Annotated in this window: 43 protein-coding genes and 2 pseudogenes (2 of these 45 only partly in view); 35 read left to right on the top strand and 10 right to left on the bottom strand. The window is 67.2% G+C overall.

Going from position 1 to position 57,671, the window contains the following annotated elements; genetic code table 11:
• From G6N24_RS14005 to G6N24_RS13990, 4 genes are all read right to left on the bottom strand, one after another.
• Nucleotides 1–4,498, bottom strand: the 5' portion of a protein-coding gene (locus G6N24_RS14005) for a type I polyketide synthase (RefSeq protein WP_163745515.1). It extends 119 nt beyond the left edge of the window; only the first 4,498 of its 4,617 coding nucleotides appear in the window; the start codon lies at nucleotides 4,496–4,498; its stop codon lies off the left edge, out of view.
• A complete protein-coding gene (locus G6N24_RS14000) occupies nucleotides 4,495–10,113 on the bottom strand; it encodes a type I polyketide synthase (RefSeq protein ID WP_163745514.1) in 5,619 nt (1,872 codons plus the stop codon). The genes G6N24_RS14005 and G6N24_RS14000 overlap by 4 nt, the downstream gene beginning before the upstream one ends.
• Nucleotides 10,110–11,873, bottom strand: coding sequence for a long-chain-fatty-acid--AMP ligase FAAL26/FadD26 (gene fadD26, locus G6N24_RS13995; protein WP_085161664.1), 1,764 nt, complete (start codon nucleotides 11,871–11,873; stop codon nucleotides 10,110–10,112). The genes G6N24_RS14000 and fadD26 overlap by 4 nt, the downstream gene beginning before the upstream one ends.
• Nucleotides 11,874–12,595: 722 nt before the next feature.
• Nucleotides 12,596–13,324 (bottom strand): thioesterase II family protein, encoded by a 729-nt coding sequence (locus G6N24_RS13990; protein ID WP_085161663.1) that lies wholly within the window; start codon nucleotides 13,322–13,324, stop codon nucleotides 12,596–12,598.
• Nucleotides 13,325–13,606: 282 nt separating this feature from the next.
• Here G6N24_RS13990 and sepIVA point away from each other — a divergent pair, with 282 nt between their 5' ends.
• From sepIVA to G6N24_RS13940, 11 genes and pseudogenes are all read left to right on the top strand, one after another.
• A complete protein-coding gene (sepIVA, locus tag G6N24_RS13985) occupies nucleotides 13,607–14,344 on the top strand; it encodes a cell division protein SepIVA (RefSeq protein WP_085161669.1) in 738 nt (245 codons plus the stop codon).
• Nucleotides 14,345–14,397: 53 nt separating this feature from the next.
• Complete coding sequence (locus tag G6N24_RS13980) at nucleotides 14,398–14,994, top strand: YceD family protein (RefSeq protein WP_085161662.1); 597 nt, start codon at nucleotides 14,398–14,400, stop codon at nucleotides 14,992–14,994.
• On the top strand, nucleotides 14,991–15,713 hold the full coding sequence (gene rnc, locus G6N24_RS13975) for a ribonuclease III (RefSeq protein ID WP_085161661.1): 723 nt from the start codon (nucleotides 14,991–14,993) through the stop codon (nucleotides 15,711–15,713). Before G6N24_RS13980 ends, rnc begins: the two co-directional genes overlap by 4 nt.
• A 4-nt stretch (nucleotides 15,714–15,717) precedes the next feature.
• Nucleotides 15,718–16,617 carry a DNA-formamidopyrimidine glycosylase gene (gene mutM / locus G6N24_RS13970; protein ID WP_085161660.1) on the top strand — a complete coding sequence of 300 codons (900 nt, stop codon included), beginning with the start codon at nucleotides 15,718–15,720 and terminating at the stop codon, nucleotides 16,615–16,617.
• Nucleotides 16,614–17,021, top strand: a pseudogene (locus G6N24_RS24695) (OsmC family protein); the annotation flags it as partial. The gene mutM and the pseudogene G6N24_RS24695, both read left to right, overlap by 4 nt.
• A 15-nt stretch (nucleotides 17,022–17,036) precedes the next feature.
• Nucleotides 17,037–17,303, top strand: coding sequence for an acylphosphatase (locus tag G6N24_RS24690; protein WP_232070806.1), 267 nt, complete (start codon nucleotides 17,037–17,039; stop codon nucleotides 17,301–17,303).
• 11 nt (nucleotides 17,304–17,314) lie between these two features.
• Nucleotides 17,315–20,920 carry a chromosome segregation protein SMC gene (smc, locus tag G6N24_RS13960; RefSeq protein WP_085161658.1) on the top strand — a complete coding sequence of 1,202 codons (3,606 nt, stop codon included), beginning with the start codon at nucleotides 17,315–17,317 and terminating at the stop codon, nucleotides 20,918–20,920.
• Between the two features lie 41 nt (nucleotides 20,921–20,961).
• On the top strand, nucleotides 20,962–22,263 hold the full coding sequence (ftsY, locus tag G6N24_RS13955; protein ID WP_085161657.1) for a signal recognition particle-docking protein FtsY: 1,302 nt from the start codon (nucleotides 20,962–20,964) through the stop codon (nucleotides 22,261–22,263).
• 144 nt (nucleotides 22,264–22,407) lie between these two features.
• Nucleotides 22,408–23,841, top strand: a complete 1,434-nt coding sequence (locus tag G6N24_RS13950) for an ammonium transporter (protein ID WP_139822472.1) — start codon at nucleotides 22,408–22,410, stop codon at nucleotides 23,839–23,841.
• The gene (gene glnB, locus G6N24_RS13945) at nucleotides 23,838–24,176 is read left to right on the top strand and encodes a nitrogen regulatory protein P-II (RefSeq protein ID WP_085161656.1); all 339 of its coding nucleotides are present in this window, start codon (nucleotides 23,838–23,840) and stop codon (nucleotides 24,174–24,176) included. The genes G6N24_RS13950 and glnB overlap by 4 nt, the downstream gene beginning before the upstream one ends.
• Nucleotides 24,177–24,221: 45 nt before the next feature.
• Nucleotides 24,222–26,729, top strand: a complete 2,508-nt coding sequence (locus G6N24_RS13940; protein WP_085161655.1) for a [protein-PII] uridylyltransferase — start codon at nucleotides 24,222–24,224, stop codon at nucleotides 26,727–26,729.
• A 10-nt stretch (nucleotides 26,730–26,739) separates the two neighbouring features.
• On the opposite strand, the gene G6N24_RS13935 is transcribed toward G6N24_RS13940, so the two are convergent.
• The 3 genes from G6N24_RS13935 to G6N24_RS13925 all read right to left on the bottom strand — a co-directional run bounded on the left by G6N24_RS13935 (nucleotide 26,740) and on the right by G6N24_RS13925 (nucleotide 32,405).
• The gene (locus G6N24_RS13935; protein WP_085161667.1) at nucleotides 26,740–28,431 is read right to left on the bottom strand and encodes a DEAD/DEAH box helicase; all 1,692 of its coding nucleotides are present in this window, start codon (nucleotides 28,429–28,431) and stop codon (nucleotides 26,740–26,742) included.
• Between the two features lie 150 nt (nucleotides 28,432–28,581).
• On the bottom strand, nucleotides 28,582–30,516 hold the full coding sequence (gene htpG / locus G6N24_RS13930; protein ID WP_085161654.1) for a molecular chaperone HtpG: 1,935 nt from the start codon (nucleotides 30,514–30,516) through the stop codon (nucleotides 28,582–28,584).
• Between the two features lie 365 nt (nucleotides 30,517–30,881).
• The gene (locus tag G6N24_RS13925) at nucleotides 30,882–32,405 is read right to left on the bottom strand and encodes an HNH endonuclease signature motif containing protein (RefSeq protein ID WP_163745513.1); all 1,524 of its coding nucleotides are present in this window, start codon (nucleotides 32,403–32,405) and stop codon (nucleotides 30,882–30,884) included.
• 146 nt (nucleotides 32,406–32,551) lie between these two features.
• Here G6N24_RS13925 and G6N24_RS13920 point away from each other — a divergent pair, with 146 nt between their 5' ends.
• The 10 genes and pseudogenes from G6N24_RS13920 to G6N24_RS25380 all read left to right on the top strand — a co-directional run bounded on the left by G6N24_RS13920 (nucleotide 32,552) and on the right by G6N24_RS25380 (nucleotide 42,458).
• Nucleotides 32,552–32,842, top strand: coding sequence for a hypothetical protein (locus G6N24_RS13920; RefSeq protein ID WP_232070564.1), 291 nt, complete (start codon nucleotides 32,552–32,554; stop codon nucleotides 32,840–32,842).
• 23 nt (nucleotides 32,843–32,865) lie between these two features.
• Nucleotides 32,866–33,576 (top strand): annotated as a pseudogene (locus G6N24_RS13915) (integrase catalytic domain-containing protein); the annotation flags it as partial.
• Nucleotides 33,577–34,049: 473 nt separating this feature from the next.
• Nucleotides 34,050–35,624 (top strand): signal recognition particle protein, encoded by a 1,575-nt coding sequence (gene ffh, locus G6N24_RS13910; protein ID WP_085160803.1) that lies wholly within the window; start codon nucleotides 34,050–34,052, stop codon nucleotides 35,622–35,624.
• A 7-nt stretch (nucleotides 35,625–35,631) separates the two neighbouring features.
• Complete coding sequence (locus tag G6N24_RS13905; RefSeq protein WP_085160806.1) at nucleotides 35,632–36,711, top strand: metal-dependent hydrolase family protein; 1,080 nt, start codon at nucleotides 35,632–35,634, stop codon at nucleotides 36,709–36,711.
• Nucleotides 36,712–36,748: 37 nt separating this feature from the next.
• Nucleotides 36,749–38,485: a serine/threonine protein kinase gene (locus tag G6N24_RS13900; protein WP_085160808.1), complete on the top strand. Its 1,737-nt coding sequence runs from the start codon at nucleotides 36,749–36,751 to the stop codon at nucleotides 38,483–38,485.
• A gap of 67 nt (nucleotides 38,486–38,552) precedes the next feature.
• Nucleotides 38,553–40,436, top strand: a complete 1,884-nt coding sequence (locus tag G6N24_RS13895; protein ID WP_139822415.1) for an N-acyl-D-amino-acid deacylase family protein — start codon at nucleotides 38,553–38,555, stop codon at nucleotides 40,434–40,436.
• A complete protein-coding gene (locus tag G6N24_RS13890; RefSeq protein WP_085160813.1) occupies nucleotides 40,437–41,096 on the top strand; it encodes a TetR/AcrR family transcriptional regulator in 660 nt (219 codons plus the stop codon). It begins immediately after the preceding gene.
• A 158-nt stretch (nucleotides 41,097–41,254) separates the two neighbouring features.
• Nucleotides 41,255–41,533 (top strand): hypothetical protein, encoded by a 279-nt coding sequence (locus G6N24_RS13885; protein WP_139822414.1) that lies wholly within the window; start codon nucleotides 41,255–41,257, stop codon nucleotides 41,531–41,533.
• Between the two features lie 2 nt (nucleotides 41,534–41,535).
• Entirely contained in the window at nucleotides 41,536–42,006 is a 471-nt protein-coding gene (locus tag G6N24_RS25385; RefSeq protein ID WP_269151256.1) for a LysR family transcriptional regulator, read from the top strand.
• Nucleotides 42,003–42,458, top strand: a complete 456-nt coding sequence (locus G6N24_RS25380) for a LysR substrate-binding domain-containing protein (RefSeq protein ID WP_269151255.1) — start codon at nucleotides 42,003–42,005, stop codon at nucleotides 42,456–42,458. The genes G6N24_RS25385 and G6N24_RS25380 overlap by 4 nt, the downstream gene beginning before the upstream one ends.
• 39 nt (nucleotides 42,459–42,497) lie before the next feature.
• Here G6N24_RS25380 and G6N24_RS13875 read toward each other — a convergent pair whose 3' ends face one another.
• Nucleotides 42,498–43,382 carry a D-alanyl-D-alanine carboxypeptidase family protein gene (locus G6N24_RS13875; RefSeq protein ID WP_085161372.1) on the bottom strand — a complete coding sequence of 295 codons (885 nt, stop codon included), beginning with the start codon at nucleotides 43,380–43,382 and terminating at the stop codon, nucleotides 42,498–42,500.
• A gap of 57 nt (nucleotides 43,383–43,439) precedes the next feature.
• Between G6N24_RS13875 and G6N24_RS13870 the strand changes: the two genes are divergently transcribed.
• From G6N24_RS13870 to trmD, 5 genes are all read left to right on the top strand, one after another.
• Nucleotides 43,440–43,871, top strand: a complete 432-nt coding sequence (locus G6N24_RS13870) for a nuclear transport factor 2 family protein (RefSeq protein ID WP_085161370.1) — start codon at nucleotides 43,440–43,442, stop codon at nucleotides 43,869–43,871.
• Between the two features lie 182 nt (nucleotides 43,872–44,053).
• Nucleotides 44,054–44,611, top strand: coding sequence for a 30S ribosomal protein S16 (gene rpsP / locus G6N24_RS13865; protein ID WP_085161368.1), 558 nt, complete (start codon nucleotides 44,054–44,056; stop codon nucleotides 44,609–44,611).
• Nucleotides 44,612–44,619: 8 nt separating this feature from the next.
• Nucleotides 44,620–44,862, top strand: coding sequence for an RNA-binding protein (locus tag G6N24_RS13860; RefSeq protein WP_036354608.1), 243 nt, complete (start codon nucleotides 44,620–44,622; stop codon nucleotides 44,860–44,862).
• A 53-nt stretch (nucleotides 44,863–44,915) separates the two neighbouring features.
• Nucleotides 44,916–45,449, top strand: coding sequence for a ribosome maturation factor RimM (gene rimM / locus G6N24_RS13855; protein WP_085161374.1), 534 nt, complete (start codon nucleotides 44,916–44,918; stop codon nucleotides 45,447–45,449).
• A 13-nt stretch (nucleotides 45,450–45,462) separates the two neighbouring features.
• Nucleotides 45,463–46,149, top strand: a complete 687-nt coding sequence (trmD, locus tag G6N24_RS13850; RefSeq protein ID WP_085161366.1) for a tRNA (guanosine(37)-N1)-methyltransferase TrmD — start codon at nucleotides 45,463–45,465, stop codon at nucleotides 46,147–46,149.
• Nucleotides 46,150–46,229: 80 nt separating this feature from the next.
• Here trmD and G6N24_RS13845 read toward each other — a convergent pair whose 3' ends face one another.
• Both G6N24_RS13845 and G6N24_RS13840 read right to left on the bottom strand, forming a co-directional pair.
• Nucleotides 46,230–48,014, bottom strand: coding sequence for an IS1634 family transposase (locus G6N24_RS13845; RefSeq protein ID WP_232070563.1), 1,785 nt, complete (start codon nucleotides 48,012–48,014; stop codon nucleotides 46,230–46,232).
• 224 nt (nucleotides 48,015–48,238) lie between these two features.
• Nucleotides 48,239–49,195, bottom strand: a complete 957-nt coding sequence (locus tag G6N24_RS13840; protein WP_085162847.1) for a serine hydrolase — start codon at nucleotides 49,193–49,195, stop codon at nucleotides 48,239–48,241.
• A 395-nt stretch (nucleotides 49,196–49,590) separates the two neighbouring features.
• Between G6N24_RS13840 and rplS the strand changes: the two genes are divergently transcribed.
• From rplS to dprA, 9 genes are all read left to right on the top strand, one after another.
• Complete coding sequence (gene rplS / locus G6N24_RS13835) at nucleotides 49,591–49,932, top strand: 50S ribosomal protein L19 (protein ID WP_023372313.1); 342 nt, start codon at nucleotides 49,591–49,593, stop codon at nucleotides 49,930–49,932.
• Nucleotides 49,933–50,005: 73 nt separating this feature from the next.
• Nucleotides 50,006–50,872 (top strand): signal peptidase I, encoded by an 867-nt coding sequence (lepB, locus tag G6N24_RS13830; RefSeq protein ID WP_085162848.1) that lies wholly within the window; start codon nucleotides 50,006–50,008, stop codon nucleotides 50,870–50,872.
• Nucleotides 50,873–50,874: 2 nt separating this feature from the next.
• Nucleotides 50,875–51,678 carry a ribonuclease HII gene (locus G6N24_RS13825; RefSeq protein ID WP_085162849.1) on the top strand — a complete coding sequence of 268 codons (804 nt, stop codon included), beginning with the start codon at nucleotides 50,875–50,877 and terminating at the stop codon, nucleotides 51,676–51,678.
• A 55-nt stretch (nucleotides 51,679–51,733) separates the two neighbouring features.
• Nucleotides 51,734–52,039 carry a DUF2469 domain-containing protein gene (locus G6N24_RS13820; RefSeq protein WP_012393608.1) on the top strand — a complete coding sequence of 102 codons (306 nt, stop codon included), beginning with the start codon at nucleotides 51,734–51,736 and terminating at the stop codon, nucleotides 52,037–52,039.
• 49 nt (nucleotides 52,040–52,088) lie between these two features.
• The gene (locus tag G6N24_RS13815) at nucleotides 52,089–54,428 is read left to right on the top strand and encodes an FdhF/YdeP family oxidoreductase (protein ID WP_085162850.1); all 2,340 of its coding nucleotides are present in this window, start codon (nucleotides 52,089–52,091) and stop codon (nucleotides 54,426–54,428) included.
• Entirely contained in the window at nucleotides 54,428–55,261 is an 834-nt protein-coding gene (gene fdhD, locus G6N24_RS13810) for a formate dehydrogenase accessory sulfurtransferase FdhD (protein WP_085162851.1), read from the top strand. The genes G6N24_RS13815 and fdhD overlap by 1 nt, the downstream gene beginning before the upstream one ends.
• Nucleotides 55,262–55,383: 122 nt before the next feature.
• Nucleotides 55,384–55,752: a YraN family protein gene (locus G6N24_RS13805; RefSeq protein ID WP_085162900.1), complete on the top strand. Its 369-nt coding sequence runs from the start codon at nucleotides 55,384–55,386 to the stop codon at nucleotides 55,750–55,752.
• Complete coding sequence (locus G6N24_RS13800) at nucleotides 55,752–57,263, top strand: YifB family Mg chelatase-like AAA ATPase (RefSeq protein WP_085162852.1); 1,512 nt, start codon at nucleotides 55,752–55,754, stop codon at nucleotides 57,261–57,263. Before G6N24_RS13805 ends, G6N24_RS13800 begins: the two co-directional genes overlap by 1 nt.
• Nucleotides 57,260–57,671 carry the 5' end (the start) of a DNA-processing protein DprA gene (gene dprA, locus G6N24_RS13795; protein WP_085162853.1) on the top strand. Its footprint extends 761 nt past the window's final position, so the window shows 412 of its 1,173 coding nt (coding positions 1–412); the start codon lies at nucleotides 57,260–57,262; the stop codon falls past the right edge of the window. The genes G6N24_RS13800 and dprA overlap by 4 nt, the downstream gene beginning before the upstream one ends.

Genomic DNA, 57,671 nt, shown 5'->3' with positions numbered 1-57,671 from the left:
GCAGGACGGTGGCCAAATAGTCGGTAAGACTGTAGACGGTCGGGTAGTCGAAGACGACGGATGCGGGGAGAAACTCGCCGAGGCTCTCGGACAACGCGCGCTGCAGGGTGACGCTCATCAGCGAGTCCATGCCGAGTTGGAAGAAACCGGTCGATGGATCGAGCGTCTCGGTGGCCGGCATTCCCATCACCGTGGCGGCCAGGGCACCGACGTGGTCCAACAACATGTCATGGCGTCGTTCCGGCGGGCATTTGCGCAGCGCTTTGCGGAACTCGCTTTCGGGCATCGGTGCGTCGCCGGGCACGGGCAACAGGTCGTCGACGACGCGCAGCGCCCCGCGCGTCCGGTAGGCGGCGGCCAGCAGCGGCCAATCCGCTGCGACCACAACGGAGTGCACGGCGGCATCCGGACTCATTGCTGATCGCAGTGCGCGGATCGCTACGTCGTCAGCCATGGGCTGTAGTCCGGATTCGGTGCTCACTTGGCTCGCGTCTTGTTGCGCGTCGGCCAAGGATTTCCACAATCCCCACGCGACGACAGTGGCCGGCAGCCCCATCAGGCGACGGGCATGGCCAAGGGTGTCCAGGAAGGCGCTGGTCGCCGTGTAGTGGGCCAGCCACCGCGAACCGATGAGACCCGAGATCGAGGAGAACGAAACGAACTGCCGCACCGGGTGTTTCAGTGACAACCGGTGGATTAGCCGGGCGACGTCCAGTTTGGGCCGGAACATCGCGGCCACGTCGTCGTCGGTCATGTCCCCGAGCGTCACTGGCTGGCCGGCGAAGGCCGCCAGGTAGATTCCCTCCAGCGGTGGCAGGTCCGCCCCAAACCGGTCGAACAGCGCGGTCATCGCGACCGGGTCGGATGCATCCGCGGCGACCTGGATGAGGTTTGTCCCGGTTGATTCCAGGCTTTCGGCTAGGTCCGCCAGCCGGCTGCCAGGAGTGCGGGACACCGCGACGACGGTCTTTGCGCCCATATCCGCGAGTTGGTGGATCAGCTGCGGCCCGATATTTCCGGTCGCCCCGATGACGAGGTGGCTGGTGTCGTCACCCAGCGTGACCGGCGACGTCGTCGCAGGCGCGGTCCGTCTCTGCAGCCGGGGCGCACGGCGCAAACCTGTGCGGTAGACGACCTGGTCCTCCCCGTCGCTGCTGGCGGCTTCGTTCAGTACGTACCGCGCGATCAGCTCGGCGGGCGTCGTCTCGTCGAGATCGATTAACCCGCCCCAGATTTCGGGATGTTCCAGTGCCAGCGAGCGGCCCAGGCCCCACAGCACCGCGTGGACGGGGTTGGCCCGATCGCCGTCGGCAACCGGCTGCGCATTGCGGGTCACGATGAACAGCTTCGGTGGCGAGCCGCTCGCGACCATCGCGGCGGCAAGCCTTCGTGTTGCGTGGAATAGCTGGTAGGCCGCCGCAACATCGAGGAATTCCCCGGAGGGGGGTGGCGCGTAGAGCACGTTGTCCACACCGCGGAGCGCGTCGAGCAGCGTGGACGGATCGCCATCGTGGGCTAGCGCCGTCGGTGCGAGGAGGTCCACCCGGGACGCGCCCACGGCATGGGCCAGTTCGGCGGCGAGCCCGGTGTCTGCCAGCACGAGCCAGCTTTCGGTGCTGGGTGTGGCGATGCCGGGGGCCGGGCGGATAGGCCAGGCCAGCTGGTAGCACCAGTCTTCGAGCGCGTCGCCGCCGGGTCCGGAGTTCCATTGCCCTCCTACCGCAGCCCCGTTACGGTCCGGGCGTTGCAGCGCTGCCGCGCTGGCGGCGGGTGTGGTGATCCAGTGGCGGGTGTGTTGCCAGGGGGTGGTGGGGATGGGTGGGTGTGGTTCGGGGGTGCGGGTGTGCGGTGGGTGGGTGGTGTGGACGGTGTTGAGGTTGGTGCGGAAGGTGATGGTGTCGTCGGTGTCGCGGTGCAGGGTGCCGATGGTGGTGTATCGGGTTCCGTGCTGGGCGGTGTGCAGGGTGTCGGTGATGGCCTGGGTCAGCAGCGGGTGGGCGCTGATTTCGATGAAGGTGTGGTAGGGGCGGTCCCCGCCCCGAACGGTGCGGGCGATGGCCTGCTGGAAGTGCACCGGGTTGCGCATGTTGGTGGCCCAGTGCTCGGCGTCGAAGACCGGGTTGGTGTCCAGATCCTGGTAGGTGGTGGAGATGATCGGGATCGTCGGGTTTCGCGGGGTCAAATCCGCTAATTCCGCACGCATCTGGGGCGCCAGCGCATCCATCGCCGGATTGTGCGGGGCCACCTCGATGTTGACCCGGCTGGCGAACCGATTCTGCGCGCGCACCCGGGTGATCAACTCATCGATCTGGTCGGTGGGTCCGGCGATCACGGTCTGCCGCGGCGAGTTGTAGATCCCCAACGTCACCTGCGGGTGGTCGGTGATCAACGCCTCGGTCGCCGCCGCGTCGAGTTCCAGCAGTGCCATGCCGCCCTGCCCGGACAGCGGGGCCATCAGCCGCGACCGGGTCGCGGTCACCCGCAATCCCTCGGCCGGGGTGAGCGCTCCAGCCACCACGGCGGCGGCCACCTCACCCATGGAGTGGCCGATCACCAGGTCGGGTGTCACGCCGTGGGAGCGCCACAGCGCGGTCAGCGCCAGCTGCATGCCGATCAGGCCCAGCTGGATCTGCTCGATGCCGGCCAGTTCCTTGCCTTCGGCGATCACGTCGCGCAGCGAGAACCCGGCCTGCTCGACAAACACGGGTTCCAGCTCGGCCAAGGCGGCGGCGAAAGCCGGTTCGTCGGCCAGCAATTGGCGGCCCATCCCGGCCCATTGGGATCCGCGCCCGGAATAGACGAACACCGTGCCCGGCCCGTGAGAGCCGTCGGATGGGCCGGGGTGCGGGCCCACCACGCCCGGGGCGAGCTGGCCGGCGGCCAGCGCGCGCAATCCCGCCACCGCCTGGGCGCGGTCGCGGGCAACCACGGTGCCGAACTTGGCGTGCCGGGCCCGGTGGTGGTTGACGGTGTGGGCCACGTCGGCCAACGCCACCTCGGCGCCCGGCCCCTCCATCCAGTCGGCCAGCACACCGGCCGTGGCGGCCACCCGCTGCGGGGTCTTGCCCGCCACTATCAACGTCGACACTTCGTGGTCAGCAGCTCGCGCGGGCGCCGGGGCCACCTCCTGACCCTGCTCGATCACCACGTGCGCGTTCGTCCCACCCAATCCGAACGACGACACCGCCGCACGCCGGGGCCCCTCCGCGGTCGGCCAGGCCACGTTTTCGGTGGGAACGAAGAACCTGGTCGAGGCGGCATCGATGGCTGGATTCCATTGCGAGAAGTGCAGATTCGGCGGGATCGTGGACCGTTGTACCGCCAGCGCCGCCTTGATGAAGCCCGCGATCCCGGCCGCCGCCTCGGTGTGGCCGATATTGGTCTTCACGGCCCCCAGTGCACACGGGCTGTCGCCTCGGCCATAGGTGGCGGCCAGCGCCTCGAACTCGATCGGATCGCCCAGCACGGTGCCGGTTCCGTGCGCTTCGACGTAGTTCACGGTTTCGGGCGCAACATCGCTGGATCGCAGCGCATCGGCGATCACGTCGCACTGCGCGGCCGTATTCGGCGCGGTGACACCATTGGAACGACCATCCTGGTTGACCGCCGACCCGCGCACCACCGCTAGCACCCGGTCGCCGTCGCGCACCGCGTCGGTCAACCGCTTGAGCACCACCACACCGGCGCCCTCGCCCCGCACAAACCCGTCCGCCGCCGCGTCGAACGTGGCGCACCGGCCCTGCGGGGAGAGCAATCCCCATGCGGAAATCGCGATTTGGGTCTCTGGGCGGAGGGTGACGCTTACTCCGCCGGCCAGAGCCAGGTCCGTTTCCCGCAGGCGCAAACTTTGGCAGGCGAGATGCACCGCTACCAGCGATGACGAACACGCGGTGTCCACCGCCACCGACGGACCGCGCAGCCCCAACAGGTAGGAGATCCGGCCGACCGTGATGCTGTGGGCGTTTCCCGTGCCACTGTAGGCGTCCACATTCTCCAGGCTTGCCGCCAACATCGATTGGTATTCGTTGAAGTAGACGCCCATCATGACGCCGGTCCGGGTGCCGCCGAGGGAATCCGGTGGAATGCCGGCATGTTCGAGGGCTTCCCAGGCAACCTCCAGCAGCATCCGCTGCTGGGGGTCCATCGCCGCGGCCTCGCGCGGGGCGATGCCGAAGAACTCGGCGTCGAATCCTGCGATGTCGGGTACGAAACCGCCCCATTTCGTCGTCATCCTCCCCGGCGTCAGAGGGTCGGGGTGGTAGAAGTCCTCCGCGTCCCATCGATCGGACGGTATCCGCGAGATCGCATCGCGGCCTTCGACCAGCAAGTCCCAGAAGCTTTCCGGCCCGCTGACTTCGCCCGGAAAGCGGCAACCGATCCCCACCACCGCAATCGGCTCCGCCACCGCGATGCGCGAGATCTTGTCGAACTCGTCGGCCAGGGCGGCGCGTTGCTGCGCGGTCATGGCGGAGATTCGGCTGAATGCGGTGCGCATCACGAGGACCTGTCGGCGTCGGTCGGCGTCGATTCGATGCGGTCGAACAGGCTGTCCAACACACTACCCGCCGATGCGGACAACGCGGCCATCTTGTCGTCGCCTGAATTATTCTGCGGCGCAACGATTTTAGCGAGATATCCGGCCAGCGACGCAACGGTGGGATGATTGAACAGCATGGTGGCCGACAACTCTATCCCCACGAACTGCTCAGCTTCACGCCGAATCGCCATCGCCATAAGGGAGTTGAGTCCCAGCTCGGCGAACGGCCGGTTGGTCTCCAGGTCTGCCTCCGGCAGCCGGAGCTCGGCGGCGATGATGGTCCTTAGCCCATTTTCGAGTGCATCGCGAACATCGGTGGGCGACATCTGTGACCAATTGCGGGCCGGGACCAGACAGGTAGCCGCGGCGCCGGACCCGCGGGACCCGTCGGCGCCGGTCGCCGTCGGCACCGGCACCACAACCGCCTGCGCGACGTCGAAGCCGTGGGCGTACTCCCAAGCGGTGAAGGCCTCCGCGGGCGTGATCTCCCGTGAACCCATCCGCCGCAGCTCTTGGCTGACGATCCGGGCGTCCGCGCCGAATCCGAGTCCACGCCAGGCCACCCAGTCGAGGCTCATGCTGTGGCAGCCCTGTTGCCGGCGAAACCGGGCCAACGCGTCGAGGTAGGAATTGGCGGCGGCGTAGGAACCCTGTCCCGGGATGCCGAATATCCCCGCGGCCGATGCGGTCAAAAAGAAGAAGTCCACGCTGCCGGGTGGAAATGCCTCGTGCAGCGCCTGGCAGCCGCCGATCTTGGGCCACACAACCTGCCGCGCGGCATCGTCGGTCATGTTCGTCACGAGTTGATCGTTGATGACGCCTGCCGCATGGATGATCCCGCGGATGGGTGCCGCTCCTTCACGATCTCGCTTGGCCAGCAGGGCGTGCACGTCCTCGCGGCATCCCATGTCGGCGGCGACGGCTTCGACGGTCACGCCGCGCGTCTCCAGTGCGCGGATGGCATCGATCTTCTGCCGCAGGTCGGCGCCGATGGTGTCGAGGTCCCAATCCCGCCTGCGCGGCAACGGAGTGCGGCCCGTCAGCACCACGCGGCGAGCGCCGCGGTCCGCGAGCCAACCGGCCATCAGCAGGCCCAGTGCGCCCATTCCACCGGTGATGAGGTAGGCGGCATCGGGCCTGCATTGCAAGGGCTTACGAATTGCCTCGCCGCGCAGCGGCGCCAAGGACGGGGCGAGAACCATCCCGTCGCGCAGCACCAAGATCGATTTGCTCGGTGTTGCAAACAGATTGGCAAGCGCCGCGGCGACGTCGCCGAGATCAGCGTCGGCGACGAGATCGACCAGTCCGCCCCACAGGTCGGGATGCTCAGCGGCGATGACACCGGCAAGCCCCCACAAGAAGCTCTGACGCAGCGCGGACGGTTGCGCCGCTTCGTGGACTCCGCGCGTGACGATCCACAGCGCCGCCGGGTTGTCGGCGTCGCGCGCCGCCAAGGTCCGCACCAGGTCGGCCACCTCGGCCGCGGTCCGCACGGCAAAGTCGACGTCGGTCTCCTGGGCGCCCGATAACTGCGAATTCGCGACGTAAAGCACGTAACGCGCTTCGGAAACCGCGGCCGGCGCGTAGCCGGCATGTTCGAGGCGCGCTCCCAACAGGGTGCCACCAGCGTCATGACCGATCACTGCGATGGGACCGGTAACCGTGAGCGCCTGACCATCCTCCAGCGCGGGCCGCGGTTGCCAGTCGATCGTGTGCACGAACTTCGTTGCGTCGGCGTGCGATTCGACCAGGCCGCCCGATCCGTCGGCTTGTCCGTCGCCGAGGTCCAGTGCCCGGTACCGAAGGGAGCGCATCGAGAGGCCGGTCGCACCGCCCCGGCCGGCGATGGTCACATCGACGGTGACCTCGTCGCCGCCACGGGCGGTGGGGCTCACCGATATCGAGGCTCTCGGTTCGGTGACGGTGCCGGTGAGCGACAGTTGCTCGATGCTTGCCGGCACATAAAGACGCGAATCGCTGATATCCGCCAGGGCGGCGACGTGCACCGCGGCGTCCAGTAGCGGCGCCGCCGAGCCCTCCGGGAGTGACTCCGGGAGGGCGATCACGGCGTCGAGGCCGCTCGACGTTGCTGTCCATGAATCCACCGACCATGTGAAGGGCAGGCCGTCCACCCCACGCACGGCGAGCAGGCCGGCAATGTCTGGAACCGGGTCTGAAACCGGCCCCGAAATCGGGTCGCACTGACCATTCGTGTGATTGTGCCCGCTGGCTTTATGCCGGTCGTTCGAAAGTTGGGCGGTCACATGTCGTGTCCAGGGGTCCGCGGTCGCGTCCGCAGCCGGAGCCGAGGCCAGGCTGATCGATTCGCCGTTGGCCACCACCTGGATATGGCGTGGCTGGTCGACAAAGATCGGCTGCGCGAGGCGGATTCCGGATAACCCGGAGAAGCCCAATTCGGCTGCCGCGGAAAGGATTGTGTGCAGCACGACCGATGCCGGGACCACCTCGACCCCATGAAATCGGTGCCGGCCGGGATATGGCTTGGCCTCCGGCGTCAGCCTCGCTTGCCACAGGTGGGTGGGCGGAGTCTCGGCAGTTGGGGCCACCGTTGTGTGGTGGCCGAGCAGTGTGCCCGCACGGGGTGCCGATCCGACAGCGATGGCCGCACGTTTGGGAGCGATCCAGTGGCGGGTGTGTTGCCAGGGGGTGGTGGGGATGGGTGGGTGTGGTTCGGGGGGGTGCGGGGTGTGCGGTGGGTGGGTGGTGTGGACGGTGTTGAGGTTGGTGCGGAAGGTGATGGTGTCGTCGGTGTCGCGGTGCAGGGTGCCGATGGTGGTGTATCGGGTTCCGTGCTGGGCGGTGTGCAGGGTGTCGGTGATGGCCTGGGTCAGCAGCGGGTGGGCGCTGATTTCGATGAAGGTGTGGTAGGGGCGGTCCCCGCCCCGAACGGTGCGGGCGATGGCCTGCTGGAAGTGCACCGGGTTGCGCATGTTGGTGGCCCAGTGCTCGGCGTCGAAGACCGGGTTGGTGTCCAGATCCTGGTAGGTGGTGGAGATGATCGGGATCGTCGGGTTTCGCGGGGTCAAATCCGCTAATTCCGCACGCATCTGGGGCGCCAGCGCATCCATCGCCGGATTGTGCGGGGCCACCTCGATGTTGACCCGGCTGGCGAACCGATTCTGCGCGCGCACCCGGGTGATCAACTCATCGATCTGGTCGGTGGGTCCGGCGATCACGGTCTGGCGCGGCGAGTTGTAGATCCCCAACGTCACCTGCGGGTGGTCGGTGATCAACGCCTCGGTCGCCGCCGCGTCGAGTTCCAGCAGTGCCATGCCGCCCTGCCCGGACAGCGGGGCCATCAGCCGCGACCGGGTCGCGGTCACCCGCAATCCCTCGGCCGGGGTGAGCGCTCCAGCCACCACGGCGGCGGCCACCTCACCCATGGAGTGGCCGATCACCAGGTCGGGTGTCACGCCGTGGGAGCGCCACAGCGCGGTCAGCGCCAGCTGCATGCCGATCAGGCCCAGCTGGATCTGCTCGATGCCGGCCAGTTCCTTGCCTTCGGCGATCACGTCGCGCAGCGAGAACCCGGCCTGCTCGACAAACACGGGTTCCAGCTCGGCCAAGGCGGCGGCGAAAGCCGGTTCGTCGGCCAGCAATTGGCGGCCCATCCCGGCCCATTGGGATCCGCGCCCGGAATAGACGAACACCGTGCCCGGCCCGTGAGAGCCGTCGGATGGGCCGGGGTGCGGGCCCACCACGCCGGGGGCGAGCTGGCCGGCGGCCAGCGCGCGCAATCCCGCCACCGCCTGGGCGCGGTCGCGGGCAACCACGGTGCCGAACTTGGCGTGCCGGGCCCGGTGGTGGTTGACGGTGTGGGCCACGTCGGCCAACGCCACCTCGGCGCCCGGCCCCTCCATCCAGTCGGCCAGCACACCGGCCGTGGCGGCCACCCGCTGCGGGGTCTTGCCCGCCACTATCAACGTCGACACTTCGTGGTCAGCAGCTCGCGTGGGCGCCGGGGCCACCTCTTGACCCTGCTCGATCACCACGTGCGCGTTCGTCCCACCGAATCCGAACGACGACACCCCAGCGCGGCGGGGATGCCCGGTCGCCGGCCAATCCGTTTGTTCGTCAACGACTTTCATCCGGAGGTCGGCGAAAGGAATGTGCGGGTTCGGGCTCTCGAATCGTTGGTTCGGCGGAATCTCGCCACGCTGCACCGCCAGCACTGTCTTGATGAAGCCCGCGATCCCGGCCGCCGCCTCGGTATGACCGAGGTTGGTCTTGATGGCGCCGATGAGCAGGGGAGAATCCTCGGGACGTCCGCGACCGAGCACCGTGCCGAGGGCGCGCGCTTCGATGGGGTCGCCCAGCAGTGTTCCGGTCCCATGAGTTTCGACATAGTCGACCTCGTTCGGCTGCATCCCCGCATTGGCGTAGGCCGCGCGCAGCACCGCCATTTGGGCCGCCGGATTGGGCGCCATCAGCCCGTTGGAGCGACCGTCTTGGTTGACCGCCGAGCCGCAGATCACCGCCAGCACCCGGTCCCCGTCGCGTTGCGCGTCGGTCAACCGCTTGAGCACCACCACGCCGGCGCCCTCACCGCGCACAAACCCGTCGGCCGCCGCGTCGAACGCGCGGCATCGCCCCGTGGGCGACAACGCGCCGACTTGGTCGAAACCGCGAAAAACGCCAGGGGACAACAGCAAGTTCACTCCAGCCGCGATGGCCAGCTGGGAGTCCTGGGTTCGAAGGCTCTGGCAGGCCAGGTGTATCGCAACCAACGACGACGAACATGCGGTGTCCACCGCCACGGAGGGACCACGCAGGTCCAGGAAGTAGGAGAGGCGATTCGCGATGATACTTTGCGCGCCACCGGTGTTGGTCCATCCGTCGATCTCGCCGATATCGGTGGAAGCAATGGCCCCGTATTCGCTTGCGCACGACCCGGCGAACACCCCGGTCTGTGACCTGCGCAGCGAGGTGGGGGGAATCCCCGCATGTTCCAACGCCTCCCAGGCGACTTCCAGCAGCAGGCGTTGCTGCGGGTCCATCTTGGCCGCTTCGCTGGGCGAGATCTCGAAGAATTCGGCGTCGAAGGCGGCGACATCGGGTAGGAAGGAACCCCATTTCGTCGTGCGCGCCAGCGAGGCCGCCGTCTCGGGTGAGCCGTCGTCGAACGGCTGCCACCGTTCCGGGGGAACCTCCGCGATCGAAGAACGGCGCTCACAGAGGAACTGCCACAACGCTTCTGGCCCAGTTATCCCCCCTGGGAAGCGGCATCCCATTCCGATGACGGCGATCGGCTCTTCGAGGGAGGTGCGCGCCGGGCGCCGCCGCGACGGGTCCGATTCAAGGTCAGGCTCGGGCGCGGTGAGGTATGCGGCCAGACTGTTGATCGTCGGGTGTTCCCAGAAGTCGATCGGGGATACGGCCTTGCCCAACAATTCCGTCAATTCCCCGGACAACACAACCGCGTCGCGGGACGACACACCGAGGTCGGCCAGTGAGAGATCGGGGTCGACCTCGTCGGGTGTGCAGCCGATAGTGGTTACCAGGTAGTCGACAAGCCAATGGCGAAGGTCGGCTTCACCACTGATACTCGCCGTCATACGGCCACGTCCAACCGCTTGAATCCGTCGCTCCGATACCGCTCGACGCAGGCTGACCGCCGGATTTTGCCGCTCGTGGTGATGGGAATCGAACCGGGTGACACCAGAACAAGATCGGCGACACGCAGACTGTGCGACCTCGATATCGCCGAGGTGACTTCACGCTTCACCGAACGGAGCTTGAGCATGGCGTCTTCGGCGGAAGTCCCGCGTCTCTTTAGTTCGATGATCGCCACCAACTGCTCGGTGATGTCATCCGGCACGGCTATTGCCGCGACACGGCCCCCGGTGATTTCCTGGATCGTCGCCTCGATGTCGTCGGGATAGTGGTTGCGCCCATCGACGATGAGAAGGTCTTTGATGCGGCCCATGATGAACAGTTCGCCGCCTGCCAACACGCCCAAGTCGCCGGTCCGCAGCCACGGTCCCTCCGGGGTTCCGGGCGCGGGATTGACGATCTTCGCGTTGAACGTGCGGGTGGTTTGCTCGGGCTTACGCCAATATCCCATGGCCACGTGGTCGCCATGTACCCAGATCTCGCCGACCGTTCCCGGTGGATTCTCGATCAGGGTCTCCGGGTCGACGATCCGCACCGACGTGGGGTCGGGCGAACCGTAGCTGATGAGTTCGGTGCCGACCGTCCCTTCGGTTCCGCCGGGCGTAGCCCGACCGGCCGTCAGGTGCTCGTAGTCGAAACGGACTGTCTTGGGTTCGGTGCCGGCTTCGGGAGCCGCCACGAAAAGGGTCGCTTCCGCGAGGCCATACGAGGGCCGTATTGCCGTTGGGCTCAGGTTGAAACGAGCGAAGCGCTCGGTGAACCGCTTCACCGTTGCGACGTGGATTCGTTCGCTGCCGCTGACGATTCCCACCACGTTGCCCAGGTCCAGCCCGGCCATGTCGTCGTCGGATGTCCTGCGCACGGCCAAGTCGAAGGCAAAATTCGGTGCCGCGGAAAAGCAGCGGCCACTGGTGGCAAGCAGTCGCATCCAGCTGGCCGGGCGCCGTAAAAATGACATCGGGCTCATCAACACCGCGCTGCGTCCGGCCACCATTGGTGCGCATATGCCGAGAATCAGCCCCATGTCGTGGTACAAGGGCAGCCACGAGACCACAGTCCCGGTTGGAAGCTTTGCCGGATCCCCAAAATAGCCATACAGGCTTTGCGTCACGTTGGCGATTACGTTCTTGTGCGACACGACGACACCGGCCGGCGTGCGCGTGGATCCGGACGTGTACTGAAGATAGGCCGCGCCGGAAGAGAATTGGTGTTTCGGATGGTGTTTCCGAGGCAGCTGCCGCGGCGAATCTAGATCGAGCAGATCCACCTCGATCACGAAGGGGGCCGGCTGGCCGTCGTGCGCGCACGCATACTTCGTCACGTCGCCCACCACAGCGGACGTCGTGAGAATGGCGACCGGCCCGGAATCCCGCAGCACCGCGGAAACGCGGTCGTCGTGAATGCCGTATTGCGGAGTTGACAACGGCACCGCGATGAAACCAGCTTCGAGCGCCCCGAGGAAGGCCATGACGTATTCCAGCCCCTGCGGCGCCAGTATCGCCACCCGATCGCCGGGCGAGCCGCACAATTTGAGCTCTTCAGCAATGACGCATGCACCGGCATAAACCTGTGACCAGGTGAGACTCTCAGCAAACCCTTTTGGGTCCTGTCCATAGTCTATATAGGTAAACGCAGCGGCATCCGGCTGTTGGTCAGCCCGCTCCTCTAGCAAAGCGGGGATGGAAGAGTCGGTCACCGGCATTGCGTTACCTTCCCGTTTTCGACTGTCGGCGTTCATTATGGGCACGCACCCTGTGAGCTGCCTGTTGAGCGGCTTTGGGGCCCCCTCAGAGCCCCCTTAACCTGCCGGTATCAGGCTAGCGAGGCCCTTTCGCGGTGCGTGGCGCACGCCGCCTGCTGGCGGGGGCGTCGTGCGCGCTAGAGCCAGGTGACACGGAGGTCGATCGTTACCCTCCCCAACCAGCCCCTTGGAGAACGGTAAGCCTGTTTTACCCGCAAGAGACGGGATTTACGAAATCCACAGACTCGCGCGGCGGTGGGGAGGCCCCAACGTGTCGAATTTCACAGTTTGGCGCCGGGTTTGGAGTACAAGCAGGTGATATGCCCTGTGGGCCGGTGTTGTTCGTGAGATCTGTGATGCAGAGGTGACGGAAGGCCAGTAGAGTGAGGCGGGACTGGCGCTCGTCCAACTCGTTGACGTTCACTTCAGTTTTGGGACAGGCGCACCGTTTTGTCACGGGGATCGTAAACCGTGCAGTCGGCGCGGGCGGGTGTGGAGCAGCCCTTCGCGTCTTCCGGTTGACGTTGTGGCGGGTCTGCCGGTCGCCCGGGCGGGAGGATTCTGGGGCCGTATTTCACAGCGGCATCAACAGCGAATTTAGGCGCCTCCGCAGCGAACTTACGTCAGCACCGCCCAAAATGGCGATCGTCGATCTGTTTAGCGCTCCGAGGTCGCTGGCGCGGCTAACCACTACCGCAGCGGTAGAGGATCCTGTCCTCGATATCTTTCACTAGTTCCGGCAAATTGTTGTTGAGGTAGAAGTGGTCGCCGGGGAACACTCGGTCCGCGAATTCGTTGGTCGTGCGTTCGCGCCATGGTGCCATGTCTGCGGGGGTCACAATCCAGTCCTTGTCCCCGAGGAACGTGTAGATCGGGCATGACACCGTCGTGCCTGGCGGGGAAGTATAGCCGGCAATAGCACGGGCGGCTCGCAACGTGGGCAGCATCCCGACAACAAATTCTTCGTCGGCGAGGACATCGGGATTCATTCCCGGCATTTGCGCGACCAAGTCCAACATCTCACGATCCGAATACCCCTGGAATTGCTTCCATCTGGCATGTCCTGGTGCTGCACAGGACGACAAGAAGAGGGCGATGATCGGGTGCCCCGCCGATTGGAATCTCAACGCTACTTCGAAGGCCAACATCCCGCCCATGCTGTGACCAAAGAAGGCGGCCGGTGCGTTGGGCCGAGTCGACGGCTTCATCATCGCAAAGATCTCGTCGGCCAGGGCGGGAATGCTCGTGAGCGGCGGCAGGCCAGACCCCTCGCGCTGCCCGGGATACCGGACGGCGATTCGTTTTATGTCGGCGGAGAATTCTTTTGAAAACGGAACATAAAAGTTCGCGGAGCCGCCTGCATGCGGGAAAATGTATAGCGTTGGCGCGGCCAGCGTCGCGGTCCTTTCCATGGCGAGCTCCTGTGATCGGTGCGCCCGTTCACCCGGCCACCCTACCGGTTGCGTTCCGGCGCCCGGTACGCGTGCGCCGCCCGGGCCGTCGCCAGCGCGTGGTCGCCGCGGCAGGTCGAGGTCGCGCTTGGCAAACCCGAGACGCCGGGGCCGCCGCGACCTGGGCTTGCGCGCTCGCCGCGCCAATGTCCGACACACCCACCTCACCACCACTGTCACAGAGGTAACACCAGGCACACTGGTAACAACAGGAATTTTTCCGGATGTCGAGAGGGTATGGCCGTGTACCGAGTGTTTGAAGCGCTGGACGAATTGGGCGCCATTGTCGAAGAAGCCCGGGGCGTGCCGATGACCGCGGGCTGTGTGGTGCCCCGCGGGGACGTGCTGGAGTTGCTTGACGACATCAAAGATGCGATCCCCGGTGAGCTGGATGACGCCCAGGATGTGCTCGACGCGCGCGATTCGATGCTCCATGATGCGAAGGCCCATGCCGACGCAATGGTGTCGTCTGCGACAACAGAGTCGGAGTCGATGCTCAACCATGCCCGCGCCGAGGCCGACCGGATCCTGTCAGACGCCAAAGCGCAGGCCGACCGGATGGTGAGCGAGGCCCGCCAGCACAGCGAGCGGATGGTCGGCGAGGCTCGCGAGGAGGCGATGCGCATCGCGGCCTCGGCAAAACGTGAATTCGAGGCCAGCGTTAGCCGCGCGCAAGCCGAATGTGACCGGCTGATCGAAAACGGCAACATCTCCTACGAGAAAGCTGTGCAAGAGGGCATTAAGGAGCAGCAGCGGCTGGTGTCGCAGAACGAGGTGGTTCAGGCAGCCAACGCGGAGTCCACCCGCCTCATAGACACCGCGCACGCCGAAGCCGACCGGCTGCGCGGCGAATGCGACATCTATGTCGACAACAAGCTCGCCGAGTTCGAGGAATTCCTCAACGGCACGCTGCGTTCCGTCGGACGCGGCCGCCACCAGCTGCGCACGGCGGCCGGAACTCACGACTACGCGACGCGATAGTCGCGTTCGCCGGTCAGCGACCCTGGACGCGCTGGCGCCGTAGGATTTGTCCTATGGCCGGGCAGCATAGCCAGACGACGCGGGCGCATCAGGGACAAACGGCCGCGCCGATGGCGGTCGACATCGCCCGGCTGGGGCGTCGCCCAGGCGCCATGTTTGTGGTGCGTGACACCGTGGACAGTCCCTCGCGCATCGGTTTGGACTTGATCGCGATCGAGCGGGGCGCCCCGCTGGACTTGGATCTGCGGGTGGAGTCGGTGTCTGAGGGGGTTCTGGTGACCGGAACCGTGGCCGCGCCTACCACCGGTGAGTGTTCTCGCTGCCTGAGCGTGATCCACGGTCGCGTCCAGGTTGCCCTGACCGAATTGTTCGCGTACCCCGACAGCGCCACCGAGGCGACCACCGAAGAGGACGAGGTCGGACACGTCATCGGCGAGACGATCGACCTCGAGCAGGCAATCATCGATGCCGTGGGACTGGAACTGCCGCTGTCGCCTGTGTGCCGGCCGGATTGCCCGGGGCTTTGCCCACAATGTGGCATACCGTTGGCCTCCGAGCCCGGTCATCACCACGAACAGATCGATCCACGGTGGGCCAAGCTGGCCGGCATGCTCGCGCCGGACAACGATGCTTCGCGGGGTGAGCGGTGACCGCGTCACGGCAAACCCTGCTCGATGCGCTCGGTGTCGAGCTGCCCGATGAGCTGCTGGCCCTCGCGCTTACGCACCGGAGCTACGCCTACGAGCACGGCGGGCTACCGACTAACGAGCGCTTGGAGTTTCTCGGCGACGCCGTCCTCGGATTGACCATCACCGACGAGCTATTCCATCGCCATCCCGACCGTTCGGAAGGGGACCTGGCCAAACTGCGGGCCAGCGTGGTCAACACCCAGGCGCTGGCCGACGTCGCGCGGAACTTGTCGCCCGAGGGGCTCGGCATTCACATGTTGCTGGGGCGCGGCGAGGCGAATACCGGTGGAGCCGACAAGTCGAGCATCCTGGCCGACGGTATGGAATCGCTGTTGGGCGCGATCTACCTGCAACACGGCATCGATGTGGCCCGGGAGGTGATCCTGCGGTTATTCGGTCCGCTGCTGGACGCCGCGCCCACGTTGGGCGCGGGACTGGACTGGAAGACCAGCTTGCAGGAGTTAACCGCGGCGCGCGGCATGGGTGCGCCGTCGTACCTGGTCACTTCCACCGGCCCAGATCACGACAAAGAGTTCACCGCGGTGGTCGTCGTGATGGACACCGAGTACGGGACCGGCGTGGGCCGCTCCAAGAAGGAAGCCGAGCAAAAGGCTGCGGCAGCCGCGTGGAAGCAACTGGACGTGCTGGACGGCGCCGTGTCCGGGAAGACCCCCGTTTAGGTCGATGCCCGAACTGCCCGAAGTCGAGGTGGTGCGGCGCGGCTTGCAGGCCCATGTGGTGGGCAAGACGATCACCGCGGTGCGGGTGCACCATCCACGCGCCGTGCGCCGCCACGAAGCCGGGCCCGCCGACCTGACGGCTCGGTTGCTGGGCGCGCGGGTCACCGGCACCGGTCGGCGCGGCAAGTACCTGTGGCTCACGCTGGATGGGACAGACACCGCGCTGGTGGTGCATCTGGGCATGAGCGGGCAGATGCTGCTCGGGACGGTGCCGCGCGCGGACCACGTCCGGATCTCCGCGCTGTTCGACGACGGGACCGTGCTCAGCTTCGCCGACCAGCGGACCTTCGGGGGGTGGCTGCTTGCCGACCTGGTGACCGTGGACGGCACGGTGGTGCCGGCGCCCGTGGCGCACCTCGCGCGCGACCCGCTGGATCCCCGGTTCGATGCCGGTGCCATTGTGAAAGTGTTGCGGCGCAAGCATTCCGAGCTCAAGCGCCAGCTCCTTGATCAGCGAGTGGTGTCGGGAATCGGCAACATCTACGCCGATGAAGCACTGTGGCGGGCCCACCTGCATGGCGCGCGGGTGGCCGCCACCCTGACGCGTCGGCAGCTGGCCGCGGTCCTCGACGCCGCGGCCGATGTGATGCGTGAGGCGCTGGCGAAGGGTGGGACTTCGTTCGACTCGCTGTATGTCAACGTCAACGGCGAGTCGGGGTACTTCGACCGGTCGCTGGACGCGTATGGCCGCGAGGGTGAAAACTGCCGCCGCTGCGGCGCGGTGATGCGTCGGGAGAAATTCATGAACCGCTCGTCGTTCTACTGCCCGCGGTGCCAGCCACGGCCCCGGGCCAGCACGTGTTGTGCCGACAGCGTGGCGGCGCCGGTAAGAAAGAAGCCATGACCGAACTGTGGGTCGAACGCACCGGATCGCGCCGCTACACCGGCCACAGCTCGCGCGGTGCGCAGGTTCTCATAGGCTCCGAGGACGTCGAGGGGGCATTCACCCCCGGCGAGTTGCTCAAGATCGCGCTCGCAGCGTGCAGCGGTATGGCCAGTGACCAGCCGCTCGCCCGCCGACTCGGCGACGACTACCAAGCGGTGGTCAGGGTGTCGGGAGCGGCCGACCGCGACCGGGAGATCTATCCGCTGCTTGCGGAGACGCTCGAACTCGACCTATCGGGATTGTCCGCGGCGGAGAAGGAGCGCCTGCTGGTGATTGTCGACCGAGCGGTCGATGGGGTCTGCACCGTGGGGCGCACCCTCAAGTCCGGCACCGCCGTCACCTTCGAGGTCGCCGATGTTGGGCCCTCCCCGGCGCCCGTGCGGCTGACCGCCTGGGTGCACGGACGGGTCCAGGGTGTCGGTTTTCGGTGGTGGACCCGCTCGCGGGCGTTGGAGCTTGGGCTCACCGGTTACGCGGCCAACCACGCCGACGGCCGCGTGCTGGTGGTCGCCCAGGGGCCGCGCGAGTCCGGCGAGCAATTGCTGCGCCTGCTGCAGGGGGGTGCCACGCCGGGCCGGGTAACCAAGGTCGTCGCCGACTGGTCGGAGCCGACGGAGCCGATCGTCGGCTTCAGCGAGAGGTAATCTGGCAGGCCGTGTACCTCAAGAGTCTGACGCTGAAGGGCTTCAAGTCCTTCGCGTCGCCGACGACTCTGCGTTTCGAGCCCGGCATCACCGCCGTCGTCGGGCCCAATGGATCCGGCAAGTCCAACGTGGTGGACGCCATCGCGTGGGTGATGGGGGAGCAGGGCGCGAAGACCCTGCGCGGCGGCAAGATGGAAGACGTCATCTTTGCCGGCACCTCGTCGCGCGCCCCGCTGGGCCGCGCCGAAGTCACCGTCACCATCGACAACTCCGACAACGCACTGCCGATCGAGTATTCCGAGGTGTCGATCACGCGGCGGATGTTCCGCGACGGCGCCAGCGAATACGAAATCAACGGCAGCAGTTGCCGTTTGATGGATGTCCAGGAGCTACTGAGCGACTCCGGCATCGGCCGCGAGATGCATGTGATCGTCGGGCAGGGCAAGCTGGAGGAGATCCTGCAGTCGCGGCCCGAGGACCGGCGAGCGTTCATCGAGGAAGCCGCGGGCGTGCTCAAGCATCGCAAGCGCAAAGAAAAGGCGCTCCGCAAGCTCGACGCGATGTCGGCGAACCTGGCCCGGCTCAGCGATCTGACCACCGAGCTGCGGCGCCAGCTCAAGCCGTTGGGCCGGCAAGCCGAGGTGGCCCGACGCGCGGCGACCATCCAGGCCGATCTGCGCGACGCCCGGCTGCGGCTAGCCGCCGACGACCTGGTCAGCCGGCGAACGGAGCGGGAGGCGATCTTCGAGGCCGAGTTCACGATGCGCCGCGAGCATGACGAGGCCGCCGCCCGCCTCGCGGTGGCCTCCGAGGAGCTGACGGCCCATGAGGCGGCCCTGGCCGAGCTGTCCACCCGGGCCGAGTCGGTCCAGCACACCTGGTTCGGGCTGTCCGCTCTGGCCGAACGGGTGGGTGCGACGGTGCGCATCGCCACCGAACGCGCCCACCATCTCGATGTCGAGCCGGTAGCGGTCAGCGACCGCGACCCCACAAAACCCGAGGAGCTGGAGGCCGAGGCCGAGCGGGTCGCGGTCACCGAGCAGCGGCTGCTGGAGGAGCTCGCCGCCGCCCGCAGCCGGCTCGATGCCGCCCGGGCCGAGCTGGCCGACCGCGAGCGTCAGGCCGCCGAGGCCGACCGCGCCCATCTGGCGGCGGTGCGCGCGGAGGCGGACCGTCGTGAGGGCCTGGCGCGGCTGGCCGGTCAGGTGGAGACCATGCGCGCGCGCGTCGAGTCGATCGATGACAGCATCGCGCGGTTGTCCGAGCGCATCGAGGTGGCCGCCGCCCGGGCGCAGCAGAGCCGAGCGGAGTTCGAAACCGCGCAGGGCCGCGTCGTTGAACTGGATCAGGGCGAGGTCGGCCTGGACGAGCAGCACGAGCGCACGGTGGCCGCGCTGCGGCTGGCCGACCAACGCGTCGCCGAACTGCAGTCCGCCGAACGCGACGCCGAGCGCCACGTGGCGTCGCTGCGAGCCCGCATCGATGCGCTCTCGGTAGGGCTCGAGCGTAAGGACGGCGCTGCGTGGCTCGCCCGGAATCACAGTGGCGCAGGGCTTTTCGGACCGATCGCGAAGTTGGTGAAAGTGTGCCCGGGCTATGAGGCCGCGCTGGCGGCGGTGCTCGGGTCGGCGGCCGACGCGCTGGCCGCCGACGACCTGAGCGCCGCCCATCGCGCGGTCACCGCGCTCAAGGAGGCCGACGGGGGCCGCGCGGCCATCGTCTTGGGCGACTGGCCGGCACGAGAAGACCCGGCGCCCGCGCTCCCCGGCGCCGCCTTGTGGGCGCTCGACTTGGTCGAAGCGCCGCCGCGACTGCGCGGCGCGATGATCGCGATGCTCTCGGGGGTCGCGGTGGTCAACGACCTGACCGAAGCGCTACGTCTGATCGCGATTCGCCCGCAGTTGCGTGCGGTCACGGTCGACGGTGATCTGGTGGGCGCCGGCTGGATGAGCGGCGGTTCCGACCGCAAGCTGTCCACGCTGGAAATCACCTCCGAAATCGACAAGGCCGGCAGCGAGCTGGCGGCGGCCGAGGCGCAGGTGGCGCGACTGAGCGCGGCGTTGTCCGGGGCATTGACCGAGCAGTCGGCCCGTCAGGACGCGGCCGAGCAGGCGTTGGCCGCGCTCAACGAATCGGACACGGCGATCTCGGCGATGTACGAGCAGCTGGGCCGGCTCGGGCAGGAGGCGCGTGCGGCCGAAGAAGACTGGAACAGGCTGCTGCAACAGCGCGAGGAACTGGAAACCGGGCGCGCGCAAACCGTCGAGGAGGTCGTTGAGCTCGAGACCCGGCTGCGCAACGCCCAAGAGACCCAGCAGGTGCAGGCCGTCGAACCCGTCGATCGCCAGGCAATCGCCGCCGCCGCCGAAAGTGCCCGAGGCGTCGAGGTGGAGGCCCGGCTGGCGGTGCGGACCGCGGAGGAACGCGCCAATGCGGTTCGCGGGCGCGCGGATTCGCTGCGCCGCGCGGCCGCGGCCGAACGTGAGGCGCGGCTGCGGGCCGAGCAAGCGCGTGCCGCGCGACTGCACGCGGCCGCGGTGGCCGCGACGGTCGCCGATTGCGGGCGGCTGCTCGCCTGGCGGTTGAACCGGGCGGTTGATGCGGCGTCGCAACATCGCGACGCCCTGGCCGCCGAGCGCGATCGGCGTACGGTGGCGATGGCCACGGTCCGCGACGAGACGAACGCGCTGAGCGCCCGAGTGGCCGTGCTCACCGATTCGCTGCACCGCGACGAGGTGGCCAATGCCCAGGCGGCGCTGCGCATCGAACAGGTTGAGCAAATGGTGCTCGAGCAATTCGGAATGACCCCGGCCGATTTGATCGCCGAGTACGGGCCACATGTCGCGCTGCCGCCGACCGACCTGGAAATCGCGGAATTCGAGCAAGCCCGCGAGCGCGGCGAACAGGTGACCGCGCCCGCGCCGATGCCTTTCGACCGCGCTACCCAGGAGCGTCGGGCCAAACGCGCCGAGCGCGAGCTGGCCGAATTGGGCAGGGTCAATCCGTTGGCGCTCGAGGAGTTTGCTGCGCTGGAGGAGCGCTACAACTTCCTGGCCACCCAACTCGAGGATGTCAAGGCTGCCCGCAAGGATCTGCTCGGCGTCGTCGCCGACGTGGATGCCCGCATTTTGCAGGTGTTCACCGACGCTTTCGCCGACGTGGAGCGCGAATTCCGCGGGGTGTTCGGCTCGCTGTTCCCGGGCGGCGAAGGTCGGCTGCGGCTCACCGACCCCGACGACATGCTCACCACCGGAATCGAGGTCGAGGCGCGCCCGCCCGGCAAGAAAGTCACCCGGCTGTCGTTGCTCTCCGGCGGTGAGAAGGCGCTGACCGCGGTAGCGATGCTGGTGGCGATCTTCCGCGCACGCCCGTCGCCCTTCTACATCATGGACGAGGTGGAGGCCGCGCTGGACGACGTTAACCTGGGCCGTTTGATCGGCCTATTCGAGCAGCTTCGCGACCAGTCGCAGATCGTCATCATCACGCACCAGAAACCGACGATGGAAGTGGCCGACGCGCTCTACGGCGTGACCATGGGCAACGACGGCATCAGCGCGGTGATCTCGCAGCGGATGCGCGGTCAGCAGGTGGATCAGCTGGTTACTAGCACCGCCTAGCTCGGCCGCTGGAACCCTGAAACCTTGGAAGGATTATCGGCGTGTCAGAAGGTCTGTGGATCGCCATAGCGGTCATCGCCGCCCTGGTCGTCGTCGCCGCGCTGACCCTGGGCCTGGTGCTCTACCGCCAGCGGCGCATCAGTCTGTCGGCCCGGCCCGAACCCGAAACCGTTGACCGCTCGGGCGGTTACACCGCGTCGTCCGGGATCGCGTTTAGTCGGACGCCGACGGTCGAGCCCGCCGACCGGATCGACACCAGCGGTCTGCCCGCCGTGGGCGACGACGCGACCGTCCCTCGCGATGCGCCGCGGCGCACGATCGCCGATGTCCACCTTCCCGAACCCGAGACCATCGCCCGCCCGGGCGCGCCGACGGTCGAGTCGGGGCCACAGGTCCCCGAAGCTCCACAAACGGAGGCCATCTCGCCGCCCTCGGGCCGGCTGGAGCGGTTGCGCGGACGCCTCGCCAAGTCGCAGAACGCGTTCGGGCGCAGCATGCTGGGGCTGATCGGCGGCGGCGACCTGGACGAGGACTCCTGGCAAGACGTCGAAGACACCCTGCTGGTCGCCGACCTGGGCCCGGTGGCGACCGCGTCGGTGATGTCGGAGCTGCGCAGCCGGCTGGCCAGCGGCAACGTTCGTAACGAGGCCGACGCCCGGGCTGTGCTGCGTGACGTGCTGATCAAGGAGCTGCACCCCGGCATGGACCGCTCGATCCGCGCCCTGCCGCACGCCGACCACCCGTCGGTGCTGCTGGTCGTGGGTGTCAACGGCACCGGAAAGACCACCACGGTCGGCAAGTTGGCGCGGGTATTGGTGGCCGACGGCCGGCGCGTCGTTCTCGGCGCGGCCGACACCTTCCGGGCCGCGGCGGCCGATCAACTGCAGACCTGGGCGGCGCGGGTGGGCGCGGAGGTGGTGCGCGGCGCCGAAGGCGCCGATCCGGCAGCGGTGGCGTTCGATGCCGTCGACAAGGGTATTGCCGCCGGCGCCGACGTGGTCCTCATCGACACCGCCGGCCGGCTGCACACCAAGGTCGGGCTGATGGACGAACTCGATAAAGTCAAGCGCGTGGTGACCCGGCGCGCCGCCGTCGACGAGGTGCTGTTGGTGCTCGACGCCACGATCGGGCAAAACGGGCTGGCGCAGGCCCGTGTTTTCGCCGACGTCGTCGACATCACCGGCGCGGTGTTGACCAAGCTCGACGGAACGGCCAAGGGCGGCATCGTTTTCCGCGTACAGCAGGAACTCGGGGTCCCGGTGAAACTGGTCGGACTCGGCGAAGGTCCCGACGATCTGGCGCCGTTCGAACCCGCCGCTTTCGTCGACGCCCTGCTCGGCTGAGAGTCCTTACCCGGCGAGTGTGACGTTAATCCTGCCGAAACATTTCGGCCCCATTGCCGCAACAACCATTGCGCAAGGTTCACAGATTAGGTCATCAGGCGCATGTCTGACGGCCAGTTCAGGGGCGACCGGAGGTGATAGCGAGTGGACCAATACCCGATACTGGGCCAGCCCAACGCCGGCGATACCGCCTGGATGTTGGCCAGTTCCGCGCTTGTGCTGCTGATGACGCCGGGTCTGGCGTTCTTCTACGGCGGCATGGTGCGCGTCAGGAGCGTGCTCAACATGCTCATGATGAGCATCAGCGCTATGGGCGTGGTGACGGTGCTGTGGGTGCTCTACGGTTACTCGATCGCATTCGGCGACGACGTCGGCAACGTCATGGGCAGGCCAACCGAATACTGGGGCCTGAAGGGCCTCATCGGTGTCAACGCCGTCGCCGCCGACCCGAGCACGGGGACCGCGGCGACGAACATCCCGCTGGCCGGCACGTTGCCCGCGACCGTGTTTGTGGCATTCCAGCTGATGTTCGCGATCATCACGGTCGCGCTGATCTCGGGGGCCGTGGCCGACCGATTGAAGTTCGGCGCCTGGCTGTTGTTCGCCGGGCTGTGGGCGACGTTCGTGTACTTCCCGGTGGCGCACTGGGTATTCGCGTTTGACAAGTTCGCGTCCGCGCACGGCGGCTGGATCGCCAACAAGCTGCACGCGATCGACTTCGCCGGCGGGACCGCGGTCCACATCAACTCCGGTGTGGCCGGCCTCATGCTGGCGATCGTTCTCGGCAAGCGCCGCGGCTGGCCCACGACGCTGTTTCGCCCGCACAACCTGCCGTTTGTGATGCTCGGCGCGGGATTGCTGTGGTTCGGCTGGTACGGGTTCAACGCCGGATCGGCCACCAGCGCCAACGGTGCCGCCGGGTCGACCTTCATGACCACCACGATCGCGACGGCCACGGCGATGCTCGGCTGGATGCTCACCGAACGTATCCGCGACGGCAAGGCCACGACGCTGGGCGCGGCGTCGGGCATCGTCGCCGGGCTGGTCGCCATCACACCGTCCTGCTCATCGGTGAACGCCCTGGGCGCCTTGGTGGTCGGTTTGGTGGCCGGTGTGGTGTGCGCGCTGGCGTGTGGGCTGAAATTCAAGCTCGGCTTCGACGACTCGCTCGACGTGGTCGGGGTGCACCTGTTCGGTGGTCTGGCGGGCACGCTGCTGGTGGGTCTGCTTGCCGCCCCGGAAAGCCCGGCGATCAGTGGCGTGGCCGGGGTATCAAAGGGGTTGTTCTACGGCGGCGGTTGGGCCCAACTGGAACGGCAAGCCATCGGCGCGTTCAGCGTTCTCTTCTATTCTGGTCTGGTCACCCTGGTCCTGGCTTTGATCCTGAAATACACCATCGGGCTGCGGCTGGGCGCCGAGGAAGAAGTCTCGGGTATCGATGAGGCCGAGCACGCCGAGACCGGCTACGATTTCGCCGTACTCACCGCTTCGGGGGTTCCCCGTCCGGGCAGCCTGGAGGGCATCCGTAACGGCCAGGAGGAGCTAGTGGGCGAGAGAGTGGAGGCAGAGCGGAAATGAAGTTGATTACCGCGATCATCAAGCCGTTCACGCTCGACGACGTCAAGACAAGCCTCGAAGACGCGGGTGTCTTGGGGATGACCGTCAGCGAAGTCCAGGGCTACGGGCGGCAGAAGGGCCACACCGAGGTTTATCGCGGCGCCGAATACTCGGTCGATTTCGTGCCGAAGGTACGGATCGAAGTAGTCGTCGACGATTCCATCGTCGACAAGGTCGTGGACAGCATCGTGCGGGCGGCGCGCACCGGCAAGATCGGCGACGGCAAAGTGTGGGTGAGCCCTGTGGAAACCATTGTGCGGGTACGCACCGGTGAACGCGGACACGATGCGTTATGAGGCTAAACGCTCATTGCTGATTCAGCCTGGACGGGCGCCGACGGTATGAAACCAAGCCGACCCGACCCGTCCGGGGTATCTCGACTGGGGATCTGCGAAGCGGAAAGTGCTTGTGCGGCAGTCAATTTGGCTGCTGCGCGGCGAAGGCTGTTGTCCGGGGACCACCACGCGCTGAATGCGGCCGAGCTGCGGCAGGCGTTGCTGGATTTGCACGAGTCCTGGCTGGTCGCCAAGGCGGCCGAGATCGGGATTACCGACACCAGTGGCTTTGCCGTCGTCGGAATCGGCGGGTTGGGCCGCCGTGAGCTGCTGCCCTACTCGGACCTGGACCTGATGCTGGTGCATGACGGCAGGCCGCCCGATGTGCTGAGGAAGGTCGCCGATCGGCTGTGGTATCCGTTGTGGGACGCCAACATTCGGCTTGACCACAGCGTGCGGACGGTCGGTGAGGCGGTGGGCATCGCCGGTTCCGACATGACGGCCGCCCTGGGCATGCTGGAGGCACGCCACATCGCCGGCGAACAGCGGTTGTCGGCGGAGTTGATCGACGGCGTTCGGCGGCAGTGGCGCGGTGGAATTCGGTCCCGGATGGACGAGCTCGTCGAAATGACGCACGCCCGCTGGCTGCGTTTGGGCCGCGTCGCGCACCGGGCCGAGCCCGACCTCAAGTCGGGTCGCGGCGGCCTTCGCGACGTCCAATTGCTGAACGCGCTGGCGATCGCTCAGCTCATCGACCGCCGCGGGATGGGCCACCCGGACATGCCGGAGGGTTCACTGGACGCCGCGTATCTGACACTGCTCGACGTGCGCACCGAGCTGCACCGGGTGTCGGGCCGCGGACGCGATCAGCTGCTGGCCCAGTTCGCCGACGAGATCAGCGCGGCGTTGGGTGTGGGGGACCGATTTGCCTTGGCGCGCATGCTGTCAAACGCGGCCCGCACGATCAGTTACTACGCCGAAACCGGGCTGCGGACCGCCGCCAACGCGTTGCCGCGGCGCGGCATCGCGGCCTTGCGGCGGCGGCCGAAGCGGCGCCCCCTGGACGAGGGCGTCGTCGAGTATGCCGGAGAAATTGTGCTTGCCCGCGAGGCGCAACCCGAGCACGACCCCGGCCTGGTGCTACGAGTGGCCGCCGCGTCGGCTGACACCGGATTGCCCATCGGCGCCGCCACGCTGAGTCATTTGGCCAATAGCGTCCCCGACCTACCGATTCCTTGGCCGCGCGAGGCATTGGACGATCTGCTGGTCGTGCTTTCCGCCGGCCCCACCGCGGTGGCCACGATCGAAGCCCTCGACCGCACCGGCCTCTGGGGTCGGCTGTTGCCCGAATGGGAGCCCATCCGCGACCTTCCGCCGCGCGACGTCGCGCACAAGTGGACCGTGGACCGTCACGTGGTCGAGACCGCCGTGCAGGCTGCCCCGCTGACCACCCGTGTGGCGCGGCCCGACTTGCTTGCGCTTGGCGCGCTGCTGCACGACGTCGGCAAGGGGCGGGGCACCGATCACAGCATGCTCGGGGCCGAGTTGGCTATCCCCATCGGCAGGAGGCTGGGGCTCTCGCCCCCCGACATTGAGACCCTCTCCAAGCTCGTCCGCCATCACCTCCTGCTGCCCATAACGGCGACCCGAAGCGACCTGAAGGACCCGAAGACCATCGAGGCGGTGTGCGAGGCCCTGGGTGGGGATCCGCAATTGCTCGAAGTGCTGCACGCCCTGTCGGAGGCGGACTCGAAGGCCACCGGACCCGGCGTGTGGAGCGACTGGAAGGCCTCCCTGATCCAGGACCTGGTGCGGCGCTGTCGGATTCTGATGGCCGGTGAGCCGCTGCCGCAAGCCGAACCGATTGCGCCCCACTATCTTTCGCTGGCTGCCGACCGCGGAGTGCATCTGGTGATCGAGCCTGGCGACGGCGAGCGCATCGACGCCGTGATGGTTGCGCCGGACGAACGGGGATTGGTGTCGAAGGCCGCCGCCGTGCTGGCGCTGAACTCCCTGCGGGTCCATTCGGCGGCGGTCAACATTCACGAAGGTGTCGCGATCACCGAATTCGTGGTGTCACCGATTTTCGGTTCCCCGCCCGCGGCGGACCTGCTGCGTCAGCAGTTTGTCGGCGCCCTCGCGGGTGACATCGACGTCCTCGGCACGTTGGAGAAGCGCCACAGCGATGCCGCCGGTTCGGCGTCGGCCCAGGCCGGGGAGGTGCAGGCGGGTGTGCCCGTCACACGTTCGACCGCCCCGCCGCGCATCCTGTGGCTCGACAGCGCCGCACCGGATCAGCTTGTGGTCGAAGTCCGCGCCATGGATCGCATTGGCTTGCTCGCTCTCTTGGCCCGGGCGCTAGAGCTCGCCGGAGCGGACATCGTGTGGGCGAAGGTCAACACGTTCGGGTCGACGGCAGCCGATGTGTTCTGCGTGACGGTGCCGGATGGGTACGGCGGAGCCGGGTCGTCCGCCAAGGGCGATGACGGCGCGCGCGCCGCCGTGGAGCAACAGCTACTGGCGGTGTTGGGAGCGCCCGCGGTCGTCCTGCTCGACGAGCCGGCCGGGGATTAGCTCCACGCGGTCATTGCTCGGCGTTGAGCTTCCGCACGGCATCGATGCGGGCCTTGAGCTGGTCGCGGGTCGCGGCGGCGATCGGAGGCCCTCCGCAGCGGCGGCGGAGTTCGTTGTGGATCCACCCGTGCGGTTTGCCGGTGCGGTGGTGGGCGATCGAGACGAGGGTGTTGAGTTCGCGGCGCAGCTCGCGCAGTTGGCCATGCACCGACGCCGGGGCCTCTGATGTTGCCGCCGGCGCAGCCCCTTTCTGGAGCCGGGCCCGTTTCCGCAGCTGCTCGTCCTGGCGGCGGTGCAGCAGGGCGCGCATCTGCTCGGGGTCGAGCAACCCGGGGATGCCGAGGTAGTCGGCCTCCTCGTCGCTTCCGGCGGGGGTGGCGGTTCCGAACGAGGAACCGTCAAAGATCACCTGATCCAGTTCGGCGTCGGCCCCCAATGCGGTGAAGGTCTGCTGCGCCGCGCTCTTCTCGGTGTGCGTACGCGTCGCGGGATCGCCGACGAGGGGATCGTCGGCTTCGCGGTGCGGTTTGCCGAGCACGTGGTCGCGCTGGGCCTCCAACTCACTGGCCAGGTGGAGCAGGCCAGGCACCGACGGCAGGAAGATGCTTGCCGTTTCGCCCGGCCGGCGCGACCGCACGAACCGGCCGATGGCCTGCGCGAAGAACAGCGGAGTCGAGGCGCTGGTGGCGTAGATCCCCACCGAGAGCCGGGGTACGTCGACGCCTTCCGAGACCATGCGCACCGCGACCAGCCACCGGCTGGTTCCCGCGGCGAATTCGCTGATGCGGGCCGACGATCCGGGGTCGTCGGAGAGCACGATTGTGGGTGCTTCCGACGTCAGCTCGGTCAGCAGGCCGGCGTAGGCGCGGGCCGCGGTCTGGTCGGAGGCGATGATCATGCCCCCGGCGTCGGGCACGTGTGTGCGCAATTGGCGCAACCGCTGATCGGCGGCCGTGATCACGGCGGGCATCCACTCGCCGGCTGGGTCCAACGCCGTGCGCCACGCCCGTGCGGTCTGTTCGGGAGACAGCGGCTCGCCCAGTCGCGCCTCGTGCTCGTCGCCGGCGCTGTCCCGCCAGCGCGCCTGCCCCGAGTAGGCGAGAAACACCACCGGCCGGACCACGGCGTCCGCAAGGGCTTCGGCATAGCCGTAGCTGTGGTCGGCCTGCGAACGCATCAGCCCGTCGGCGTCAGGCGCGTACGTGACGAACGGGATTGGGCTGTCGTCGCTACGAAACGGCGTCCCCGTCAGGGCAAGCCGGCGCGCGGCGTCGCTGAAGGCCTCGCGGATGGCCTCACCCCACGCCTTGGCGTCGCCGCCGTGGTGGATCTCGTCGAAGATGACCAGGGTCGTGCGCTGCTCGGTGCGCACCCGATGCAGCGCGGGATGCGACGCCACCTGGGCGTAGGTGACCATGACGCCGTGATACTCCGGGGAGGTCTGGGGATTCGAGTTGTTGAATCTGGGATCCAGCGCCAGACCGTGCCGTTCGGCGGCCCGCGCCCACTGCACCTTGAGGTGATCGGTGGGCACGACGACGGTGACCTGCTCGACGGCGCGATGGCCAAGCAGTTCGGCCGCAACCCGCAGTGCGAACGTTGTCTTGCCGGATCCGGGGGTGGCCACGGCCAGGAAATCGCGCGGCTGAGCGGCAAGGTACTTCACCATCGCTCGGCGCTGCCAGCCCCGCAGCGGCTGCATCGACACAGACTCCCCCCGTAGATGTTCAGCCGCGGCGGCTCACGATGGCGCCGAAGCCGCGCCGGCTGTGAAATCTAGCATGCCAACGCTTTTCGGCCTTTTCGGCGCGGCCGCGCCATGAGTCCGTCGCGGCGGTCCGCCGCGCGCGGTTTACACCGTGCGCGTCAGTCGGTCTGCGAGCAGCTGGGCGAACCTTGCCGGATCCTCGAGCGCGCCGCCCTCGGCGAGAAGTGCTGTGCCGTATAACAATTCCGCGGTCTGGGCAAGGCGGGCTTTTTGAGCATCGTCGGTGCTGTCCTTGTGCGCTTCGCGCAGGCCGGTGATAAGCGGATGATTCGGATTGAGTTCGAGAGTCCGCTTCCCGACCGGAACTTCTTGCCCGGAGGCCCGGTAGATGCGCGCGAGGGCCGGTGTCATCCCGAAGGCGTCGGTGATCAGGCAGGCCGGCGACTCGGTCAGGCGGGTCGACAGCCGCACTTCCTTGACGTGCTCGCTCAGGGTCTCCTTCAACCACGTCAGCAGCTCGGCGAATTCCTTTTCCTGCTCCTCACGCTCGGCCTGGCTGGTGTCCTCTTCGGAGGCCAGGTCGACCTCGCCCTTGGCCACCGACTGCAGCGGCTTGCCGTCGAACTCGGTCACCGTTCCCACCCAGACCTCGTCGACCGGGTCGGTGAGCAGCAGGACCTCGTAACCCTTGGCCCTGAACGCCTCGAGGTGCGGGGACTTCAGGAGTTGCTGGCGCGTGTCGCCGGTGGCGTAGAAGATCTGCTTCTGACCGTCCTTCATCCGCTCGACGTACTCGGGCAGGGTGGTGGCTTCCTCGTCGCTGTGTGTCGAGGCGAACGAGGACACACGTAGGAGGGTGTCCTGATTGTCGAAATCCGACAGCAGGCCCTCCTTGAGGACCCGGCCGAACTGGGTCCAGAAGGTGCGATAGTCCTCCGGTCGCTCGGACTGCAGGTCCTTGATCGTCGAGAGGACCTTCTTGGTCAGGCGGCGACGGATCGCCTTGATCTGCCGATCCTGCTGCAGGATTTCGCGGGAGACGTTGAGCGACAGGTCCGCTGCATCGACCACGCCCTTGATGAAGCGCAGGTACTCGGGCATGAGCTGGTCGCAGTCGCCCATGATGAACACGCGCTTGACATACAGCTGGACGCCGGTGTGCGCGTCCCGGTTGAACAGGTCGAACGGGGCGTGTGACGGGATGAACAGCAGCGCCTGGTATTCGAAGGTGCCCTCCGCCTTGAGCGAGACGACCTCCAGCGGGTCGTCCCAGGCGTGCGCGATGTGTTTGTAGAACTCCTTGTACTCCTCGTCGGAGACCTCGTCTTTAGGCCTGGCCCAGAGGGCCTTCATCGAGTTGATGGTCTCGGTTTCGAGGGTGACGACGTCTTCGCCGCCTTCTTCTGGGGCCGGGGTACGTCGCTCGACCTCCATCCGGATGGGCCAGGCGATGAAGTCGGAGTATTTCTTGACCAGGTTCCTGATCTTCCACTCCGCTGTGTAGTCGTGCAGCTCGTCCTCGGCGTCTTCGGGCTTGAGGTGCAGGGTGACCGAGGTCCCCTGCGGGGCACCGTCGACGGATTCGATGGTGTAGGTGCCCTCGCCGCTGGATTCCCATCGGGTAGCTTCGCTCTCGCCGGCCTTGCGGGTGAGCAGCTGGACCTTATCGGCAACCATGAAACACGAGTAGAAGCCGATACCAAACTGACCGATCAGTTCCTCGGAGGCGGCCGCATTCTTGGCCTCTCGCAACTGCTGACGCAGCTCGGCGGTACCCGACTTGGCCAACGTGCCGATAAGATCCACGACCTCCGCCCGCGTCATGCCGATGCCGTTGTCGCGAACGGTCAGGGTGCGGGCGTCCTTGTCTGCGTCGATCTGGATGTGCAGATCGGAGGTGTCGACATCCAGATCCTGGTTCCGCAACGCCTCAAGCCGCAGCTTGTCCAGCGCATCGGAACTGTTCGAGATCAACTCCCGCAGAAATGAATCCTTGTTGGAGTAAACCGAGTGGACCATCAAATCCAGAAGCTGGCGTGCCTCCGCCTGAAACTCCAACTGCTCGACATGCGCACTCATGCGATTCCGTTCGACACCTATCTGTTGAATTGCCAAAACCCCCGGGCGTCGCGCGACCGAGGCTGTTGCTTGTTCGCAATCATTATCAGGTCGCCAAGTTCGGCTCGTCACTCCCCCCAGTTATCCGGAGCGGTCCGACTGGCTCACCAGCGACCGTGCACGAAGAGTAGCGGCACGTGATGCGCTTCGCTGGAGGACCCGCCGCGACGACTCCGCTACTTGCGCCGGCCTGCAGTCGGTGGTCCCAAAGTAGACGTGAACGTTTTAGGACGCGCGACACGAGAAGTGTCTTTCCGATGGGGGACGGTGGATCTCCGTAAGTCTCGTTATCCCTTGCAGGACAGGCACTTCCACTACCGTCCGGGTCAGAAGGGTGGTGGGTCGTCGTGGGTGTGGGGTGGGGCGGGACCGGGGTGGTTGGGGGGTTCGGTTAGCCGGGTGGTGTGGGCGACCGTGCGGGCGGCGCGGTTGTGGCGGCGTTCGGTGGCGATGCGGTGGGCGCGGTCTTGGGCGCGGGTGCGCCGGCGTTTGGGCATCATCGCGGTCCGGTGGGCGCAGTAGTCGTGCGGGGGGTCGGCTTCCGGTGCCGGCATACCGCCGACCGCGCGGCACAGGCTGGGGAACGGCAGCGCGCTGCCCGGGGTGGTGACATGGGTGTGCCCCGACGGTGAGGTGAAAATCAGGGTCCCGTCGCGTAGTTGCCGTTCCCGCCAGCCCCAAAAAGTTTTGACAAGGTGATGAGTTCTACATTTGCAGTTCAGGTTGGCCGCATGGGTGGGTCCACCCTGGGCGTAGGGGATCGAATGATCCACATCGCAGTGGATCGCGGGTTGGTCACAGCCCGGCCAGCGGCAGGTCAGATCCCGGCACCGCACAAAATCGGCCAACGCCTTCGACGGCACATACCCGGGCTCGGGTGGGGCATCGCCGGGGTGGATCAGCGCCACCAGTTTCGCGGTCTTGGCCAGCTCGGCGATCAGTTCGGGGGTGATCAGCCCATCGGCGTTCATCATCGAGGCCGGCGCCGAGCCGGTGCCCTCGAGGCTGGCGGGTTCGGCGATCACATGGATCACCACCGGGGCCGCGCCCGGGCGGGTGGCGGCCGCGCAGTCGGTGAGCCCGCAGCCACAGCCCAGCCGATCCGCCCCGGCGGCCAGCGCCCCCAGCGCGTCGGCGCGGCGCTGCTCGCGGGTGCGCGGATCGTGGGCACACACCGTGGCCGCCAACGCCGACAGCCGCTTGTCGAGTGCGTGGGCGTCGACGCTGTACAGGCTGCCGTCGATGCGCGAGAGGCCGTCTTGGTCCTGTCCGATCGAGATCTGCCGATCGGCCTGATACTCCTTACGCCGGCGCACCGCATCGGCATCCACCTTCGCCACGATCCTATCGACCGCCCCGGACAGCCGGGCGCTGGTCAGCGAGGGCCAGCGCGTCACATTGAGCGCCACCAACTCATCCACCGCCGCCAGCACCTCGGGGTCGACGATCAGATCGGTGCGATACACGATCGTGGCAAACGCCCGAAAGTCGATCTCGCCGGCCACAAACACCGCAGCGGTCTTGGGTAGCCGCTCACGCATCGCGCGGGCATAACGCAACCGGCCGGCGGCGCGCGCCTGACTGATCCGCAACGCCGCACCCACCTCGGCGGCCACCGCCTCCATGGTGTCGATCGCCCAGTCCTCGGTCTCCGAACACCGCGACAACCGATAGGCGAACAACTCCCCCACAGCCACCAGCTGCGCGGCGGCGGCCCGGTTCTCCGCCCGCGCGGCCGCACAAATCCGCTCTATCAGCCCCGCCGACTCCGCGGTGGTCGACGGATGGCGCCGCTCGACGTGCTCATCGAAACGGGCCACCACCTCCGGATCGAGCACTTGTTCGAACATACATTCGATAATAGCACGTCTTTCCGACCGCGTTGACTCATCAGAAATGCGCGCGAAAGATGACATGTGATGGGGACCCCCTCGGCTCAGACGCTCGTGATGTGGGCGTCAGAGAAATTTTTCAGGAGCTCGAGGAGGTCCCACTGATGACGATGGTAGGCGGTTTGGACGTGCATCGGCAGCAGATCACCTTCGATTATGTCGATGACGACGGGGTGGTGCATTGGGGTCAGATCCGTCCAGCGACGCGGAAAACATTGCGGGCCTGGCTGGCCGAGCACTGCCCGGATGGGGACGGCGAGTTTGGGTTGGAGGGCTGCACCGGGTGGCGGTATGTCAGCGAGGAGCTGGCCGCTGCGGGGGTGGGTGTGCATCTGGGGGATCCACCTTTACCGGGGGTCCCCAACACAGATAAGGGTGATTCGTTGCCTCACTGAAAATGCGCGCGTACGCCCAGTGGATGGGGTTGACGTTGGCCGAGCGCAGAGCAATCACCGAGACGACCGCGACCCGCTACCAGCTGGCGAGTAAGGGCGTTAAGAGCCGGATTCTCGACGAGTTGTGTGCGAACACCGGGTGGCACCGCAGCCATGCCCGCAAGGCGCTCAAAGCGGCGCTGCAACCCAAGATCGTCACCCCGCGCAATCCGCGGTCCGTGAAGTACGGGCCCGATGTCATTGCGGCACTGACGCTCTGCTGGACAGTGCTCGGAATGCCCGCCGGCAAACGGTTAGCGCCGATGCTCGGCGAACTGGTGGTCGTGCTGCGTCATTTCGGGGAGCTGGTCATCGATGAGGACACCGCCGAACTACTGGTGTCGATGTCGGCGGCCACCATCGATCGCCGCCTGGCCGGTGAGCGAGCCAAACACCGTAAGGGGCGTGTGGGCACCAAGCCGGGATCGCTGCTCAAAAGTCAGATCCCGGTGCGCACCTGGGCAGAATGGGACGACGCCCGACCCGGGTTCGTCGAGATCGACACGGTCTTTCACGACGGCGGCAATCGCGGTGGGGGCCATGCCTTCACGCTGACGGTCACCGACATCGCCACCGGCTGGACCGAGAATCGCTCACTGCCTGACAGGGCCGCCAAGACCGTGTTGGCCGCCCTCAATGACATCGCCCGCAGGATGCCGTTCCCGATCCTGGGGAGTTCAAGAACACGCGGCGCGGCGCTAGCACTCACCACGGGGCTCGACGGTGGTGACCCGCTGCGCCCCGCTGCGCGGCGCTGGCACTCACCACGGGGCTTGATGGTGGTGAGCTGCTGCGCCCCGCTACGCGGCGCTGGCACTCACCACGGGGCTCGACGGTGGTGACCCGCTGCGCCCCGCTGCGCGGCGCTGGCACTCACCACGGGGCTTGATGGTGGTGAGCTGCTGCGCCCCGCTACGCGGCGCTGGCACTCACCACGGGGCTTGATGGTGGTGAGCTGCTGCGCCGCTACGCGGCGCTGGCACTCACCACGGGCTTGATGGTGGTGAGCTGCTGCGCTGCTACGCGGCGCTGGCACTCACCACGGGGCTTGATGGTGGTGAGCTGCTGCGCCCCGCTACGCGGCGCTGGCACTCACCACGGGGCTTGATGGTGGTGAGCTGCTGCGCCCCGCTACGCGGCGCTGGCACTCACCACTAGGCTGGCGGGCGTGTTTGAAACGCTGTCCGACCGGTTGACCGCTGCCCTGCAGGGGCTGCGCGGCAGGGGCCGCCTGACCGACGCCGATATCGAAGCCACCACCCGCGAAATCCGGCTGGCGCTACTGGAAGCCGACGTTTCGCTGCCCGTGGTGCGGGCGTTCGTCCACCGGATCAAAGAACGTGCCAGGGGCGCCGAGGTGTCCGGCGCCCTCAACCCGGCGCAACAGGTCGTCAAGATCGTCAACGAAGAACTGATCGGCATCCTCGGCGGGCAGACCCGCGAGATGGCGTTCGCGAAGACACCGCCGACGGTGATCATGCTCGCCGGCTTACAGGGCTCCGGTAAGACGACGCTGGCCGGGAAGTTGGCGTCACGGCTCCGCAATCAGGGGCACACGCCACTTCTGGTGGCCTGTGACCTGCAGCGGCCGGCGGCGGTGAACCAGCTGCAGGTTGTCGGCGAGCGTGCCGGTGTGCCGGTGTTCGCGCCGCATCCCGGAGCCTCGCCCGAGTCGGGTCCCGGCGACCCGGTCGCCGTCGCGTCGGCAGGGCTTGCCGAGGCCCGGGCCAAACACTTCGACGTCGTCATCGTCGACACAGCGGGTCGGCTGGGCATCGACGAGGAGCTCATGACCCAGGCCGCGGCCATCCGGGATGCCGTCGAGCCCGATGAGGTGCTCTTCGTCCTCGACGCGATGATCGGCCAAGACGCCGTCGCCACGGCTCAAGCCTTCGGCGAGGGCGTCGGTTTCACCGGTGTGGTGTTGACCAAGCTCGACGGTGACGCCCGCGGTGGGGCGGCGTTGTCGGTCCGCGAAGTGACCGGTGTGCCAATCCTTTTCGCCTCCACGGGCGAAAAGCTGGAGGACTTCGACGTCTTCCACCCGGACCGGATGGCCAGCCGCATCCTGGGCATGGGCGATGTGCTGAGCCTGATCGAGCAGGCCGAGCAGGTCTTCGACCAGCGGCAGGCCGAGGAAGCCGCCGCCAAGATCGGGGCCGGTGAGCTGACTCTGGAAGATTTTCTCGAGCAGATGCTCGCCGTCCGCAAGATGGGCCCGATCGGCAACCTGCTGGGCATGCTGCCCGGCGCGGGCCAGATGAAGGAAGCGCTGGCCGAAGTCGACGACAAACAGCTCGACCGGGTGCAGGCCATCATTCGCGGGATGACGCCCGAAGAGCGGGCCGACCCCAAGATCATCAACGCGTCGCGGCGGCTGCGCATCGCCAACGGCTCGGGTGTCACGGTGTCCGAGGTCAACCAACTGGTGGACCGCTTTTTCGAGGCCCGCAAGGTGATGTCGTCGATGCTGGGCGGCATGGGCATTCCCGGTCTGGGCCGCAAGTCCGCGACACGAAAGTCTAAGGGAGCCAAAGGAAAAGCCGGCAAGAAGGGCAAGAAGGGTGGACGGGGTCCGACGCCGCCCAAGGTTAAGAGCCCGTTCGGGGCCGGCATGGCGGGCATGGCCGGCCTACCCGGGGGGTTCCCCGATCTGTCGCAGATGCCGGAAGGTCTCAACGAGTTGCCGCCCGGGCTGGCCGATTTCGATCTGTCCAAGCTGAAGTTCCCGGGCAAGAAGTAGTCGCGTCGTGCGTTTGCACGTGCGCGGGTTGCGGCTGCCCGACGAGACCACGACCGAACTGTGGATCGTCGACGGACGCATCAGCGCCGAACCGGTCGCCGGGGCCGACACCGTTTTCGACGGTGGCTGGATCCTGCCCGGGCTGGTCGATGCGCACTGCCACGTCGGGCTCGGACGTCACGGCGCGATCGAACTCGACGAGGCGATCGCCCAGGCCGAGACGGAACGCGACGTCGGCGCGCTGCTATTGCGCGACTGCGGCGTGCCAACCGACACCCGCAGCCTCGACGACCGCGCCGACCTACCCCGCATCATCCGGGCCGGGCGGCATCTTGCCAGACCCAAGCGCTACATCTCCGGCTTCGCGGTCGAGCTCGAGGACGAGTCGCAGCTGCCGGCAGCCGTTGCCGAGCAGGCGGCGCGCGGTGACGGCTGGGTCAAGCTGGTCGGTGACTGGATCGACCGCCAAGTCGGCGATCTCGCTCCGCTGTGGTCCGACGATGTGCTCAAGGCCGCGGTCAATACGGCACACGACCACGGGGCCCGGGTCACCGCGCATGTCTTCGGCGAGGACGCGCTGCCCGGCCTGATCAAGGCCGGCATCGATTGCATCGAGCACGGCACCGGGCTCACCGACGACACCATCGAGCTGATGCTCGAACACGGCACCGCGTTGGTCCCGACGCTGATCAACCTGGAAAACTTCCCCGGCATCGCCGACTCGGCCGCGCGCTATCCGACCTACGCCGCCCATATGCGCGACCTGCATGACCGCGGCTATCGGCGGGTGGCCGCGGCGCGGGAGGCGGGTGTGCGGATGTACGCCGGCAGCGACGCCGGCAGCATGGTCGCGCATGGGCGGATCGCCGACGAGGTCGAGGCCCTCAAGGCCATCGGGATGAACCCCACCGACGCGTTGGGTGCGGCGTGCTGGGACGCCCGGCGCTGGCTGGGCCGCCCAGCCCTGGATCCAGGGGCATCGGCGGACCTGTTGTGCTACGTCGACGACCCACGCCGGGGTCCCGGCGTGCTGAATCGTCCCGATCTGGTGGTCCTGCGCGGCACGGTGTTTCGGCCCAATTGTTAGCCGCGCGGCCGGGCCCGAACGTGGTTACTATCGCGAAATGGCGTTGGCCACTGGAACGAGCTTTGCCGGTTACACCGTGGTGCGGAGGCTGGGTTCCGGCAGGACCGGAGACGTCTACCTCGTCCAGCGGACCGATTCGCCGGGCTGGCAGGCATTGAAGGTTCTTCCGCTGGCGATGTCGGCGGACGACGAATTCCGCCGCCGGTTTCACCAGGAGACGCCGATCGTCGCAAACCTCTATCATCCGCACATCGTCGAGGTGCATGACCGCGGCGAGTTCGACGGACAGCTGTGGGTCGCGATGGACTACGTCAACGGCGTCAACGGCGAGCAGCTCATGGCCGATCGATTCCCGGCGGTTCTACCGGCCGGTGAGGTGCTCGCGATCATCACGGCAACGGCGGCAGCGCTCGACTATGCCCACCAGCGCGGACTACTGCATCGCGACGTCAAACCCGCCAACATCCTGCTAACCGGACCCGGGGACGGCGAACAACGGATTCTGTTGACCGACTTCGGGATAGCCCGCCGACCGGATGGCGCCGTCGCCTACGCCGCGCCCGAACAGCTGATGGGTGCCGCCGTCGACGGGCGCGCCGACCAATACGCGTTGGCTGCCACCGCATTTCACCTGTTGACCAGCGCGCGGCCGGTCGAACGTTCCGGGCCGCCGCGACTCAGCGACCAGCGCCCGGAGCTGGCACGCCTCGATGGGCTGTTCGCCAGGGCACTCGCCAAAAGGCCCGCGGACCGGTTCGGGAGCTGTCGAGAGTTCGCCGAGGCGGTCAACCGGCAAGCTGGCGTCGGCGGCGGTGATCGCAGTCCCGAGGCCGTCTTCGTGGTCGACTACCCGGCTTACGAGTGGCCCGGCGCCGACGACGCCGGCGACACCGAATCGGCCCCCGAGCCGCTACTCCATGCCCCGGGCACGTCGAAACGACGCGGCACGATCCTGCAGTCGGCGGCTTCCGCGTTGGCGCGGCGCCTGGACAGCTTCTCCACCCCGGCCAAGGTGCCGACTAAGGCGTCATCAGCGGTCGGCGCCGGGCCGCCGTCCTCCCCGCCGAAGCGCCGCGCGCCGCGCTCGATCCTGTTCGCGAGCGCAGCGGCGGTCCTGCTGGTCGGGCTGGTCGCCTTGGGTGTCGTGATCGGGCGCGAGACCGACAGGGCGTCCACCCGGGCAGCCAACCCGACGACGAGCGCCCCGCCCGCGGCCGGCACGCCGACGACCAGCGCCCCGGTCGCCGCGCCTGTTCCGCTCGATGGCACCTACCGCATCGAGGTCGAACGCTCGAAGCAGACGTTCGATTACACGCCCAACCCGCAACCACCCGACGTGAGCACCTGGTGGGCTTTCCGTTCGTCGTGCACGCCGACGACCTGTGTTGCCACCGGAACGCTGCTCGACGACAACGACCACACGCGGGCAAAGCCGGACGGCGGCCGCCCGATCATCCTCGACTTCACCGACGGTCGTTGGCAGTCCCGCCCGGAAACGGTGGTCTTCCCCTGCGTCGGACCAAACGGGGAAGCAAAGACCCAGACCACGCTGCAGGCACTGTCCTTGCGTCTGCAGCCCCAGCACGAGCTGGTCGGTGAGATGACGGTCACCGTGCAAACCAACGAATGCGGCCAGCAAGGAGCCGTCGTCCGGATTCCCGCGGTGGCGACCCGCAGCGGGGACGTGCCGCCGGCGGTCAACGTGCCAGATCCGGGAACGATGACGCCCGCCCCAACGTCGCCGACCACAACGGCTTCGGGGCCCGGTCGCTGATCCGGTCATCGCTCACACCCCCTTGACCTGCGTATCTGTCGCGGCGGCGGGTTCGCAGGTAGAAAAGATTGCGAGCGCTCGCTATCTCTGTTACCGTCGTCGCAACTCGGGCGACCCGGAGGGCGCAGTGACGTACGACGTGATCATTCGCGACGGATTGTGGTTCGACGGCACGGGCAACGCCCCGCTAGTCCGGACCCTGGGTATTCGCGACGGCGTGGTGGCCACGGTGGCTAACCCCTCGGAGCGGCCGCTCGAGGAGACCGGCTGCCCACAGCTGATCGACGCGGCGGGCAAGTGGATCGTGCCGGGCTTCATCGACGTGCACACCCACTACGACGCCGAGGTGCTGCTGGATCCCGGCCTGCGCGAGTCGGTGCGCCACGGTGTCACCACGGTGTTGCTGGGCAACTGCTCGCTGTCGACGGTCTACGCGAACTCCGAGGATGCCGCCGATCTGTTCAGCCGGGTCGAGGCGGTGCCGCGGGAATACGTCCTTGGCGCCCTGGACGCCGCCAAGACCGAAAAGGCATGGTCGACGGCCGCCGAATACGTCGAGGCGATCGACGCCCTGCCGCTGGGGCCGAATGTGGGCTCGCTGCTTGGTCATTCGGATTTGCGAGCCGCGGTGCTGGGACTTGATCGCGCCACCGACGACACCGTGCGGCCCACCGACGCCGAACTGGAGCGGATGGCGACATTGCTCGATGACGCGCTCGATGCCGGGGTGCTCGGCATGTCGGGGATGGATGCGGCGATCGACAAGCTCGACGGCGACCGCTTCCGGTCGCGTGCGCTGCCGTCCACCTTCGCGACGTGGCGGGAACGGCGCAGGCTGATCGAGGTATTGCGCAAGCGCGGCCGGATCCTGCAGAGCGCACCCGACGTCGACAACCCGGCGTCGGCCCTGATGTTTTTCCTGTCCAGCAGCCGGATACTCAACCGCGGCAAGGGAGTTCGGATGAGTATGCTGGTGTCCGCCGACGCCAAGTCGATGCCCCTTGCGGTGTACGTCTTTGGGCTCGGCACCCGCATTCTCAACAAGCTTCTGCGCTCGAGCGTGCGTTTCCAGCATCTGCCGGTCCCGTTCGAGTTGTATTCCGACGGAATCGATCTGCCCGTCTTCGAAGAGTTCGGCGCCGGAACGGCGGCCCTTCATCTGCGCGAACAGCTGCAGCGCAACGAGTTGCTGGCCGACACGTCCTACCGCCGCTGGTTTCGCCGTGAGTTCGACCGGATCAAGCTTGGACCTTCGTTGTGGCACCGCGACTTCCACGACGCGGTGATCGTCGAATGCCCCGATAAGTCGTTGATCGGCAAGAGCTTTGGCGCAATCGCCGACGCGCGAGGGCTGCACCCGCTCGACGCATTCCTTGACGTGTTGGTGGAAAATGGTGAGCGCAACGTGCGGTGGACAACCACCGTCGCCAACCACCGGCCCAAGCAGCTCAACAAACTCGCCGCGGAATCGAGCATCCACATGGGTTTCTCCGATGCCGGCGCCCACCTGCGAAACATGGCGTTCTACAACTTCGGCCTTCGGCTGCTCAAGCGCGCGCGGGATGCCGACCGGGCCGGAACGCCGTTCTTGTCCGTGCAACGGGCGGTGCACCGCCTCACCGGCGAGCTGGCCGACTGGTTCGGCATCGACGCCGGAACGTTGCGGGAGGGCGACCGCGCGGACTTCGCGGTGATCGACCCCGCCCACCTGGACGAGTCCGTCGACGGCTATTACGAGGAGGAGGTCCCCTTCTACGGCGGCTTGCGGCGCATGGTCAACCGCAACGATGCGACTGTCGTCGCGACGGGAGTGGGCGGCGCCGTCGTCTTCCGCGGAGGCCAATTCGGAGGCCGATTCCGCGAGGGCTACGGCCAAACCGTGAAGTCGGGCCGGTACCTGCGGGCGGGCGAGCGGCACCGGGGCGTGAGGGCCCTGGGAGTCGGGGCCTGAATGGCCAGGACCCAGCGGCAACGCCGCGAAGAAACCGTCGCACGGCTGATCGAGGCCGGCATCGCCACCATCAGCGAGGTCGGATACGCCCGGGCCTCCGCCGCGGTGATCACCAAGCGCGCGGGGATGTCCGTCGGCGCGCTGTTCCGCCATTTCGAAACGATGGGCGACTTCATGGCGGCCACCGCATCGGAGGTGTTGCGCCGTCAGCTGGAGGCGTTCACCAAGCGAGTCGCTGATATACCCGCCGACCGGTCGGCGCTGGAGGCGGTGCTGACAATCCAGCGGGACCTCACCAGCAGCCCCACCAACGCGGTCCTGTACGAACTGCTGATCGCTGGCCGCACCGACGAGAAGCTCCACGCGCACCTGCAGAATGTGTTCGGGCGGTACAGCGCCAAGATCCACGACGCCGCACGCGCACTGCCCGGGGCCGCGAACTTCAGCGGGGCAGACGGCTTCGCCGAGGAGGCATTCCCGGTTCTGGTGGCCCTATTGACGAACGTGTTCGACGGGGCCGCCCTCGTGCGAGGGTTGCTGCCGGACTTCGACATCGAGGATCGACGGATTCAGCTGCTCGCGGCGATACTGACCGCGGCATGGCGCGATTTTTCCGCCCGGGCCGCACCTTCAACAGCCCTCGATGGACCCCCGACGTGAGTCGGGTTGCCCGCAGTGAACCACTTGACGAGAACCACGGGGGGTACCGGCGATGGTGAGGAGCATCATGACGCGATCGTGCTCCCACCCCCGTGATCGCAATGTGCCGGCCGTTCCACGCGGCCGTCGGGGTCAATCTCAACCATGGAGCCGCCATCATGGACACCGCTTTCTGGGTCGTGACGCTGTCGGCATCCCTGTGGTCGCTGCATGCCCTATTCGTCGGTCCGGCCGGAGAGCCTGGCATGCGCGACGACTTCGAACTGATCATCACGCCCAGCAATGGCGCGGGCAACACCCATCTCGGAATCTACTTCGGAGTGGCGGCAGCGACGTTGTCCGTCCTGGCCCACCGCTATCCCGATGCGACCCAACGATGGGCATCTGAGTGCGGGTTGGGCGCAAACCCTTGCGTGCCACGGAATTTTGGAGTCTGACTGTGGAGCTTTATCAGCTGCGTTACTTCCAGACGGTCGCCGAGGTCGGCACGCTGCGCGACGCCGCCGAGAAGTTGGCGGTGTCGCAATCGGCCGTCAGCCGGGCCATCGCCATGCTCGAATCCGAGATCGGGGTCGAGCTGTTCACCCGGCGCGGCCGGGCCAACGAACTCAACCGGTTCGGGCGGGCGTTCCTGCGCGCGAGCCGAAGCGCGCACCACAGCCTCGAGACCGCCGTGTCCGACGTGCGCCAACTCGCCGGCGCCGACGCCGGCACGGTGGCCCTGGGATTCCTCATGTCGCTGGGCGCGGCCACGGTGCCCCGGCTGATCCGCCGTCATCATGACCGCCACCCCGCGGCCCGATTCGAGCTGCGCCAGCGCTCCGGACCCGTACTGGTCAACGATCTCACCAGCGGCGCCATCGACGTCTGCCTTAGCTACCGCGTGACATTCGACGAATCACCCGGGTGAAATGGCATCCGTTGTTCACCCAACCGCTTTATGCCGTGGTCGATCCGGAGCATCCGTTGGCTCACCGGGAGGTGATCGGCTTCGAAGAGCTTGCCGGACAACCGTTTGTGGCCCTGGACCGCAATCACACGCTGCGCAGGATCTTCGACGACGCCTGCGAGCGTCATGGCATCAGGCCCACGATCGCCTTCGAGGGCGCCGACATCTGCACGTTGCGCGGCCTGATCGGGGCGGGGTTGGGGGTGGGTGTGCTGCCCAGGGCGGCCACACCGCCGCCGGACATCGTCGAGATCGCCGTCGACGACACGCAGCTGGTCCGGCCCATCGCGGTCGGCTGGATGACCAACCGGTATCTGCCGCCGTCGGCCGCCGCGTTCCGTGACACCGTGATCGCGTCCTGCGGCCTGCCGGAACACGATTTCAAGTCAGCCGCGCGGCGTATCGCGGGCTGAATCTATCGCCTATCCCGGCCCTATCGCGCTTGTAGCCCGTCACAGCGAGCCGATGCTGGCTTGCGGGTTGAGGGCGAAACCCCAGTCGAACAGGCTCGCAGCCTGATCCCAGTATGTCGGTCCGCCCTGTTGGATCAGCCCGTACATCATCGCGATCACCAGCCGGCGGCCACCGCGGGCGGCGGCGCCGACGAACGTCTTACGCGCCGCGTTGGTGAAGCCCGTCTTGCCGCCGATCGCGCCCGGATACCGCTGCAGCAGTTCGTCCTGGTTGACGATCGGTTGGTCACCGTTGTCACCGGGGAACATCGCCGACGGCTCGGCGGTGATCTGCGCGAAGACCGGATTGGCCATAGCGGCCCGGAAGACGACCGCCAGGTCGTGCGCGGTGGACGCCCCGGAGCCACCGGGTCCGTCCAGACCGGACGGTGTCGCCGCGTAGGTATTGGCAGCCCCCAGGGCCGCGGCCTTGGCGTTCATCTTGGCGACGGTGGCGTCCTGGCCACCCAGCATGTGCGCCAGCGTGTTCGCGGCGTCGTTGCCCGAAACCAGTAGCAGCCCGTCGAGCAGTTGGCGTGCGGTGTAGGTGCGGCCCGGCTTGACGCCGACGCAGTTGCACTCCACCTGGGTGTCGGCGACGTCGGCGACGACGGTCGAGTTCAGGTCCAGCTCGTCGAGGGCGACCAGCGCCAACAGCACCTTAATGGTGCTCGCGGGCGGGTGGGCCACGTTCTGGTCGCGGCCGGCCAGCACCTGACCGCTGTCGAGATCGGCCACGATCCAGGTCTGGGCCGGGCCGTCGGGGATGGGCGTCGAACCGGCAGGCTGTGCGTCGCTGTCGGCGGTCGCGATCGGAAGGGCGGTGCCCATACCGCAGGCACCGACGGTGAGCAGCACGGTGGCCGCCGCCATGAGCTTTCGCATGGGCGCCCAGTTTAACTTTCCTGCCGCCCAGCGCACCCTCGGTGTTTGAATCGAGCCATGTTGAGCCTCGCTGAAATCTCGGACCGCCTGGAAATACAGCAGCTGCTGGTGGACTACTCCACCGCGATCGACCTGCGCCGATTCGACGACCTCGACAACGTGTTCACGCCCGATGCCTACATCGACTACCGGGCGTTGGGAGGCATCGACGGCCCGTATCCGGAAGTGAAGCGGTGGCTGTCGCAGGTGCTGCCCAACTTTCCGATGTATGCGCACATGCTCGGTAACTTCTCGGTGTGCATCGACGGGGCTACCGCGTCGTCGCGGGTGATCTGCTTCAACCCGATGGTGCTCGGGGGCGACCCACCCAAGAACACGGAACAGGTGCTGTTCTGCGGGCTGTGGTATGACGACGAGTTTGTGCGCACGCCCGAGGGGTGGCGGATGACCCGGCGGGTCGAAACCAAATGCTTTCAGAAGGTGATGTAACGCCGGCAGCGAATTTCTCCTGGAGGATTGAGTTCTGGCACAATAGGCGGCTGTCCGCCGGGCGACTACGCGCTTTTTCGGATGCTGCCCGGTGGTCACACACGCGAGGCAAAACCGGATCCGGGCATCCCGCCTAGGTCGCTGAATTGCAGCGTGACGCACACAGGAGAAATCGCTCAACCATGGCTGTGAAGATCAAGCTCACTCGGCTTGGCAAGATCCGCAATCCCCAGTACCGCATCGCCGTCGCCGACGCGCGCACCCGCCGCGACGGCCGCTCCATCGAGGTGATCGGCCGTTACCACCCGAAGGAAGAGCCGAGCCTCATCGAGATCAACTCCGAGCGCGCCCAGTACTGGCTTTCCGTGGGTGCGCAGCCCACCGAACCAGTGCTTAAGTTGCTGAAGATCACGGGCGACTGGCAGAAGTTCAAGGGCCTGCCGGGTGCCGAGGGCCGGCTCAAGGTTGCCCCGGCCAAGCCGAGCAAGCTCGAGTTGTTCAACGCCGCGCTCGCCGCCGCCGACGGCGCGCCCACCACCGAGGCTGCGAAGCCGAAGAAAAAGGCCCCGGCCAAGAAGGCCGCCAAGACTGCCGAGGCTACGGAAGAGGCCCCGAAGGAAGCCCCCGCCGACGCCCCTGAAGAAACCGCCGCTGAGGCGGGCCCGGAAGCCGAGCAGGCCGAGACGCCGCCCGGGGGTGGCGAGCAGTCCGGGCCGACCGCCTCGTCTACGGAAAGCTGACAGGCGCCATGAGTACGGTCGTCGTCGACGCTGTTGAACACCTGGTCCGTGGGATCGTCGACAACCCGGACGATGTCCGGGTGGACCTGGTAACCAGTCGGCGTGGGCGAACTGTCGAGGTCCATGTTCATCCCGATGACCTGGGCAAGGTGATCGGTCGCGGGGGCCGTACCGCGACCGCGTTGCGAACGCTGGTTGCCGGTATCGGTGGCCGGGGTATTCGAGTGGACGTGGTGGACACCGACCAGTAATCAGCGTGCCCGCTCGCCTGTCGGGCATGAGCGGTAGCGACTCGGGGATCGAGATGGAGCTGGTAATCGGGCGCGTGGTGAAGGCGCACGGCGTCACCGGCGAAGTCGTCGTCGAGATCCGCACCGACGATCCGGATGCCCGGTTTGCGCCGGGTACGACGTTGCGCGCGAAGATGCCACGCGACGGCGGTCAACAACGGCGCTATGTCGTGGACAGCGTGCGCGACCATGGTGGACGGCTGCTGGTGCGCCTGGCCGGAGTGGCGGACCGCGACGCCGCCGACGCGCTGCGCGGCAGCTTGTTCGTCATCGACTCCGATGACCTGCCGCCGATCGATGAGCCGGACACCTTCTACGACCACCAGCTGGAAGGCCTTCAGGTCCGGACGACGACGGGGGAGCGTGTTGGGGTCGTTGCCGAGGTGCTGCACACCGCGGCCGGTGAGTTACTGGCGGTCCGGCGCGAATCCGGCCTCCCGACTCCGGAAGTGCTGGTGCCGTTCGTCAGCGCGATCGTCACGTCGGTGTCGTTGGATGACGGCACCGTGGAGATCGATCCGCCCGCCGGCCTGCTGGATCTGACGTAGCGGGCGCATTGACATGAGGATTGAAGTCGTCACAATCTTCCCGGCCTACCTAGAGCCGTTGCGACAATCGTTGCCGGGCAAGGCGATTGCGTCGGGCGTGGTCGACTTGCGGGTGCACGACCTGCGACGCTGGACCCACGACGTGCACCACTCGGTGGACGACGCGCCCTACGGCGGCGGTCCGGGGATGGTGATGAAAGCTCCGGTGTGGGGCGAGGCGCTCGACGAAATCTGTTCCGGCGAAACGCTGTTGGTTGTGCCCACACCCGCCGGTGCGCTGTTCACCCAAGCCACCGCGCAGCGCTGGAGCACCGAAACGCACCTCGTGTTCGCCTGCGGCCGCTACGAGGGCATCGACCAGCGGGTGGTCGACGATGCCGCCCGCCGGATGCGCGTCGAAGAGGTCTCGATCGGTGACTACGTGTTGCCCGGTGGGGAGTCGGCGGCCATGGTGATGATCGAGGCCGTGCTACGGTTGCTGGCCGGCGTGCTCGGCAATCCTGCTTCGCACCACGATGATTCGCACTCGCCGGGCCTGGATCGGCTGCTGGAGGGGCCAAGCTATACCCGGCCGCCGAGCTGGCGGGGCCTCGACGTTCCGGAGGTGCTGCTATCCGGTGATCACGCCCGAATCGCCGCCTGGCGTCGGGAGATCTCGCTGCGCCGCACTCGTGAACGCCGCCCCGAGCTGCTGGACTAAACCGAAGTTGCGACTGTTGGGTTAGGTGATTTCTTGGGTTTACCTGGGGTTTTGCCGGTTCGGGTGGGTGTTTGTTCTGGCTACGCGGCGATGGTGAGGGGAATGGTGGTGTCGATGAGGTCGAAGGCGCGGCGTTGGTCGGGGGTGGGTTCGGTGAGTTTGTCGATTTCGATGTCGGTGTCGTGGTAGCGGATGCGGTCGCGGGTGAGGGTGCCGAGATGGTCGAGCAGGCCGCGGAAGCTGCGTAGCGGGTTGCCGTCGGCGTCGTGTTTTGTCGAGGCTTTCGCGTTGGCGGCGGCGGAGCGTTGCGCGGGCGCGACCGGGTTGTCGCGCGCCGGTGGTGTTTCGTCGGTGAAGGTCAGCGGCGCCCAGGCCTTGCGTAGGTGCCAGACGAGGTAGCAGGCCAGCAGGCAGATCAGCACGTGCGCGCGCACGCGCTGATCGAGACGGTGATAGATGGGTCGCAGATCCAGGTCGTCGGCTTTGATGATGCGAAAGTCGCGTTCGATATTGGCCAGGTTCTTGTAGCCGGCGACGACGCCGGCCGCATCGAGGGTGTCGGGGTCAACGCTGGTGCGTAGCACGTAGATGCCATCCAGGGCGGCTTCGGCGTCGATGGCCGCCTGGTTGCGTGCGAAGGTGAAGCTGGTGTCGGTGATGGTGGTGACAAAGTGCTTGTCCACCTTGTATTTTCCGCTGACTTTGCCGAGGGCTTTGCCGATCTCGGCGGCGCCGGACAAGGTGCCGCGGTCCACCCGGTCCTTGATCCGGGCGAGCTCTTTGTCGGTGGCGTCCAGTAGATCGCGGCGTTTGCGGGCACGCTCGGCCGCCAGAGCGGGGTTGCGGCAGGCGATGAGCCGTTCGTCGGGGTAGTCGGGGTGGACGATCTCGGCCAGGTCCTGGGTGTCGAACAGGGTCATCTGCAGTGGCCCGTCGTCACGGGCGAGTTTGGCGATCGCCGGTGCCCGCAGCGCGGTGATCCACCCGAAATCGGTTGGGGCGTCGGGGTTGTCGTTGAGTTCGCGCAGCATGCCGATGCGCGCGGAGGTGATCATGCCGCGATCACCCACCAGCACCAGGTCGGTGAGGCCGAAGGTGGCGGGCAGTTCGGCGACGATCTCGGTGAACGCGACCGGGTCGGCGGTATCCCCGCGCACCACCCGCACCGCCACCGGCCGTCCGCCGGGGTCGGTGAGCACCCCGTACTCGATCTGCGCGCAGCCCTTCTTGCCGTCGCGGGAATACCCGTGCGCGGCCAGCTCACAACACCGCCCGGTCACCCACGAACTGGTCAGGTCAAACAACGCCATCCGATGCGGGTTTGCTTGCGGGCTCAGGTGTTTGGCGGCCAGTTTGCGCTCGATCGCATCTTGGCGGTGCGCCAGCCAGTCCATCGCCGCGTAGATCTCGTCGGTCGACGCCCCCGCCACGTCCAGATCGACACCCAACGTGGTATCGGGCCACCGTGACAGGGTGGACAGCTTGGACGCTGGGCGGATCACCCGCGAGATGATCAACGCGAACACCACATCGCGTGACCGGCAGGCCGGGCCCAGCAGCGCGGGAAACCCGAGCCGATGCGCCATCGCCGACACCGCGGCCACATGCCCGTGCGGCAGCGAGCGGGTCTTGGTGAACTCGCTGCCCGCCGGGATCAGGGCCTGCCCCTTCAGCGTCGCCTCCAGCGCGGTGATCGAGGCCGCCGGCAGCATCGACAGGTTGGCCACCGTCTCGTTCCGCACTTTGGCGCCGTCGCGAAACGTGCGGCGCAGATACACCGATTCGTAGTCACGCCGCCGCCCCTGCTTATCCACATGAGTCTTCTTGACTCTGACTACGTGGACTTTCCCCATGTTGCGCGGCATACCAAGCATCGTAACCGACCTACCGCGACGATCATCAACACAACACACCAGTATTCTGACTACAAACACCAGGGCTTCAACACCCGAAACGTCAGGTCACATCACACTTCCGCGTCAGAACCCGTCGCAACTTCGGACTAAAGGACCGGCGAGAAGACGCAAAAGCACCCTGAATTGGGCCAGTTTGGGGGCTTTTGCGGCCGCTCGCGAGCCAGTGGCGCCGGTCAGATTCGACCGTTGGGAAATATGGTCTTGACCGCTTGGGTGATTGTCGCCCGCGCGGTGGCGTCGTCGGAGGGTTGCAGCGACTCGATCACCATGATGTAGCGGCGGTCCGCCCCGATCACCCCGGTCGACAGGTGCATCCAGTCGTTGCCGATGCAGCACATCCAGCCCTGCTTGACCGCCACCTGTTCGGCGTACAGACCGTCCGGGATGCCGAACCGCTGCGGGTAGCCGTCGACTCCGGTTGGGGTGGAGCGCGCCAGGTCGTCGAAAATGATGCCGGCCCGCTCCCGGGGGAGCCCGCCCGACCCATCGAGCAGCATGTCGTAGTAACGGATCAGGTCAGACGCCGAGCTGATCGTGTTCCACCACCGCCCGTCGCTAGGCGGCATGGTCGACGACAGTCCGTACCGGTTCGCGACCGCAGTGATGATGGCGTCGCCGCCGTCCAGGCCCCAGAATCTTTCCGCGGCGCCGTCGTCAGATGACCGCAGCATGATGTCCAATGCCTGGTGGTCCTCGGGGGACAGCGTGGTCCGGCCTTCGGATTCCTGCAGCAGCAGCTGGTCGGCGATGAAGAGCTTGGCCACCGACGCGGTGGCGATGATCTGGGTGTTGCCATTGGAGACCAGCTGGTGGGTGGCCCGATCGAGGATGGCCACCGCAAGGGTGGCTCCACTGGCAGCGGCTTCGTCGGTTGCCTGTTGAATGCGCGCCTGCACTCCGCGCAGCGCGGCGTTCGGCAGTGACTGCATCGGCTGGCCTGGTGCGGAGATGACCCGCAGCAGCAGATCAACCAGCTGGGGTTGCGGTTGTAGTTGCAGTTGAGACGGGTGGCGGTCCGGCGTGCGGGATGCCCCGGATACTTTTGCCGCTACCTTCGCCTCGCACCCGGCCACCACGATCAGCGCCGCCGCGGCTGCGGCGGTGAGCAGTGACAGTGGCCGGGCTCGCATCCCTCTCCTCCGGCATCCTCCGACATCGTGTTATCTGGGCGGCCGCATTGCCATCTGCCCGGGCGTCACGCTAGGTTCGGGTTCGACTCGCGCGGTTTGACCCCATTCACGTTTGACCTCATTCAGGTTTGACCCTATTCAGGTTTGACCCCAGTCATATGTACCATTCGGCAGCGCTTTCTGTCGGGCACGAACCACCTCGACCTCCTGTGATTTTCACTGCCTGCGGACTGTCTGGCACAATTGACCAGTTGTCTCCAGCGGTTGTCGGCCGGTCGGGCCGCTTCCCGCCCGCTGTGAGGCACGCCCAGAAGCCCGAATCCATCGGCTTGGTAATCGCCCTCACCCTCGTGTGGGCAGCTACCGAGCCGCGACCGCGAGGAAGTGCGACTCCAATGAACAGGCTGGACTTCGTCGATAAGGCGTCGCTGCGCGACGACATCCCGGCCTTCAGCCCGGGCGACACCATCAACGTGCACGTCAAGGTGATTGAGGGCGCCAAGGAGCGCATCCAGGTGTTCAAGGGCGTGGTGATCCGCCGGCAGGGCGGAGGTATCCGCGAGACGTTCACGGTGCGCAAGGAGAGCTACGGTGTCGGCGTCGAGCGGACCTTCCCGGTGCATTCGCCGAACATCGACCACATCGAGGTGGTGACCCGTGGCGATGTCCGCCGCGCGAAGCTCTACTACCTGCGCGAACTCCGAGGCAAGAAGGCCAAGATCAAGGAGAAGCGCTGAGTGCGCAGACCTGGGCGGCGCCCGGCTCGCCTCGCCCTGCTAAGCCGCGAATTGTGCTGGCTACGCTGATCTGGTGACCGACCCATCTGAGCCCCAGTCCGACGCTGGTCAGTCGGAGCCGAAGGTCTCTACCCGCGACCCCGCCGCCGCCGAAACGGCACCCGAAGAGGCACCTGCGGCAGCCCACGAGGATAAGCCGGAGCCCGACAAGAAATCCACGCTGCGGGAACTCGCGATCCTGGCGGTGATCGCGGTGGTGCTCTACTACGTCATGTTGACGTTTGTCGCGCGTCCGTACCTGATCCCCTCGGAGTCGATGGAGCCCACGCTGCACGGGTGTTCGGGCTGCGTCGGCGACCGCATCATGGTGGACAAACTCAGTTACCGCTTCGGCTCACCGCGGCCCGGCGATGTCATTGTCTTCAGGGGCCCGCCGTCGTGGAACGTCGGTTACAAATCGATCCGCTCACCCAACACCGCGCTGCGCTTGTTGCAGAACGCGCTGTCGTTCATCGGTTTCGTGCCTCCCGACGAGAACGACCTGGTCAAGCGCGTCATCGCGGTTGGGGGCCAGACGGTTGAATGCCGGTCCGACTCCGGCTTGACGGTCAACGGCAAGCCGCTCAAGGAGCCATACCTGAATCCCGGCACCATGATGGCCGACCCGTCGGTGTACCCGTGCCTGGGCAGCGAGTTCGGGCCGGTCACCGTGCCGCAGGGTCGACTGTGGGTGATGGGCGATAACCGGACGCACTCGGCGGATTCGCGCGCCCACTGCGCCAGCAGCCCGGCCGAGGCATTGAAGGGCATCCTGTGCACCGGTGATCCGAACCCGGGAACCGTGCCGGTGGGCAACGTCATCGGTAAGGCCAGGTTCATCGTTTGGCCACCGACGCGATGGCGCGGTGTGGGTTCCGTGAACCCCCAGCAGGGTCAGTAGCCATGGCCACCACGTGGCCGCCGCGGACGGTGATCCGTAAATCTGGGGGTTTGCGGGGGATGCGCACCCTGGAGTCCGCGCTGCACCGCAGTGGTTTGGGGCCGGTGGCCGGGGTGGACGAGGTGGGTCGTGGCGCCTGCGCGGGCCCGCTGGTGGTCGCGGCCTGTGTGCTGGGGCCGAATCGCCTGGAAAGCCTTGTTGCCCTCGATGATTCGAAGAAGCTCACCGAGAAGGCCCGGGAGAAGCTGTTCCCGCTGATCTGCCGCTACGCGCTGGCCTACCACGTGGTTTTCATCCCGCCGGCCGAGGTCGACCGGCGCGGCGTGCACGTGGCCAACATCGAGGGCATGCGGCGTGCGGTGGCGGGCCTTTCGGTGCGTCCCGGCTATGTCCTGAGCGACGGTTTTCGCGTTCCCGGACTGCCGATGCCGTCGCTGCCGGTGATCGGGGGCGACGCGGCGGCCTCCTGCATCGCGGCGGCGAGTGTGCTGGCCAAAGTCAGCCGGGACCGGTTGATGGTCGCGATGGACACCGAGCACCCCGGCTACGGGTTCGCCGAGCACAAGGGCTACAGCACCCCCGCGCACAGCGCGGCGCTGACCCGGCTGGGTCCCTGCCCCGAGCACCGTTATTCGTTCATCAACGTCCGCCGCGTGGCAACCGGATCGAGCACCCGCACGGTGGCCGAATGCAAACCGGACCCTCGGGCGAGCACGGCGAATACGAGTGAGGAAAGATGGGATCAGATTTCCCACCCGGCGGCGATGCGGGTCGCTAGAGGGCTTCCGGACCCCGCGGGGTCCTGAGCGGGAAGTCGAGCATATTCGCAGGGAGAAGGACGTCTGAGCAGATGAGTGGCAGATGAGTGCTGAGGATCTCGAAAAGTACGAAACCGAGATGGAGCTCTCGCTGTACCGCGAATACAAGGACATCGTCGGCCAGTTCAGCTACGTGGTGGAAACCGAGCGACGCTTCTATCTGGCAAACAGCGTGGAAATGGTGCCCCGCAACGCCGACGGCGAGGTGTATTTCGAGCTGCGGCTGGCGGACGCCTGGGTGTGGGACATGTACCGCCCGGCGCGCTTCGTGAAGCAGGTGCGGGTGGTCACGTTCAAGGACGTCAACATCGAAGAGGTCGAAAAGCCCGAGCTGCGGCTGCCGGAATAGCGATCCCGACGGCTCGGTCGGGCCGGAGCAGTCGTGGGGCTGGCGATGGATGTACGTTGAGGCGGTGAGGTTTCAGCGGTCAGCCGCGTCGCGCGACATCCGCGCCGACTACGACGAGCACGCGGTGACGGTCTCGCCGCGCAGGCACGTGGCGGCGGGCGTACGGGCGGTGGTGGTATCGCTGCAGCGAGGCCTACGGCAGATGGGCACGGTGCGCACCGCTGCGGCGCTGGCCCGGCTGAATCAGCGCCACGGCTTCGACTGCCCTGGCTGTGCATGGCCGGAGGAGCACGGCGGACGCAAGTTGGCCGAGTTCTGCGAGAACGGGGCCAAGGCCGTTGCCGAGGAGGCCACCAAGCGCACGGTCACGCCGGAGTTCTTCGCCCGGCACTCGATCGGCGAGTTGTCTGCCAGGCCGGAGTACTGGCTTTCCCAGCAGGGCCGCCTCACCCACCCGATGGTGGTGCGCCCCGGGGACGATCACTACCGGCCGATCGGCTGGGATGCCGCCTACCGGCTGATCGCCGACCGGCTCAATGCCCTGGACAGCCCGGATCAGGCCGTGTTCTACACGTCGGGGCGCACCAGCAACGAGGCCGCGTTCTGCTACCAGCTGATGGTTCGCAGCTTTGGCACCAACAACCTGCCCGACTGCTCCAACATGTGCCACGAGTCGTCGGGCTCGGCGCTGACCGAGTCGATCGGCATCGGCAAGGGATCGGTCACCGTCGACGACGTCGCGCATGCCGATCTGATCGTCATCGCGGGGCAAAACCCGGGCACCAACCACCCGCGGATGCTGTCGGTGCTGGAGAAGGCAAAGGCCAACGGCGCCAAGATCATTGCCGTCAATCCCCTGCCCGAGGCCGGGTTGATCCGCTTCAAGGATCCGCAGAGGGTGCACGGGGTTGTGGGGCATGGCGTCCCGATCGCCGACGAGTTCGTGCAAATCCGCCTCGGCGGGGACATGGCTTTGTTCGCCGGACTGGGCCGGCTGCTGCTCGAGGCCGACGACCGCGCCCCGGGCACCGTGATCGACCACGCGTTCGTCGAGCGGCATTGCGCCGGGTTCGACTCGTATCGGCGCCGCACCCTTGCGGTCGACTTCGACGTGGTGCTGGCCGCCACCGGTATCGAACGGGCACAGCTTGACCGCGTCGCCGCGATGTTGATGGCGTCGCAGCGCACCGTCGTCTGCTGGGCGATGGGCCTGACCCAGCATCGGCATGCGGTCGCCACCATCGGCGAGATCACCAACGTGCTGCTGCTGCGCGGCATGATCGGCAAGCCCGGCGCCGGAGTGTGCCCGGTCCGCGGGCATTCCAACGTGCAGGGCGACCGCACGATGGGCATCTGGGAGAAGATGCCCGAGACCTTCCTGGCGTCGCTGGATCGCGAGTTCGGCATCGTCAGCCCCCGTAAGCACGGCTTCGACACCGTCGACGCGATCCGTGCCATGCGCGACGGGCGGGCCACCTTCTTTATGGGCATGGGCGGCAACTTCGCCTCGGCCACCCCCGACACCGCCGTCACCGAGAACGCCTTGCGCAGTTGTGCGTTGACCGTGCAGGTTTCGACCAAACTCAACCGTAGCCACCTGGTCCACGGGGCCACCGCGCTGATCCTGCCGACGCTGGGTCGCACCGACCGCGACATCCGGGGCGGGCGCAAACAGCTGGTGTCTGTTGAGGATTCGATGTCGATGGTGCACTTGTCGCGCGGCAGCCTGCATCCGCCCAGCGACCTGGTGCGCAGCGAGGTGGAGATCGTCTGTCAGCTGGCCCGCACGCTGCTGGGGCCGCAGCATCCGGTGCCGTGGGAGCGGTTCGCCGCCGACTACGACACGATCCGCGACGCGATCGCGGCGGTGGTTCCCGGCTGCACCGACTACAACCGCAAGGTGCGAGCGCCCGACGGATTCCAGTTGCCCCACCCGCCGCGCGACGCTCGCGAATTCCGTACCAGCACAGGAAAAGCCAACTTCGCGGTCAACCCGTTGGAGTGGGAGCCGGTGCCGCCCGGGCGGCTGGTGCTGCAGACACTGCGCAGCCACGACCAGTACAACACCACGATCTACGGACTTGACGACCGCTATCGCGGGGTCAAGGGTGGCCGTCGCGTGGTGTTCATCAACCCTGCCGACATCGACACGCTGGGCCTGAGCGCGGGCGACCGCATCGACTTGGTGTCGGAGTGGACCGACGCCGAGGGCCGCCTGCAAGAACGGCGGGCGAAAGACTTTCTGGTGGTTGCGTATTCGACTCCGGTCGGCAACGCCGCGGCCTACTACCCGGAGACCAATCCGCTGGTTCCGCTCGATCACACCGCGGCCAAATCCAACACCCCGGTGTCCAAGGCGATCGTCATCCGAGTGGAGCCGGCGTCTTAGTGGGACACGTCACGGCGCGTCGACGGGTGAAGCATCTGTCCGCCGATCAGGCGATCATCCGGCCGGAAACCCTGGTCGTCGAGGAGCCGCTGGAGATCCGCGTCAACGGGACGCCAATCACGGTGACCATGCGCACCCCCGGCTCGGATATCGAGCTCGCGCAAGGCTTTCTGCTCACCGAAGGGGTGATCGGGCACCGCGAAGATGTGCTGATCGCGCGCTCCTGCGGTGGGCCGGATGAGGACCCCACTACCAGGGAAGCCACCACATACAACGTTCTCGACGTGACACTGGCGCCCGGCGTCGCGTCACCGCGTCTTGATGTCACCCGCAACTTCTACACCACGTCGTCGTGCGGGGTCTGCGGCAAGGCGTCGCTTCAGGCCGTGCGGATGATCAGCCGTTTCTCACCCGGCGAGGACGCGACGACCGTCGCCGCCGCCACGCTCAGGGCAATGCCGGACCAACTTAGCTCCGCGCAAAAGGTTTTCGCGAGCACCGGTGGGTTGCACGCCGCGGCGCTGTTTTCGGTGGACGGCACCATGTTCGCCGTGCGTGAGGACATCGGCCGGCACAATGCGGTGGACAAGGTCATCGGCTGGGCTGTGGAGCACGACCGGCTGCCGCTGGGCGCGTCGGTGCTGCTGGTCAGCGGGCGGGCCTCGTTCGAGTTGACCCAGAAGGCGGCGATGGCCGGGATCCCGATCCTTGCCGCGGTGTCCGCGCCGTCGTCGCTGGCCGTCTCGTTGGCCGACGAGTTCGGGATCACCCTCGTGGCCTTCCTGCGGCAAGACTCGATGAACGTGTACACGAGGACCGACCGAATCGTGTAGCGGCCGTGTGCCGGCGGCGAGGCTGTGCATAGACCGCCGGCTGGGGATAACCGGTGGTTGCCCCGTCGGTGAGACGCTGACGGTGGCGTCCGATGTCGGTGCGGCCATGCAGGGTGGCCAGCATGACAACATTGACTCGGGTCCAGCTGGGAGCGTTTGGCGAGGCCCTCGCCGTGGACCACCTGACGCGGACGGGGTTGCGGATCTTGGACCGCAACTGGCGCTGCCGCTACGGCGAAATCGATGTGATCGCCTCCGACACCGCCACCGCAACGGTGTTATTCGTGGAGGTCAAGACCCGTACCGGCGACGGGTACGGGGGGCTGGCGCACGCAGTGACCGAGCGCAAGGTTCGCCGGCTGCGCCGGCTGGCCGCATTGTGGCTGGCCGGTCAGGACGAGCGCTGGTCCGCGGTGCGGATCGACATGATCGGCGTGCGGATCGGCCGTCGCCGCACCCCGGAGATCACGCATCTGCAGGGGATCGGCTGATGGCGTTGGGGCGGGCGTTCTCGGTCGCGGTGCACGGATTGGACGGGGAGACCGTGGAGATCGAGGCCGACATCGCCTCGGGGCTGCCGGGTGTGCACCTGGTGGGTCTGCCCGACGCCGCGTTGCAGGAGTCGCGCGACCGGGTCCGGGCGGCGGTCACCAATTGCGGCAACAGCTGGCCCATGGCCCGGCTCACGCTGGCACTCTCGCCGGCGACGCTGCCGAAAATGGGCTCGGTCTACGACTGCGCCTTGGCGGCCGCCGTGTTGTCGGCGCAGCGGAAGAAGCCGTGGCACCGTCTGGAGAAAACCGTGCTGCTCGGTGAGCTGTCACTGGACGGGCGGGTCCGCCCGGTGCGCGGGGTCCTGCCCGCCGTGCTGGCCGCCAAACGCGACGGCTGGCCGACGGTCGTCGTCCCGACGGACAACCTGGCCGAGGCCAGCCTGGTTGACGGTATCGACGTCTGGGGCGTTCGCACGCTGGGGCAGTTGCAGTGCTGGCTCAGCGGGTCGTCCGGCTTGGACGACAGGATCACCGCGCCGGCCACGACCGCGGAGCCGTCAGCGGATCTGGCCGATGTGGTGGGGCAGTCGCAAGCGCGCTTCGCGGTCGAGGTGGCCGCCGCCGGGGCGCATCATCTGATGTTGACCGGCCCACCGGGAGTGGGCAAAACGATGCTGGCACAACGTCTTCCGGGATTGCTGCCGGCGCTGTCGCATGACGAGTCGCTTGAGGTCACCGCGATCCACTCGGTCGCCGGCCTGCTGTCGGGGGACACGCCGTTGATCACCAGGCCGCCGTTCGTGGCGCCGCACCACAGTTCGACCGTCGCGGCGCTGGTCGGTGGAGGTTCGGGGATGGCCCGCCCGGGCGCCGTCAGCCGGGCACACCGCGGGGTGCTGTTCCTCGACGAGTGCGCGGAGGTCGGTGTCAGGGCCCTGGAAGCATTGCGAACACCATTGGAAGACGGCGAGATTCGCCTGGCCCGCCGCGACGGCGTGGCGTGTTACCCGGCCCGGTTCCAGCTGGTGCTGGCCGCCAATCCGTGCCCGTGCGCGCCCGCTGATCCACAAGACTGCATCTGTGCGGCCGCGGTCAAGAGGCGGTACCTGGGCAAGCTGTCCGGGCCGCTGATGGACCGGGTGGATCTGCGGGTGCAGATGAATCCCGTGCGGGCGGGGGCATTCTCCGCCGCGGCCGGCGAACCGACGCAGCGGGTGCGCCACCGGGTGGCGCTGGCCCGCGACGCCGCCGCCCAGCGCTGGCGACCGCACGGCTTCCGCACCAATGCCGAGGTCAGCGGCGCGTTGCTGCGCCGGAAATACCGTCCCGCCAGCACGGCGATGGAACCGCTGCGTGCGGCGCTGGATCGCGGGCTGCTCAGCATCCGCGGCCTGGATCGCACTCTGCGGGTCGCGTGGACGCTGGCCGACTTGGCCGGGCGGACCTCGCCCGGTCTCGACGAGGTGGCCGCCGCGCTGAGCTTCCGGCAGCCGGGAGCCCGGCGATGAGTGGCGGTCCGGCATTGCGGGCGTGGGCTTATCTGTCCCGGGTGGCGGAGCCGCCGTGCGCGGAACTGGCGGCACTGGTCCGCCGGGTCGGCCCGATGGAGGCGGCCGAGCGCGTCCGGCGCGGGCAGGTCGACGAGGATCTGGCGCGGCACACCGAGTCCAGGCGCGGAATCGACCAGGCAGCAGCCGATCTCGAGCTACTCGCCCGCCGCGGCGGGCGACTGATCACCCCTGACGACGACGAGTGGCCGGTCCTCGCGTTCGCTGCATTCCGCGGCCCCGGAGCCCGGGACAGGTTCCGCGGCGGGCCGCCGATGGTGCTATGGGCGCTGGGTCCCGCCCGTCTCGACGAGGTCGCCCAGCGGGCCGCGGCCGTCGTGGGAACCCGGGCCGCCACGGCCTACGGCG

The sequence above is a fragment of the Mycobacterium lacus genome, assembly GCF_010731535.1.
GTDB classification, from domain to species: domain Bacteria; phylum Actinomycetota; class Actinomycetes; order Mycobacteriales; family Mycobacteriaceae; genus Mycobacterium; species Mycobacterium lacus.
This window is presented reverse-complemented; position numbering and strand designations above follow the sequence as displayed.

Coding starts and splice junctions, on each gene's coding strand:
- G6N24_RS14000 (WP_163745514.1), bottom strand. CDS start 10,113: ATGACGGCGAGTATCAGTGGTGAAGCCGACCTTCGCCATTGGCTTGTC.
- fadD26 (WP_085161664.1), bottom strand. CDS start 11,873: ATGCCGGTGACCGACTCTTCCATCCCCGCTTTGCTAGAGGAGCGGGCT.
- G6N24_RS13990 (WP_085161663.1), bottom strand. CDS start 13,324: ATGGAAAGGACCGCGACGCTGGCCGCGCCAACGCTATACATTTTCCCG.
- G6N24_RS13980 (WP_085161662.1), top strand. CDS start 14,398: ATGGCCGGGCAGCATAGCCAGACGACGCGGGCGCATCAGGGACAAACG.
- mutM (WP_085161660.1), top strand. CDS start 15,718: ATGCCCGAACTGCCCGAAGTCGAGGTGGTGCGGCGCGGCTTGCAGGCC.
- glnB (WP_085161656.1), top strand. CDS start 23,838: ATGAAGTTGATTACCGCGATCATCAAGCCGTTCACGCTCGACGACGTC.
- G6N24_RS13940 (WP_085161655.1), top strand. CDS start 24,222: ATGAAACCAAGCCGACCCGACCCGTCCGGGGTATCTCGACTGGGGATC.
- G6N24_RS13935 (WP_085161667.1), bottom strand. CDS start 28,431: ATGCAGCCGCTGCGGGGCTGGCAGCGCCGAGCGATGGTGAAGTACCTT.
- htpG (WP_085161654.1), bottom strand. CDS start 30,516: ATGAGTGCGCATGTCGAGCAGTTGGAGTTTCAGGCGGAGGCACGCCAG.
- G6N24_RS13925 (WP_163745513.1), bottom strand. CDS start 32,405: ATGTTCGAACAAGTGCTCGATCCGGAGGTGGTGGCCCGTTTCGATGAG.
- G6N24_RS13920 (WP_232070564.1), top strand. CDS start 32,552: ATGACGATGGTAGGCGGTTTGGACGTGCATCGGCAGCAGATCACCTTC.
- G6N24_RS13900 (WP_085160808.1), top strand. CDS start 36,749: ATGGCGTTGGCCACTGGAACGAGCTTTGCCGGTTACACCGTGGTGCGG.
- G6N24_RS13890 (WP_085160813.1), top strand. CDS start 40,437: ATGGCCAGGACCCAGCGGCAACGCCGCGAAGAAACCGTCGCACGGCTG.
- G6N24_RS13885 (WP_139822414.1), top strand. CDS start 41,255: ATGGACACCGCTTTCTGGGTCGTGACGCTGTCGGCATCCCTGTGGTCG.
- G6N24_RS13875 (WP_085161372.1), bottom strand. CDS start 43,382: ATGCGAAAGCTCATGGCGGCGGCCACCGTGCTGCTCACCGTCGGTGCC.
- G6N24_RS13870 (WP_085161370.1), top strand. CDS start 43,440: ATGTTGAGCCTCGCTGAAATCTCGGACCGCCTGGAAATACAGCAGCTG.
- rpsP (WP_085161368.1), top strand. CDS start 44,054: ATGGCTGTGAAGATCAAGCTCACTCGGCTTGGCAAGATCCGCAATCCC.
- G6N24_RS13860 (WP_036354608.1), top strand. CDS start 44,620: ATGAGTACGGTCGTCGTCGACGCTGTTGAACACCTGGTCCGTGGGATC.
- rimM (WP_085161374.1), top strand. CDS start 44,916: ATGGAGCTGGTAATCGGGCGCGTGGTGAAGGCGCACGGCGTCACCGGC.
- trmD (WP_085161366.1), top strand. CDS start 45,463: ATGAGGATTGAAGTCGTCACAATCTTCCCGGCCTACCTAGAGCCGTTG.
- G6N24_RS13845 (WP_232070563.1), bottom strand. CDS start 48,014: ATGCCGCGCAACATGGGGAAAGTCCACGTAGTCAGAGTCAAGAAGACT.
- G6N24_RS13840 (WP_085162847.1), bottom strand. CDS start 49,195: ATGCGAGCCCGGCCACTGTCACTGCTCACCGCCGCAGCCGCGGCGGCG.
- rplS (WP_023372313.1), top strand. CDS start 49,591: ATGAACAGGCTGGACTTCGTCGATAAGGCGTCGCTGCGCGACGACATC.
- G6N24_RS13825 (WP_085162849.1), top strand. CDS start 50,875: ATGGCCACCACGTGGCCGCCGCGGACGGTGATCCGTAAATCTGGGGGT.
- G6N24_RS13820 (WP_012393608.1), top strand. CDS start 51,734: ATGAGTGCTGAGGATCTCGAAAAGTACGAAACCGAGATGGAGCTCTCG.
- G6N24_RS13815 (WP_085162850.1), top strand. CDS start 52,089: ATGTACGTTGAGGCGGTGAGGTTTCAGCGGTCAGCCGCGTCGCGCGAC.
- G6N24_RS13805 (WP_085162900.1), top strand. CDS start 55,384: ATGACAACATTGACTCGGGTCCAGCTGGGAGCGTTTGGCGAGGCCCTC.
- G6N24_RS13800 (WP_085162852.1), top strand. CDS start 55,752: ATGGCGTTGGGGCGGGCGTTCTCGGTCGCGGTGCACGGATTGGACGGG.